Source organism: Micromonospora sp. DT46, from assembly GCF_049841735.1.
GTDB classification, from domain to species: Bacteria; Actinomycetota; Actinomycetes; order Mycobacteriales; family Micromonosporaceae; genus Micromonospora; species Micromonospora reichwaldensis.
The window spans coordinates 57,672-115,342 of the sequence record NZ_JBNCKW010000007.1; the positions used below are offsets into that span (position 1 = coordinate 57,672).

At 73.5% G+C, this 57,671-nt stretch carries 41 protein-coding genes and 1 pseudogene (2 of these 42 cut by a window edge); 16 read left to right on the forward strand and 26 right to left on the reverse strand.

All coding sequences use genetic code 11. The features are described 5' to 3' along the window. From ACLQ20_RS20315 to ACLQ20_RS20325, 3 genes are all read right to left on the reverse strand, one after another. Positions 1 to 4,890, reverse strand: partial view of an amino acid adenylation domain-containing protein gene (locus ACLQ20_RS20315; RefSeq protein WP_425857260.1) — the 5' portion only. The gene continues 2,235 nt to the left of window position 1, outside the view; the window shows 4,890 of its 7,125 coding nt (coding positions 1–4,890); the start codon lies at positions 4,888 to 4,890; its stop codon lies beyond the left edge, outside the window. Beyond that, positions 4,887 to 11,405, reverse strand: coding sequence for an amino acid adenylation domain-containing protein (locus ACLQ20_RS20320; protein ID WP_425857565.1), 6,519 nt, complete (start codon positions 11,403 to 11,405; stop codon positions 4,887 to 4,889). Before ACLQ20_RS20320 ends, ACLQ20_RS20315 begins: the two co-directional genes overlap by 4 nt. Positions 11,406 to 11,544: 139 nt before the next feature. Beyond that, on the reverse strand, positions 11,545 to 12,549 hold the full coding sequence (locus tag ACLQ20_RS20325) for a TauD/TfdA family dioxygenase (protein ID WP_425857261.1): 1,005 nt from the start codon (positions 12,547 to 12,549) through the stop codon (positions 11,545 to 11,547). 218 nt (positions 12,550 to 12,767) lie between these two features. Here ACLQ20_RS20325 and ACLQ20_RS20330 point away from each other — a divergent pair, with 218 nt between their 5' ends. The 9 genes from ACLQ20_RS20330 (at position 12,768) to ACLQ20_RS20370 (ending at position 28,565) form a co-directional block, all read left to right on the forward strand. Then, positions 12,768 to 12,986 carry an MbtH family protein gene (locus tag ACLQ20_RS20330; RefSeq protein ID WP_091630286.1) on the forward strand — a complete coding sequence of 73 codons (219 nt, stop codon included), beginning with the start codon at positions 12,768 to 12,770 and terminating at the stop codon, positions 12,984 to 12,986. A gap of 11 nt (positions 12,987 to 12,997) precedes the next feature. Next, positions 12,998 to 14,890 carry a non-ribosomal peptide synthetase gene (locus ACLQ20_RS20335; RefSeq protein WP_425857263.1) on the forward strand — a complete coding sequence of 631 codons (1,893 nt, stop codon included), beginning with the start codon at positions 12,998 to 13,000 and terminating at the stop codon, positions 14,888 to 14,890. Continuing rightward, a complete protein-coding gene (locus ACLQ20_RS20340) occupies positions 14,887 to 21,354 on the forward strand; it encodes an amino acid adenylation domain-containing protein (protein WP_425857265.1) in 6,468 nt (2,155 codons plus the stop codon). Before ACLQ20_RS20335 ends, ACLQ20_RS20340 begins: the two co-directional genes overlap by 4 nt. 46 nt (positions 21,355 to 21,400) lie before the next feature. Next, positions 21,401 to 22,678: an MFS transporter gene (locus ACLQ20_RS20345; protein ID WP_425857267.1), complete on the forward strand. Its 1,278-nt coding sequence runs from the start codon at positions 21,401 to 21,403 to the stop codon at positions 22,676 to 22,678. A 2-nt stretch (positions 22,679 to 22,680) separates the two neighbouring features. Next, the gene (gene panD / locus ACLQ20_RS20350) at positions 22,681 to 23,136 is read left to right on the forward strand and encodes an aspartate 1-decarboxylase (RefSeq protein ID WP_132240573.1); all 456 of its coding nucleotides are present in this window, start codon (positions 22,681 to 22,683) and stop codon (positions 23,134 to 23,136) included. Beyond that, on the forward strand, positions 23,123 to 24,139 hold the full coding sequence (sbnA, locus tag ACLQ20_RS20355) for a 2,3-diaminopropionate biosynthesis protein SbnA (protein WP_425857268.1): 1,017 nt from the start codon (positions 23,123 to 23,125) through the stop codon (positions 24,137 to 24,139). Before panD ends, sbnA begins: the two co-directional genes overlap by 14 nt. After that, complete coding sequence (sbnB, locus tag ACLQ20_RS20360; protein ID WP_425857269.1) at positions 24,133 to 25,134, forward strand: 2,3-diaminopropionate biosynthesis protein SbnB; 1,002 nt, start codon at positions 24,133 to 24,135, stop codon at positions 25,132 to 25,134. The genes sbnA and sbnB overlap by 7 nt, the downstream gene beginning before the upstream one ends. After that, on the forward strand, positions 25,124 to 28,291 hold the full coding sequence (locus tag ACLQ20_RS20365; RefSeq protein WP_425857270.1) for an amino acid adenylation domain-containing protein: 3,168 nt from the start codon (positions 25,124 to 25,126) through the stop codon (positions 28,289 to 28,291). Before sbnB ends, ACLQ20_RS20365 begins: the two co-directional genes overlap by 11 nt. 64 nt (positions 28,292 to 28,355) lie before the next feature. Beyond that, positions 28,356 to 28,565, forward strand: a complete 210-nt coding sequence (locus ACLQ20_RS20370; RefSeq protein WP_121401277.1) for a response regulator transcription factor — start codon at positions 28,356 to 28,358, stop codon at positions 28,563 to 28,565. A gap of 15 nt (positions 28,566 to 28,580) precedes the next feature. Here the strand turns inward: ACLQ20_RS20370 and ACLQ20_RS20375 are convergent, their stop codons facing one another. From ACLQ20_RS20375 to ACLQ20_RS20450, 16 genes and pseudogenes are all read right to left on the reverse strand, one after another. Further along, complete coding sequence (locus ACLQ20_RS20375) at positions 28,581 to 29,177, reverse strand: LuxR C-terminal-related transcriptional regulator (RefSeq protein ID WP_425857272.1); 597 nt, start codon at positions 29,175 to 29,177, stop codon at positions 28,581 to 28,583. A 213-nt stretch (positions 29,178 to 29,390) separates the two neighbouring features. Continuing rightward, positions 29,391 to 30,350 carry an electron transfer flavoprotein subunit alpha/FixB family protein gene (locus tag ACLQ20_RS20380; RefSeq protein WP_425857273.1) on the reverse strand — a complete coding sequence of 320 codons (960 nt, stop codon included), beginning with the start codon at positions 30,348 to 30,350 and terminating at the stop codon, positions 29,391 to 29,393. A gap of 12 nt (positions 30,351 to 30,362) precedes the next feature. Next, the gene (locus tag ACLQ20_RS20385; protein WP_425857275.1) at positions 30,363 to 31,142 is read right to left on the reverse strand and encodes an electron transfer flavoprotein subunit beta/FixA family protein; all 780 of its coding nucleotides are present in this window, start codon (positions 31,140 to 31,142) and stop codon (positions 30,363 to 30,365) included. 3 nt (positions 31,143 to 31,145) lie between these two features. Next, on the reverse strand, positions 31,146 to 32,012 hold the full coding sequence (locus tag ACLQ20_RS20390; RefSeq protein ID WP_327028849.1) for an enoyl-CoA hydratase: 867 nt from the start codon (positions 32,010 to 32,012) through the stop codon (positions 31,146 to 31,148). 80 nt (positions 32,013 to 32,092) lie between these two features. Continuing rightward, positions 32,093 to 33,109: an acyl-CoA dehydrogenase gene (locus tag ACLQ20_RS20395; protein WP_151454527.1), complete on the reverse strand. Its 1,017-nt coding sequence runs from the start codon at positions 33,107 to 33,109 to the stop codon at positions 32,093 to 32,095. A gap of 6 nt (positions 33,110 to 33,115) precedes the next feature. After that, positions 33,116 to 34,255, reverse strand: a complete 1,140-nt coding sequence (locus ACLQ20_RS20400) for an acyl-CoA dehydrogenase family protein (protein WP_358118395.1) — start codon at positions 34,253 to 34,255, stop codon at positions 33,116 to 33,118. A 1-nt stretch (position 34,256) separates the two neighbouring features. After that, on the reverse strand, positions 34,257 to 35,507 hold the full coding sequence (locus tag ACLQ20_RS20405) for an acyl-CoA dehydrogenase family protein (RefSeq protein ID WP_151454530.1): 1,251 nt from the start codon (positions 35,505 to 35,507) through the stop codon (positions 34,257 to 34,259). 29 nt (positions 35,508 to 35,536) lie between these two features. Beyond that, positions 35,537 to 36,481 carry an NADPH:quinone oxidoreductase family protein gene (locus tag ACLQ20_RS20410; protein ID WP_225852176.1) on the reverse strand — a complete coding sequence of 315 codons (945 nt, stop codon included), beginning with the start codon at positions 36,479 to 36,481 and terminating at the stop codon, positions 35,537 to 35,539. Positions 36,482 to 36,523: 42 nt separating this feature from the next. Further along, a complete protein-coding gene (locus tag ACLQ20_RS20415; RefSeq protein ID WP_327028853.1) occupies positions 36,524 to 37,312 on the reverse strand; it encodes an enoyl-CoA hydratase family protein in 789 nt (262 codons plus the stop codon). Continuing rightward, a complete protein-coding gene (locus ACLQ20_RS20420; RefSeq protein WP_425857276.1) occupies positions 37,309 to 37,830 on the reverse strand; it encodes a MaoC/PaaZ C-terminal domain-containing protein in 522 nt (173 codons plus the stop codon). Before ACLQ20_RS20420 ends, ACLQ20_RS20415 begins: the two co-directional genes overlap by 4 nt. Beyond that, the gene (locus ACLQ20_RS20425) at positions 37,827 to 38,300 is read right to left on the reverse strand and encodes an FAS1-like dehydratase domain-containing protein (protein ID WP_425857277.1); all 474 of its coding nucleotides are present in this window, start codon (positions 38,298 to 38,300) and stop codon (positions 37,827 to 37,829) included. The genes ACLQ20_RS20420 and ACLQ20_RS20425 overlap by 4 nt, the downstream gene beginning before the upstream one ends. Positions 38,301 to 38,360: 60 nt before the next feature. Then, positions 38,361 to 39,154 (reverse strand): annotated as a pseudogene (locus ACLQ20_RS20430) (SDR family oxidoreductase). After that, on the reverse strand, positions 39,151 to 40,026 hold the full coding sequence (locus ACLQ20_RS20435; RefSeq protein ID WP_425857278.1) for an SDR family NAD(P)-dependent oxidoreductase: 876 nt from the start codon (positions 40,024 to 40,026) through the stop codon (positions 39,151 to 39,153). Before ACLQ20_RS20435 ends, ACLQ20_RS20430 begins: the two are co-directional and overlap by 4 nt. Before the next feature lie 2 nt (positions 40,027 to 40,028). After that, positions 40,029 to 41,144, reverse strand: coding sequence for an NAD(P)H-dependent flavin oxidoreductase (locus tag ACLQ20_RS20440; protein WP_151454519.1), 1,116 nt, complete (start codon positions 41,142 to 41,144; stop codon positions 40,029 to 40,031). Beyond that, positions 41,141 to 41,968, reverse strand: coding sequence for a CoA-transferase subunit beta (locus ACLQ20_RS20445; protein WP_358118407.1), 828 nt, complete (start codon positions 41,966 to 41,968; stop codon positions 41,141 to 41,143). Before ACLQ20_RS20445 ends, ACLQ20_RS20440 begins: the two co-directional genes overlap by 4 nt. After that, a complete protein-coding gene (locus ACLQ20_RS20450; RefSeq protein WP_327028855.1) occupies positions 41,965 to 42,825 on the reverse strand; it encodes a CoA transferase subunit A in 861 nt (286 codons plus the stop codon). The genes ACLQ20_RS20445 and ACLQ20_RS20450 overlap by 4 nt, the downstream gene beginning before the upstream one ends. Positions 42,826 to 42,999: 174 nt before the next feature. On the opposite strand from ACLQ20_RS20450, the gene ACLQ20_RS20455 reads away from it, so the two are divergent. Continuing rightward, positions 43,000 to 43,761, forward strand: coding sequence for an enoyl-CoA hydratase/isomerase family protein (locus ACLQ20_RS20455; RefSeq protein WP_151454516.1), 762 nt, complete (start codon positions 43,000 to 43,002; stop codon positions 43,759 to 43,761). Between the two features lie 52 nt (positions 43,762 to 43,813). Here the strand turns inward: ACLQ20_RS20455 and ACLQ20_RS20460 are convergent, their stop codons facing one another. After that, complete coding sequence (locus ACLQ20_RS20460) at positions 43,814 to 44,629, reverse strand: sugar phosphate isomerase/epimerase family protein (protein WP_425857281.1); 816 nt, start codon at positions 44,627 to 44,629, stop codon at positions 43,814 to 43,816. A gap of 44 nt (positions 44,630 to 44,673) precedes the next feature. Then, positions 44,674 to 45,618 (reverse strand): SDR family NAD(P)-dependent oxidoreductase, encoded by a 945-nt coding sequence (locus ACLQ20_RS20465; protein ID WP_425857282.1) that lies wholly within the window; start codon positions 45,616 to 45,618, stop codon positions 44,674 to 44,676. Positions 45,619 to 45,813: 195 nt separating this feature from the next. Between ACLQ20_RS20465 and ACLQ20_RS20470 the strand changes: the two genes are divergently transcribed. The 4 genes from ACLQ20_RS20470 to ACLQ20_RS20485 all read left to right on the forward strand — a co-directional run bounded on the left by ACLQ20_RS20470 (position 45,814) and on the right by ACLQ20_RS20485 (position 49,265). Then, positions 45,814 to 46,401: a TetR/AcrR family transcriptional regulator gene (locus ACLQ20_RS20470; protein ID WP_151454513.1), complete on the forward strand. Its 588-nt coding sequence runs from the start codon at positions 45,814 to 45,816 to the stop codon at positions 46,399 to 46,401. Between the two features lie 11 nt (positions 46,402 to 46,412). Then, on the forward strand, positions 46,413 to 47,489 hold the full coding sequence (locus tag ACLQ20_RS20475; protein WP_425857285.1) for a phosphotransferase family protein: 1,077 nt from the start codon (positions 46,413 to 46,415) through the stop codon (positions 47,487 to 47,489). A gap of 445 nt (positions 47,490 to 47,934) precedes the next feature. After that, positions 47,935 to 48,501: an RNA polymerase sigma factor gene (locus ACLQ20_RS20480; RefSeq protein WP_311410307.1), complete on the forward strand. Its 567-nt coding sequence runs from the start codon at positions 47,935 to 47,937 to the stop codon at positions 48,499 to 48,501. Beyond that, on the forward strand, positions 48,498 to 49,265 hold the full coding sequence (locus ACLQ20_RS20485) for a hypothetical protein (RefSeq protein ID WP_425857287.1): 768 nt from the start codon (positions 48,498 to 48,500) through the stop codon (positions 49,263 to 49,265). Before ACLQ20_RS20480 ends, ACLQ20_RS20485 begins: the two co-directional genes overlap by 4 nt. A 679-nt stretch (positions 49,266 to 49,944) precedes the next feature. Here the strand turns inward: ACLQ20_RS20485 and ACLQ20_RS20490 are convergent. Together ACLQ20_RS20490 and ACLQ20_RS20495 are read right to left on the reverse strand one after the other, a co-directional pair. Beyond that, entirely contained in the window at positions 49,945 to 51,165 is a 1,221-nt protein-coding gene (locus ACLQ20_RS20490; protein WP_425857289.1) for an acetyl-CoA C-acetyltransferase, read from the reverse strand. A gap of 71 nt (positions 51,166 to 51,236) precedes the next feature. Then, entirely contained in the window at positions 51,237 to 52,844 is a 1,608-nt protein-coding gene (locus tag ACLQ20_RS20495; RefSeq protein WP_358118661.1) for a FadD3 family acyl-CoA ligase, read from the reverse strand. 182 nt (positions 52,845 to 53,026) lie between these two features. Here ACLQ20_RS20495 and ACLQ20_RS20500 point away from each other — a divergent pair, with 182 nt between their 5' ends. After that, positions 53,027 to 54,178 carry an acetyl-CoA C-acetyltransferase gene (locus ACLQ20_RS20500; RefSeq protein ID WP_358118422.1) on the forward strand — a complete coding sequence of 384 codons (1,152 nt, stop codon included), beginning with the start codon at positions 53,027 to 53,029 and terminating at the stop codon, positions 54,176 to 54,178. Further along, positions 54,178 to 54,984, forward strand: a complete 807-nt coding sequence (locus ACLQ20_RS20505; RefSeq protein WP_358118424.1) for an SDR family oxidoreductase — start codon at positions 54,178 to 54,180, stop codon at positions 54,982 to 54,984. The genes ACLQ20_RS20500 and ACLQ20_RS20505 overlap by 1 nt, the downstream gene beginning before the upstream one ends. A gap of 78 nt (positions 54,985 to 55,062) precedes the next feature. Here the strand turns inward: ACLQ20_RS20505 and ACLQ20_RS20510 are convergent, their stop codons facing one another. The 3 genes in view from ACLQ20_RS20510 to ACLQ20_RS20520 are tightly spaced (at most 37 nt apart) and all read right to left on the reverse strand, a layout consistent with a single transcriptional unit that may run on beyond the window. Continuing rightward, positions 55,063 to 56,208, reverse strand: a complete 1,146-nt coding sequence (locus ACLQ20_RS20510) for an acyl-CoA dehydrogenase family protein (protein ID WP_425857290.1) — start codon at positions 56,206 to 56,208, stop codon at positions 55,063 to 55,065. 10 nt (positions 56,209 to 56,218) lie between these two features. Next, positions 56,219 to 57,367 carry an acyl-CoA dehydrogenase family protein gene (locus tag ACLQ20_RS20515; protein ID WP_425857567.1) on the reverse strand — a complete coding sequence of 383 codons (1,149 nt, stop codon included), beginning with the start codon at positions 57,365 to 57,367 and terminating at the stop codon, positions 56,219 to 56,221. A 37-nt stretch (positions 57,368 to 57,404) separates the two neighbouring features. Next, positions 57,405 to 57,671, reverse strand: the end of a protein-coding gene (locus ACLQ20_RS20520; protein WP_425857292.1) for an SDR family oxidoreductase. 633 nt of this gene lie beyond the right edge of the window; only the last 267 of its 900 coding nucleotides appear in the window; the start codon falls outside the window, past its right edge; it ends in the stop codon at positions 57,405 to 57,407.

Here is a 57,671-nt window from a genome sequence, read left to right on the forward strand (position 1 = left end):
CAGGTCGCCGTCGGTCAGCACGACCACGGGCGCCGCGTCGCGGACCATGTCGCCGACCCGCTCGGCGGGATAGGCGGGATCGAGCGGCAGGTACGCCCCGCCGGCCTTGAGGACCGCCAGCATCGCGACGACGAGGTCGATCCCGCGGGGCAGGTGGATGCCGACGACCGTGTCGGCCCGGACGCCCAGCTCTCCCAGGCGCGCGGCGAGCCGGTCGGACCGGTCGTCGAGCTGCCCGTAGGTGAGCGTGGCGTCGCCGTGCCGTACCGCCACCGCGGCGGGCGCGGCGGCCGCGCGCCGGGCGACGAGGTCGTGGACGAACGGGGTCGCCGGGAACGGCTCGACGGGCTGGTGCGCCTCGACCGCCCAGGCCCGGTCGGCGGCGCTCAGGCCGACGTCCGTGTCGCCGTCGGGGTCGGCGGCCATCGCCTCCAGCACGTGCCGGTAGGTCCGGGCCAGCAGTTCGAGGTACGGCCGGTCGATGTCGGCGGGCCGGGCGCCCAGCCGCAGGACCCCCGGGAAGGTCCACACGTCCAGCCCGACGCTGCTCGGGCTGAAGTCGTCGACCATCCCGACCGACTCGGCGGAACCGTCGAGCACGTGGAAGTCCAGGTACGAGAAGCCGACCCGCAGCAGTGGCGAGCCGTTGCCCCACTGGCGTTGCATGGCCGGCAGCGGGTAGCGGCGGTGCGGCCAGAGGCGCGCCTCGCCGGCGAAGACGGCCTGCACCAGGGCCCGCCAGGTGCGGGCGGAGGTATCGGCGGCGAACGGCACGGTGTTGAGGTACATGCCAAAGACCTCGTCGCCGCGCAGCCGCTCGGGCCGGCCGTTGCACAGCAGGCCGGTGAAGAAGCGCTGCCGGCCGGTGACGACGCTCAGCACCTTGAGGTGCGCGGCGTGCAGCACGCTCTTCAGGGAGGTGCCGGCGGCGGCGGAGAGCCGGCGCAGTGCGGGCCGCAGGTCGGCCCACGGCACCTCGACGACGTTCGCCGGGGCGTCCGACCCGGTGCCCCACTCCGGCGGGAGTTCGAGCCGGTCCGACCCGGCCACGGTCGCCGCCCAGAAGCCACGGTCCGTCGCCGAGGCGAGGGACGCGCGTTCGCGGGCGACGAGGTCGGCGAAGCGCACCGCCGGCGGTGGCGGCAGGGCGGGCCGCTCGCCCCGGCGCAGCGTCCGGTACAGCGAGATCAGCATCGCCACCGTGGAGGTGTGGCTCCAGCCGTCGAGGATCGCGTGGCTCTCCGAGTGGGTCAGCCGCCATTCGCAGTCGCCGAGCTGGTGCACGTGGTAGCGCAGCAGCGGCGCCGTGGTGATGTCGAACGGTCGGACGCGCTCGGCCCGCAGGTGTGCGCGTACCGCCTCCTCCTGCTCGTCGGGCCGCAGCCCGCGCAGGTCGTCGTAGCCGATGGGCAGGTCGACCGACGCGTGGACGAGCTGCATCAGCTCGGAGTAGTGGGACAGGTCGAACGACGTACGCAGGATCTCGTGCCGGTCCGTGAGCAGCCGGCCGGCCTCCCGCAGCGTGTCGAGGGAGAAGGGCTGCTGGTCGGTGATCCCGTAGCAGGAGACGTTGCGGTAGACCGGCCGGTCGCCGCCGGAGAGCATCTCGAACAGCATGCCCGCCTGGTTCTGGGTGATCGGATAGGCGTCGACGAGCCCGTCCGGCAGCCGGCTGCGGTCCGCGTCGCCCACCAGCGCGAACCGGCCGACGGTCGACTCGGTCTCCTCGTCCGGCCCGGTCCGCACGGCCACGCCCGCCAGCTCGGCCACGCTCTGGTGCGTGAACAGGTCCTGGACCGACACGGTGAGGCCGGCCGCGCGCAGCAGCCCCACCATCCGGATCGCCCGCATCGAGTCGCCGCCGAGCAGGAAGAAGCTCTCCGTCACGCCGACCGTGTCGAGGCCGAGCGCCACGGCGAACGCGTCGGCGATCCGCTTCTCGGTCTCGTCGCGCGGGGCGACGTGGCCGCCGCCCGCCGCGCCCGACGCCGCCTCGGGTGCCGGCAGGGCGCGGCGGTCCACCTTGCCGTTGGCGGTCAGCGGCAGGGCGGGCAGGATCGTCCAGCGCGCCGGGACCATCGCGTCCGGCAGGCGGTCGACCAGGTACGCGCGCACCCGCTCGACGGTCTCCGGCCCGACGAGGTAGCCGACGAGCTGCTCGTCGTGGACGGCCACCGCCGCCGCGGTGACGCCGGGAGCCTCGTACAGCAGGGCCTCGACCTCGCCGAACTCGACGCGCTGGCCGCGGATCTTCACCTGGTGGTCGATCCGGCCCAGGTACTCGATGCCGCCGTCGGGACGGTAGCGGGCCAGGTCACCGGTGCGGTACAGGCGCCGCCCCGGCGCGGCGGCGAACGGGTCGGGAACGAACCGTTCGGCGGTCAGCGCGGCCCGGCCCAGGTAGCCCCGGGCGAGCTGCACGCCACCGATCAGCAGCTCGCCGGGCACCCCGACCGGCACGGGCTGCCCGGCGGCGTCGACGATGTGGGCGGTGGTGTTGGCGATCGGGCGGCCGATGGTGACCGGCTCGCCGGGCTCGCACCGCGTCGCGGTGACGTCGACCGCGGTCTCCGTGGGGCCGTACAGGTTGTGCAGCTCGCAGCCGATCCGCTCGTGCACCCGCTCGGCCAGGTCGGGCGGCAGCGCCTCGCCGCTGCAGATCAGCCGCCGCAGGGACGGCAGCGCCCCGACGGGCTCGGCCAGGAAGGCCCGCAACATCGACGGTACGAAGTGGACGGTGGTGATCCCCTCCGTGCGGATCACGTCGGCCAGGTACGCGGGATCGCGGTGCCCGCCGGGGCGGGCGAGGACCAGCGTCGCGCCGGTGATCAACGGCCAGAAGAGCTCCCACACCGACACGTCGAACCCGACCGGCGTCTTCTGCAGCACCCGGTCCGAGGCGTCGAGGCGGTAGGCGTCCTGCATCCACCGCAGGCGGTTGACGATCGCGCCGTGCTCGATCAGGGCGCCCTTGGGCCGGCCGGTCGACCCGGAGGTGTAGATGAGGTAGGCGGCGTGCCCGGGCGTGATCTCCGCCGACGGTTGCGGGTCGCCGTCGGCGGAGTTGTCCTCCTCGGCGGCGGCCAGGAAGTCCTCGTCGACCACGAGCTGGGCGCCCGAGTCGCGCACCATGAAGGCGCGCCGCCGCGCCGGCAGGTCCGGGTCCAGCGGCAGGTAGGCGGCGCCGGCCTTCAGGACCGCCACCAGCGCCCGCATCAGGTCCAGGCCGCGCGGCAGGCAGACGGCCACGACGGACTCCGGCCCGACCCCGGCGTCGCGCAGACGCCGCGCGAGGACGGCGGCCTCGGCGTGCAGCCGGCCGTACGACAGTTCCGCGCCGTCGAAGCGCAGCGCGACCGCGTCGGGCGTACGGGCCGCCTGCGTGTCCAGCAGCCCGGTCAGGGTGTGCCGGGGGTGGTCGACGGCGGTGTCGTTCCACGCCGCGAGTTGGGCGGTCTCGGCGTCGGTGAGCAGGGGCAGCCGGGTGACCGGGGCGTCCGGGTCGGCGACGACGGCGCTCAGCAACCGCTGGTAGTGCCCGGCCAGCCGCCGCACGGTCGCGTCGTCGAACAGCGCCGTCGGGAAGTCCACCCCGCCGGAGAGGGAGCCGTCCGCCTCCTCGGTCAGCCCGAGCGTCAGGTCGAACTTCGCCGTGGTCGGGCCGGCGTCAAGCTCCTCCCCCACCAGGCCACCCGCGTCGAAGCCGGCCGACCCGCCCTCCTGGAAGAGGAACATGGTCTGGAACAGCGGGTTGCGCGACAGGTCGCGTTCCGGGGACAGGGCGTCCACGATCCGCTCGAACGGCACGTCCTGGTGGGACTGCGCGTCCAGCACCGCCTCGCGGACCCGGGCCAGCACCTCGACGAAGGTCGGCTCGCCGGACAGGTCCGTCCGCAGCACCAGCGTGTTGAGGAAGAGCCCGACCAGGCCGTGCGTCTCCAGGCGGTCCCGGCCGGCGGCCGGGGTGCCCACCGCGACGTCGGTCTGCCCGGTGTGGCGGGCCAGCAGGAGCTGGAACGCGGCCAGCAGCACCATGAACGGGGTGGCGTTCGACGCCCGGCCCAGGTCACGCAGCCGGCCGGCGAGGGCGGCCGGCACCGTGAACGTGACCAGCCCGCCGTCCGGGTTCCACACCGCTGGCCGGGGCCGGTCGGTCGGCAGTTCCAACGGCGTCAGCCCGGCCAGCCGGTCCCGCCAGTGGTCGAGCTGCCGGTCCAGCCGGTCCCCGGCGGAGCGGGTCCGCTGCCAGACCGCGAAGTCCGCGTACTGGATGGGCAGCGGGGTCAGCGGGGAGGGCCGGCCGGCGACGAACGCGTCGTACAGGGCGGCCAGTTCGCGCAGGATGATCCCCTCGGACCAGCCGTCGGAGGAGATGTGGTGCATGGTGAGCGCCAGGGCGTGCTCGTCCCCGGCGAGGCGGACCAGCCGGGCCCGCAGCGCCGGGCCGGCGGCCAGGTCGACCGGGTCCGGCGTGCCGAGCAGCGCGGTGAGGCGCTGCCGGGCCGTCTCCCGGTCGGTGTGGCCGAGGTCGGTCGTCGTCAACTCGACCGGGGCGGGCGGGTCGACGACCTGTGCCGGCTCGCCGTCGACGACGACGTACCGGGTCCGCAGGATCTCGTGCCGGGCGACCAGTTCGGTCAACGCCCGGCGCAGCGCGTCGGCGCGCGGCGTCCCGCGCAGCCGCAGGCCGACGGACATCAGGTAACCGGTGCCGCCGGGATGCAACTGGTCGAGCACCCAGAGCCGGTGCTGCCCGAAGGAGAGCGGCAGCGGGCCGGTGCGGGGCGCCGGGGCGATGGTGTCGGCGCGGCGGGCCCGACCGGCACCACGCAGGCGCCGCTGGAGCAGTTCCTGTCGCGGGGACGCGCTCGGGGTGTGGCTGGCGGTCACAGGTTGCCCTCCTTCAGCAGTTCCGCCACCTCGGCGTCGGAAAGCCGTGAGATCTCGTTTTCGATGGCCGTGTGCACCGCGTCGGCGAGGTCGGCCACGGTGGTCTGCTCGAACAGCAGGCGCAGCGGCAGGTCGAGGTCGAAGCTCTGCCGCAGGTGCGCGAGCACCCGGGTGGCGAGCAGCGAGTGACCGCCGAGGTCGAAGAAGTCGTCGTGGACGCCGACCCGGTCGACCTCCAGCACGGTGGCCCAGATGTCGGCCACGGCCTCCTCCAACGGGGTACGGGGTGCCTCGTACGCCCGGCCGAGGTCGGCGCGCACGGGTGTCGGGGCGGGCAGTGCCCGGCGGTCGACCTTCTTGCTGGTGGTCAACGGCAGTGCGTCCAGCACCATCCACTGGGCCGGCACCATGTAGTCCGGCAGCCGGTCGCGCAGGTGGGCCCGGAGTTCGCCGACCGCCGGCGGGGTGCCGTCCCGGCAGACCAGGTAGGCGACCAGGCCCTTCTCCCCCGGCTGGGTCTCGCGGGCCACCACCGCGACCGCGCGGACCGCCGGGTGCTCGGCCAGGGCCGACTCGATCTCGCCGAGCTCCATCCGGAAACCCCGGATCTTGACCTGCTGGTCGATCCGGCCGAGGAACTCGATCGTCCCGTCCGGCCGGTACCGGACCAGGTCGCCGCTGCGGTAGAGCCGGCCGCCGGGGGCGTCGCCGAACGGGTCGGGCACGAACCGGTCGGCGGTCAGTGCGGGCCGGCCCAGGTAGCCCCGGGCCAGCCGTACCCCGCCGAGCAGCAGCTCGCCGGGCACCCCGACCGGGACGGGGTCCAGGTGTTCGTCGACCACGTAGGTCCGGGTGCCGGGGACCGGGCGGCCGATCGGCAGGGCCTCGTTCCGCTCGCCGGGCGGGTCGCCCGTGACCGGGTGCAGCAGGCAGGTGACGGTGGCCTCGGTCGGGCCGTAGTTGACCAGGAACCGGCCGGGCAGTCCGGTGGCCGCCCAGCGCCGGGCGTCGGCGACGGTGACCACGTCGCTGCCGACGTTCATCAGCTTCAGGTGCCGCAGCCGTTCGTCGCCGGCCGGCAGGGCGTCCATCACCTCCCGGTAGTAGGCGGGGGTGATCTCCATGTGGGTGATCCGGTGCCGGGCGAGCCGGTCCGGCAGCTCAGCCGGGCTCCAGAAGACCGGGTCGCTGACCACCAGGGTCGCCCCGGCCAGCAGGGTGGCCATCATGCCGTCCATCGCCACGTCGAAGGTGAGCGCGGAGAGCAGCACCACCCGGTCGCCGGGTGCGATGTCGTACGCGCGGGCGATGACCTCGCAGTGGTGGGCGTACGCGCCGTGCGGGATCATCACGCCCTTGGGCCGCCCGGTGGAGCCCGAGGTGTAGATGACGTAGGCGAGGTCGTCCGCTCCGGTCGACGGGTCCGGCGCGGTGCCGTCCCGACCGGCGATCACCGCCCGGTCGGCGTCCACGGCGACCACGGTCACCCCGTCGGCGGCGACCCGGTCGGCGAGGCTTTGCTCGGTGACCACCACCGCGGCCCTCGCGTCGGCGAGCATGAAGCGCAGCCGCTCGGTGGGGTGGTCCGGGTCGACCGGGAGGTACACCCCGCCCGCCTTGAGCACCGCGAGCAGCGTGACCACCACCTCCAGGCCGCGTTCCAGGCAGACCGCGACCGGGACCTCCGGGCGCACCCCGAGCCCGCGCAGGTGGTGGGCGAGCCGGTTGGCCCGGGTGTCCAGCTCGGCGAAGGTCAGCCGCCGGCCGTCGAACTCCACCGCCACGACGTCCGGGTGCTGCCGGACCCGCCGGCCGAACAGCTCCACCACGCCGGCGCCGGCGGCCTCGGCGGCGCGCAACGGCCCGGCGGGCGCGACCGGCTCGCCGGCCAACGGCCCGAGGAGGTACGCCCGCTCCGCGCCGGTGGGCAGGGTCAGGTCACGCAGGGCGGTTCCCGGCGCGGACGCCACCTGGGCGAGCAGGTGCAGGTAGTGCCCGGCCATCCGCTCGATGCCGGGGCGGTCCCAGAGCGCGGTGGCGTACTCGAACCAGCAGCGCAGCCGGCCGTCCGGGTGCTGCTCCACGGAGAGGGTGAGGTCGAACTTGGCCACCGGAACGGAGCTGTCGACGTGCTCGATGGTGGTCGGGCCGAGGGTCGCGGTCATCCGCTCCAGGTGTTGCAGTTCGAACATCACCTGGAACAGCGGATTGCGGGACAGGTCCCGGTCCGGCCGCAGCGCGTCGACCAGCCGCTCGAAGGCGACGTCCTGGTTGCGGAACGCGTCCGTCACGGTGCGGCGCACCTGGTCGAGCAGGACCGGGAAGGGCTGGTCGTCGACCAGCTCGGCGCGCATCACCAGGTTGTTGACGAAGAAGCCGAGCAGGTCCTCGGTCTCCTGCCGGGTCCGGCCGGCGACCGGGGTGCCGACGGCCACGTCGTGCTGCCGGGCGTACCGGCCGAGCAGGACCTGGAAGGCCGCCAGCAGCACCATGAACAGGGTGGCGCCCTCCCGGTTGCCCAGCTCGGCCAGCGCCCGCCCGACGTCGGTCGGCACGTCGACGACGACGTTGTCACCGGCCGGGTCGCGCAGCACCGGGCGGGGCCGGTCGGTGGGCAGCTCCAGCGGGGTCGACCCGGCCAGTTGCCGGGACCAGTAGGCGAGCTGCGCGTCCAGCTCGGGGCTGTCCTGGCGGGCCGTCTCCCAGGCCGCGAAGTCCGCGTACTGCACGGGCAGGTCGGGCAGTGCGGTGGCCCCGCCGCCCCGCGCGTATCTGCGGTAGAGGGTGTCGAGTTCGCGCAGGAGAATGTCCATCGACCAGACGTCGAACGCGATGTGGTGCATGGTCAGCGCGACCAGGTGCTCGTCGCCCGCGACCCGGATCACCTGGGCCCGGATCGGGCGTTCGGTGGCCAGGTTGAAGGGCCGGCCGGCCGCGACCCGCAGCAGCACCTCGGCACCGTCGACGACGTCCGGTGCGCCGCTGAGGTCGACCAGCTCCCACCCGACCGGTCCCGGCGGGTCGACCACCTGCACCGGCTCGCCGTCGACCGAGTGGTAGCGGGTACGCAGGATCTCGTGCCGGTTGACCACCGCGTCCAGCGCCCGCCGGAACACCGCCACGTCCAACGGGCCGGTCAGCCGCATCGAGATCGGGATCAGGTATTCGAGGCTGCCCGGTTCGAGCTGGTCCAGGAACCACAGCCGGCGCTGGCCGAGGGAGAGCGGCAGCTTCCCGTCCCGCGTCACCGGCCGGATCGCCGCGTCGGCCGGCTCGTCGGTGGACCCGGCGCCGGGGCGGGCCTCGTCGACCAGGGCGGCGAGTTGGGCGACGGTGGGGGCGGTGAAGAGCTGCCCGACGGTCAGCTCCACGTCGAGTGCCCGGCGCACCCGGAGCACGCCCCGGATGGCGAGCAGGGAGTGGCCGCCGAGGGTGAAGAAGTTGTCGTCCCGGCCGACCCGCTCGACGCCGAGCAGCTCGGCCCAGATCCCGGCGACGCTCCGCTCGGTGTCGGTGGCCGGCGGCAGGTACCTCCGGTCGGCGCCGGGGCGGGGGCCGTCGGGCGCCGGCAGGGCCGCGCGGTCCAGCTTGCCGTTCGCGGTCAGCGGGAGGGCGTCCAGGCTGATCACGGTGGAGGGGACCAGCGCGGCGGGCAGCCGGTCGGCGAGCGCGTCGCGCAGCCCGTCCGGATCGATCCGGGCACCGGCGGCGGGGACCACGTACGCGACCAGCTCCGCGTCGCCCGACGACGGCCGGTGCAGGGTCACCACCGCCGCGTCGACGGTGGGGTGCCGCCGCAGGGCCGCCTCGACCTCGCCCGGCTCGATGCGTACCCCGTGCAGCTTGACCTGGTGGTCGAGGCGGCCCAGGTACTCCAGGCTGCCGTCGTCGCGCCACCGGGCCAGGTCCCCGGTCCGGTACAGGCGCTCCCCCGGCGTGCGGCCGTACGGGTTGGGGGTGAACTTCTCCCCGGTCAGGGCGGGCCGGCCCAGGTAGCCTCGCGCCAGGCCGACCCCGCCGAGGCAGAGCTGACCGGCCACCCCGACCGGCACCGGCCGGTCGTCGGCGTCGAGGAGCAGGACGCCGCAGCCGGGCAGCGGCCGGCCGATCGGCACGGTCCCGGTCCCCTCGTCACCGCGGTAACGCCAGGCGGTCGCGTCGATGGCGCACTCGGTGGGGCCGTAGGTGTTCCAGACCTCCACGGGCAGCAGGGCTTGAAGCTGCTCGCAGAGCGCCGCCGGCAGCGGCTCCCCCGCGGAGCAGACCAGCCGCAGCGCGGCACAGCCGGACAGGTCGGTCTCGTGCAGCAGCACCCGCAGCACGGACGGCACCAGTTGCAGCACCGTGACGCCGTGGGCCCGCATCGCCCGCAGCATCGCGCCCGGGTCGCGGTGGGCGTCCGGGGCGGCCAGGACGACCGCGCCGCCGCTGACCAGTGGCGCCAGGAACTCCCACATGGAGGCGTCGAAGCCGAGGGCGGTCTTCTGGAGCACCCGGTCGGCGGCGGTGAGCCGGTACTGCTCGACCGACCACAGCACCCGGTTGCGGATGCCGGCGTGGGTGACCACGACGCCCTTGGGCCGGCCGGTCGATCCGGAGGTGTACATGACGTAGGCGGCGGCGTCGGGGTCGGTGGCCGGCAGCGACACCGTCGCGGTGCCGTCGCCGCGACCGGCCCCGGCCCCGGTGTCCGGGCCGGGGCCGGTCCCGGTGTCGCCCTCGGCGTCGGTCCCGGTGTTGTCAGCGGCGTCGACGAGCACCACCGGGGCGTCATTGGCCGACAGCAGGCCCCGCAGGGCCGACTCGGTGACCAGCGCCGACACCCCGGCGTCGGCCGCCATGAACTCCAGCCGGTCGACCGGCTGGTCGGGGGCGAGGGGCACGTAGACGCCGCCGGCGAGCAGCACCCCGAGCAGCGCGGTCACCAGGTCCGGCCCGCGGTGCACCGCGACCCCGACCGGGGCGCCCACGCGAACGCCGACGGCGTGCAGGTGCGCGGCGAGCTTCCGGGCGCGGCCGGCCAGCTCGGCGTAGCCGACCTCGGTGCCGTCGTCGGCGACCAGCGCGGTCGCGTCGGGGGTCGCCGCCGCCTGGGCGAGGAAGAGTTCCGGCAGCCCCGGGCCCGCGGGCCGGTCGGCGCCCCGGCCCCACTCGCCGAGCACCTCGCGGCGCTCCCGGGGGGCCAGCAGGTCCAGCTCGTCCAGGGGGGCCTGGCCGGCGGCGACGACGGCGGCCAGCAGGTGCAGGTAGTTGGCGACCATGCGGTGCACCCGGGGGCCGTCGAACAGCGCGGTGGGGAAGACCACCTCCCCGTGGTACGAGCCGTCCGGTCGCCCGACCAGTTGCAGGGAGAGGTCGAACGCGGCCGAGGTCCACGAGGTGGGCTGCTCGGTGACGGTCAGGCCGGGCAGGGCGAAGGCGGCCCGGTCGGCGTTGTGCAGCCCGAACCCCACCTGGAACAGCGGGTTGCGGGACAGGTCCCGTTCCGGGGACAGCTCGGCGACGATCCGGTCGAACGGCACCTGCTGGTTGTCGTAGGCGTCCAAAGTGGTGCTGCGGACCTGCTCGAGCAGGTCGAGGAAGCACGCCGGGGCGGCCAGGTCGGCCCGGAGCACGACGGTGTTGACGAAGAGGCCGATCAGGTCCTCCAGCTCGACCTCGTGCCGCCCGGCCACGGACACCCCGACCGCCACGTCGGTCTGACCGGCGTACCGGCCGAGCAGGAGCTGGAAGGCGGCGAGGAAGACCATGAAGGGGGTGGCGCCCCGGTCCGCGCCGAGCCGGGTCAGGGCGGTCGCCAGGTCCGCCGGCACGGTGAAGGTGAGGCCGTCGCCGGCGGCCCGCCAGTGCGCGGGCCGGGGCCGGTCGGTCGGCAGGTCGAGCGGGCCGAGCCCGGACAGCCGCTCCCGCCAGTAGCCGACCTGGGCGTCGACGTGCGGCCCCGACAGCCAGTTCTCGCGCTGCCAGGCGGCGAAGTCCGCGTACTGCACGGGCAGCGGCGGCAGCGGGCTGGGCCGGCCGGCGACGAACGCCCCGTAGAGGGTGTGCAGTTCCCTGGCGAGCACGCCCCAGGACCAGCCGTCGAAGGCGATGTGGTGCACCACCAACAGCAGGACGTGGTCGTCGCTCGCGCAGCGGATCAGCCGGGCCCGCAGCGGTGCGTCCTTCCGCAGGTCGAAGGGGGTGTCGAGGGTGGCCTCCAGCACCTCGTCGAGGCGGCCGTCCCGGTCGCCGGCCGGCGAGTCGCCCAGGTCGACGAGGTCGACGTCGACCGGGCCGGGCGGGTCGATCACCTGCACGGCACGTCCGTCCACCGTGTCGTACCGGGTCCGCAGGATCTCGTGTCGCGCGCTGATCCCGCTCAGCGCGGCCCGCAGCGCCGTGGCGTCGAGCGGGCCGCGCACCCGTACCGCCTGGTGCAGGAGATACTCGCTGGCACCGGAGCGCAGCTGGTCGACGAACCAGAGCTGCTCCTGCGCCGACGACACGGCGTGGCCGCCCTCGTGATCGGACAGCACCGCCCCGCCGGTGCCGACGTACCGGCTGTCGCCGTCTGCCATGGGTCTTTCGCCTCCGTGTCCGGGCCGGGCATCGCTGCGATGCCGTGGGGAGTTGGTTCGGTGTGCGCGAGGGTCCCGGGCACACCGCCGACGGTCACCCCGGGGCCGCGCCGGCCGCCGCGAGCGCCGCGCGGTACGGCTCGGCCATCGCCACGGCGATCCTGCGGTCGCCGGTGAACGGTTCCCGGGCGTGCGCGGCGAGCATGTTGTCCACCACCAGGACGTCGTCGCGCTGCCAGTCGAAGCGCCGCTGGGCCGCCTGGTAGCAGTCCCGCAGGTGGGCCACCACGTCGTCGGGGATCCGTCCGCCGTCGCCGTAGTAGGTGTTCGTGGGCAGCTCGGTCTCGTCGAACAGTTCCCGCAGCCCGGCGCAGACCTCCTCGGCCAGCGTGGTCACGTGGAAGAAGGTCACGTGGTTGAACCAGAGCAGCTCACCGGTGCCGGGGTGCCGGTGCACGGCGTCGCGTCGGGCGCGGGTACGCAGCCCCGAGCCGGTCCACTCCACCTCGATGCCGCTGCGGGCGCAGTAGCGCGACACCTCGTCCCGGTCGTCGGTGTTGAACGCCCGCTGCCAGGGCACGCCGAAGCCCTCGTGGAAGTTGCGCACCACCAGCCAGCCCCGGGCGACGAACTCGGCGCACACCGCCGGGTCGATGCGCTGGCGCACCAGGCGGGTGTCGGCCAGCGGGGTGGCGCCTAGGGTGGCCGGCGTCCGCAGGCAGTAGAAGTACAGCGCCATGGGCCAGTCGGCCTGGTAGGAGTTCTCGTTGTGCAGGAAGATCTCCTCGGCCGGCGGGAAGTCCGTCGAGGTGTAGACCCGCCCCTGGATGGTGCTGCGGGGCGACGAGCGCTCGGCGTAGTCCAGCGGCTCACCGGAGAGCGCCCGGACCACCCCCTCGAAGCCGGCCACCCCGCCGACGTCGAACCCGCGCAGCAGGACGGCCCCGTGCTCACGCAGCCGGGCCCGGATCGCGGCCCGGTCGGCGGTCAGCCGCCCGCCGATCGGCTCCCCCGGCGCACCGGCGGTCAGGACGAACGGAAGCGGTTTCTCGGCCGGCCCGCGCGGCAGCGGCGGCACCGTCATCCGGGGCGTACTCATCGCTTCTCCTGTCGGCCTCTGGGCTGCCGGTCACGCGGCACGGCTCAGCCTCTCCGCTGAGGCACGGGTCAGAAAGAGAATCCCCGGCAAGGCTCGTACGCGTTTTTCTGCCAGTTCTTCTCTACGTACGGCGATCGGCGTCCCGGCAGGGTGTGACCGGCAGTGGGATCAGTGTCGTGTCGTACGACACGGCTGCCCTTTCCCGAGGAGGAGCCGGCATGTCCGACGAGAACACCGATGAGCGCGCGTACCGGGTCGTGGTGAACGACGAGGAGCAGTACTCGATCTGGCTGGGCGATCGGGAGCTGCCGCTGGGGTGGCGCGCGGAGGGCACCGAGGGCACCCGCGAGGAGTGCCTGAAGCGGATCGACGAGGTGTGGACCGACATGCGCCCGCTCAGCCTGCGCCGGCGCATGGAGCAGGCGGCGGGCCGGTAGTCGTGACCGCCATGGCGAAGCTGACCGCGGCCGACGGGCACCGGGTCCCGACAGGGTGGAACGACACCGAGGTCGCGTACCCGACCGACCCGTGCCTGCACGAGCTGTTCGAGGAGCAGGTACGGCGTACCCCGGACGCGATCGCCGTGGTGTCCGACGAGCGGACCGTCCGCTACGCGGAGCTGGACCGCGAGGCCGACCGGCTCGCGCGCCGGCTGCGGGCGGCCGGGGTGCGCGCGGAGTCGGTGGTGGGGGTGTGTCTGCACCGGGGGGTCGACCTGGTGGTGGCGCTGCTGGGGGTACTCAAGGCGGGCGGCGCCTACCTCCCGGTGGAACCGGACCAGCCGGCCGACCGGATCCGCTACCTGCTGACCGACTCGAAGGCGACGACCGTCGTCACCGGCCCGGGCGTCGACCACGAGCCGCTGGCCGCCGCCACCGGCGCCCCGATCCGGGTCGACGACGACCACCGGGGGCTGCCGGGCGGCGCCCCGGAGCCGGTCGTGGGTCCGGCCAACGCCGCCTACGTCATCTACACCTCCGGCTCCACCGGCCGCCCGAAGGGCGTGGTCGTGGAGCACCGCGCGATCGTCAACCGGGTGCGCTGGATGCCGGACGCCCTCGGCGCCGACGGCGGCGTGGTGCTCCAGAAGACGCCGTACGGCTTCGACGTCTCGGTGTGTGAGCTCTTCTCCCCGCTGACCACCGGGGCGACGCTGGTGACGGCCCGTCCCGGCGGGCACCGCGATCCGGCGTACCTGGCCCGGGTGGTGGCCGAACGGCAGGTCACCTCGATCCGGTTCGTGCCGTCGATGCTGCGCGCGTTCCTGGACGTGCTGCCCGCCGGCCGGACCAGCCTGCCGTCGATCCGGCGGGTGCTGTGCAGCGGCGAGGCGCTCCCCGCCGACCTGGTGGCCGCGGCGCACGACCGGCTCGACTGCGAGGTGGTCAACCTCTACGGGCCGACCGAGGCGGCGGTCGAGGTGACCAGCACCCGCTGCCTGCCCGGCGAGGCGGTGACCATCGGCCGGCCGGTGGCCAACACCCGCACGTACATCGTGGACGACGAGCTGCGGCCGGTGCCGGTCGGTGAGCCCGGGGAGCTGGTGCTCGCCGGGATCCAGCTCGCCCGGGGCTATCTCGGCCGGCCGGGACTGACCGCCGCCTGCTTCGTCCCCGACCCGTTCGCCGACCGGCCCGGACAGCGCATGTACCGCACCGGCGACCGGGCCCGGTACCTGCCGGACGGCAGCATCGAGTACCTGGGCCGGCGGGACCACCAGGTGAAGATCAGGGGCTTCCGGATCGAGCTGGGCGAGATCGAGGCGGTGCTCGGCCAGCATCCCGCCGTCCGCGCCGCCGTGGTGGACGTGCACCACGGCGCGGTCGGCGGCCCGCAGCTCGTCGCGTACCTGCTGCCGGCCGGAGCCGGGCCGGCCGACCACCGGGCGGTTCGCGCGTACCTGGCCGAGCGGGTGCCGGAGCACATGGTCCCGCAGAGCTGGGTGACGCTCGACGAGCTGCCCCTGACCGGCAGCGGGAAGGTCGACCGTCGGCGGCTGCCGGAGCCCGCCCCGCCCGGCCCGGTCACCGACGGACCGGCGGTGGCGCCGCGTACCCCCACGGAACGGGCGGTCGCCGAGGTGTGGGCCGAGGTGCTGGGCGTCGACCGCTGCGGGATTCACGACGACTTCTTCGACCTCGGCGGTCACTCCCTGCTGGCCACCCAGGTCGTCGCGCTGCTGCACGAACGGTTCCCGGTCGACCTGCCGGTCAGCGCGGTCTTCGAGGCACCGACCGTGGCGGAGCTGGCGACGGTGCTCCAGCGGGCCGTCGAGGAACGGGTGGCGGGGATGTCCGAGTCCGAATTGGAGACGATGTTGGCGCAGGTGGGCAAGGAATGACGACTCCCGAGGACCCGTCCCCGACCTCGACCGACGCCCGTCGTCGGGCGCTGGTGGAGGCGCTGCTGGCCGGGCGGGCCCCGGACCGGTCGCCGGCCACCCCGAGTTCACCGCGGCGGCCGACCGGCCCGCTGCCGCTGTCCTACCCGCAGCAGGGGGTGTGGCTGCTCGACCAGATCCGGCCCGGCGGCGCGGAGTACGTCGTGCCGTTCAGCTGGCGGTTGACCGGCCCGCTGGACCCGGTGGCCCTCCGCGACGCCTGGTGGGAGGTCGTCCGGCGGCACGAGGTGCTGCGGACCCGCTACCGGGTCGTGGACGGCCGGCCGAGCCAGGTGGTCGGCCCGCCCGAGCCGGTCGAGCTGCCGGTGGTCGACCTGACCGGCTGCGCCCCGGCGCAGCGGCGGGAGCGGCTGGATTCGCTGATCCGGGACGAGGCGAACACCCCGTTCGACCTGGGTCGGGACGCGCCGCTGCGGGTCCGGCTGGTCCGGCTCGCCGAGGACGAGCACGTCATGGTGCTGGTCGCCCACCACATCGCGTTCGACGGCTGGTCGGTCGGCGTGCTGGCCCGGGAACTCGGCGCGCTCTACCCCGCGCTGGTCGCCGGCGAGCCGTCCCCGCTCGCCCCGCCGCCGATCCAGTACGCGGACTTCGCGGTGCGGCAGCGGGACCGGGCGGCCGGCCTGACCGGGCAGCTCGACCACTGGCGCGACCGGCTGGCCGGCCTCGTGCCGCTGGAGCTGCCGACCGACCGGCCGCGCCCGGCCGTGCAGGACCCCCGGGGCGCGACGCTGCCGTTCACCGTGCCGGCCGGCCTCGGTCGCGCCCTCGCCTCGATCGGGCGGCGGCACCGGGCGACCCCGTTCATGGTGCTGCTGGCGGCGTTCCAGGTGCTGCTGGCCCGCTACACCGGGCAGACCGACGTCGCGGTGGGCACCCCGGTCGCCGGGCGTACCCGCCCCGAGGTCCAGGACCTGATCGGGTACTTCGTCAACACGCTGGTGCTGCGGACCGACCTGTCCGGCGAGCCGACCTTCGTCGAGGTGCTGGCCCGGGTCCGGGAGACGGTGCTGGACGCGCAGTCGCACCAGGACGTGCCGTTCGAGCGGATCGTGGACGCGCTGTCCCCGGAGCGGGACCTGTCGCGCAACCCGCTGTTCCAGACCATGTTCGTGATGCAGAACGCCACGGCGGCCGACTTCGCCGGGGCGGGGCTGCGCGCGCGGCAGGTGCCGACGCTCTGGCACACCGCCAAGTTCGACCTGACCGTGCAGGTGACCGAGGAGGCGGACGGCTCCTTCTCCGCCGTCGTCGAGTACGCCACGGCATTGTTCGACGACGCGACCGCGCGGCGGCTGGCCGGGCACTACCAGCGGTTGCTGAGCGCCGTCGTCGCCGACCCGGGCACCCCGGTCACCCGGCTGCCCCTGCTCACCGACCCCGAGACCGCCCAGCTCGCGGCCTGGAACGACACCGCCGTCGAGCACCCCTGCCACACGCTGCTGCACCGGCTGATCGAGGCGCAGGCCGACGCCACCCCGGACGCGGTCGCCGTGCTCGACGACGACGAGGAGCTGACGTACGCCCAGCTCGACGCCCGCGCCAACCAGCTCGCCCACCGGCTGATCGCCCTCGGCGCCGGACCCGAACGGATCGTCGCCGTCAGCGCGCGACGCCGCGTCGCGCTCGCCGTGGCCCTCGTCGCCGTGCTCAAGACCGGCGCCGCCTACCTCCCGCTCGACCCCGGCCACCCCGTCGAGCGGCTGCGCTGGATGCTCGCCGACGCCGGCGACCCCGTCACCCTGGTCGACGCCCCGGACCAGCACGACTGGTCCCCCGGCCCACGGGTCCACCTCGACGACCCGACGCTCGCCGACGAACCCGCCGGACGACCCGGCGTCACCACCGACGACCGCAGCCCCGCCTACCTGATCTACACCTCGGGCTCCACCGGCCGCCCCAAGGGCGTCCTCGTCGACCACCGCGCCATCGTCAACCGGCTCCGCTGGATGCAGGACACCTACCGGCTCGACCACACCGACCGGATCCTGCAGAAGACCCCGCACACCTTCGACGTCAGCGTGTGGGAGTTCTTCTGGCCCCTGACCACCGGCGCCGCCCTCGTCATGGCCCGCCCCGACGGGCACCGCGACCCCGCCTACCTCGCCGAGACCATCGTCCGGCGGCGCATCACCACCGTCCACTTCGTGCCCTCGATGCTGCGCGCCTTCACCGGCCACCTCGCCGCCACCCGCACCGCCCTGCCCCACCTGCGCCGCGTCGTCTGCTCCGGCGAGGCGCTGCCCGACGACCTCGCCGCCGCCGTGCACGCCCACCTCGACGTGGAGCTGCACAACCTCTACGGACCCACCGAGGCCGCCGTCGACGTGACGGCCGCCCGCGTCCACCCCGGGCAGACCGTCACCATCGGCAGCCCCATCGCCAACACGGGCGCCCACATCCACGACCCCTGGGGCAACCCGGTCCCCGTCGGCGTACCCGGAGAGCTCCTGCTCACCGGCGTGCAGCTGGCCCGCGGCTACCACCGCCGGCCGGCGCTCACCGCCGCACGCTTCATCCCCGCCGACGACGGGGGACGCGCCTACCGCACCGGCGACCAGGCCCGCTGGCGCCCGGACGGCACGATCGAGTACCTCGGCCGCCTCGACCACCAGGTCAAGGTCCGCGGCAACCGCATCGAACTCGGCGAGATCGAGGCCACCCTCGCCGACCATGCCGGCGTCCGCACCGCCGTCGTGCACCCGCACGGCCCCGGCGACGACCGGCAGCTCGTCGCCTACCTCGTCGCCGCCGACGGCCACCCCGTCGACGCCGACACCCTGCGCGCCCACCTGCGCGCGCGGCTGCCGGAGTACATGGTCCCCACCCACTGGGTCACGCTCACCGAACTCCCCCTGACCAGCAGCGGGAAGATCGACCGCAACGCGCTCCCCCCGCCCGGCACGCACGCCGCGCGCAGCGGCGGGCACACCCCACCGGCCACCCCCACCCAGCACCTGATCGTGGCCGCCTACGCCCGGGCCCTCGCCGGGAACGGCGGACCGATCGGCATCCACGACCGCTTCTTCGACATCGGCGGCGACAGCATCCGCGCCATCCGGGTCGTCGGGAACCTCCGCGACCAGGGACTCGACCTCACCGTCACGGACCTCTTCCGGTACCGGACGGTCGCCGAGCTCGCCGCTGCCGTCGACGCCCGGGAGGGCGGGCTGCCGGCCGAGGCCACCCGCCTGGTGGACCGGTTCGCGCTCATCGGCGAGGAGGACCGGGCCCGACTGCCCGAGGGCGTCGTCGACGCGTACCCGCTGTCGATGGCGCAGGCCGGCATGGCGTACGAGATGCTCGCCGACCCGACCGGCGAGCTGTACCTGAACAGCCTCTGCTACCCGGTCGAGGGCGACGCGCTCTCGCTGCCCGCCCTACGCGCCGCCGCCCAACTGCTCGCCGCCCGGCACGAGATCCTGCGGGCCTCGATCGACCTGACCTCCTACCGCGAACCGCTCCAGCTCATCCACCCGAACGCGGAGATCCGGGTCGGCCACACCGACCTGCGGGACCTGCCGGCCGCCGAGGTGGAGAGCACGGTGGCCCGGCTGGTCGCCGAGGAGCGCCGGGACCGCTTCGACCTGGGCACGCCGTCGCTGCTGCGGCTGCACGCCTACCAGCTGGCCGACGACCGGTGGCGGCTGCTGGTCAGCTACAGCCACGCCATCCTGGACGGCTGGAGCCAGAACTCGCTGGTCCCGGAGCTGCTGGCGTACCACCGGCGGATCCGCGACGGGCAGGATCCCCGGCCCGCCCCGGTGCCGGCCGTCCGGTTCGCCGACGCGGTGGCGCTGGAGCGCCGCGCGGTGGCCGCCGGGGTGGACCGCGAGTTCTGGGCGTCGCGGGTACGGACCCACGAGCGGCTCAGCGTCCCGGCGGCGTGGGCGGGTGCGGGTGCCCGGTACCGGGCGGTGCGGCTGCCGTTCGCCGACCTGATGCCAGGGCTGCGGGAGCTGGCCCGGACGGCTGACGTACCGCTGAAGAGCCTGCTGTTCACCGCGCACCTGGCCGTGCTGGGCGTCGTGACCGGGCAGCGGCGCTTCCACAGCGGGCTGGTCTGCAACGGGCGGCCCGAGCTGACCGACGGCGACCAGGTGCGGGGCATGTTCCTCAACACCGTGCCGTTCACGGTGGAGCTGACCGCGTCGACCTGGGCCGAGCAGGCCCGCCGGGTCTTCGCCGGGGAGGTCGCGCTCTGGCCGCACCGGCACTACCCGCTGCCGGCGATGCAACGCGAGTGGGGCGAGCAGAAGCCGCTGGTGGACGTCTTCTTCAACTACACCGACATGCACGTGCTCGACCTCGACGGCATCGACCGGTCGGCGATCACCGACACCACCCCGAACGAGTTCGGCCTCTCGGTGTCCAGCGAACCCGGTCAGCTGATCATCGAGGCCGGCACCGACCGGATCTCCGACGGCCACCTGGACCTGCTCACCCGGACCTACCGCCGGGTGCTGGAGGCGATGGTCGCCGACCCGGCGGGCGATCCGCGCCGGTGCGGGCTGCCGGAGCCCGACCGGCGCGCCCTGCTCGGCCTCGGCGCCGGCGGACCACGACCGGTCCCGGACGGGACGCTGCCCGAGTGGGTCGCCCGGCAGGTGGCGGCCACCCCGGACGCGGACGCGGTGGTCTTCGGCGCCGACGTGCTCAGCTACGCCGAGCTGGACCGCCGGACCAACCGCCTCGCCCACCACCTGCGGGAGCTGGGCGTCGGGCCGGGGACGCTGGTCGGGGTGCACCTGAACCGCAGCGCGGACCTGGTGGTGGCGTTCCTCGCGGTGCTGGCCGCCGGTGGCGCGTACCTGCCGCTGGACCCGGACTACCCGGCGCAGCGGACCGCCTTCATGCTGGCCGACGCCGGCGCGCAGGTGATGGTGACCGAGACCGCGCTGGCCGGGCGGCTGGACACCGCCGGAATCCGGACGGTGCTGCTGGACGCGGAGCGGGCGGCCATCGCCGCCCGTCCCGAGCGCCGGCTGCCCGACCGGCCGGCCGCCGACGACCTGGCGTACGTCATCTACACCTCCGGTTCGACCGGCACCCCGAAGGGGGTGATGATCAGCCACCGGGGGCTGGGCAACTTCCTCGCCGCGATGCGGCACCGGCCGGGGCTGCCGGCGGGGGCCACCGTGGTCGGCCTGACCACCGTGTCGTTCGACCCCTCGGTGCTGGAGCTGTACCTGCCGCTGCTGGTCGGCGGCCGGGTGGTGATCGCCGACGCGGAGCAGACCCGGGACCCGCAGCGGATGGCCGAGCTGATCGACAGCGCCGAGCCGGCGGTGCTCCAGGCCACCCCGGTGACGTACCGGATGCTGCTGGACTCCGGCTGGTCCGCACCGCCGGGTGCGACCGTGCTCTGCGGCGGCGAGAAGCTGCCGACCGGGCTGGCGGTCCGGCTCGCCTCGACCGGGGCCACCGTGTGGGACATCTACGGGCCGACCGAGACCACGGTCTGGTCGACCACGACCCGGCTGGCCCCCGACGGCCGACCCGTCGACTTCGGCATGGCCCCGAACGCCGGGCTCCACATCCTGGACGAGCGGCTGGAGCCGGTACCGGTCGGCGTCCCCGGTGAGATCCACATCGGCGGGGACGGGGTGGCCTGGGGCTACCGGGGCCGGCCCGCCCTCACGGCGGAGAAGTTCGTTCCCGACCCGCACTCCACGGCGCCGGGCGCGCGCATGTACCGCACCGGCGACCTGGCCCGCTGGCACGCCGACGGGCACCTGGAGATCCTCGGCCGCGTCGACCATCAGGTGAAGATCCGGGGACACCGGATCGAACCGGCCGAGGTCGAGGCGGCGCTGCTGGCCCACGAGCACGTCCGGGCCGCCGTGGTGCACCCGCAGCGGTACGGCGGGGAGCAGGAGCTGGTCGCGTACCTGGTCGGCGGGGGGCGGCACCCGGCACCGACCGGCGAGCAGCTGCGCGAGTTCCTGCTCCGTACGCTGCCGGACTACCTGTGCCCGGCCGCCTACGTGGCGCTGGACGCCTTCCCGCTCACCCCGACCGGCAAGGTCGACCGCAACGCCCTGCCGGTGCCGCGACCCGGTGCCGGCGGGCGGAGGGAACCCGTGCGGGTGGCGCCGCGTACCGCCGACGAGCGGACGGTCGCGCAGGTGTGGGGCGAGGTGCTCGGCACCGGCGAGGTCGGCGTGCACGAGAACTTCTTCCAGGTCGGCGGGCATTCGCTGCTGGCCACCCGGGTCGCGGTCCGGCTGCGGGACCTGCTCCGCGTCGACGTGCCGGTCCGGGCCCTGTTCGACCACCCGACCGTCGCCCGGCTGGTCGGGGCGCTGCCCGGCTATCCGAAGCTGGGCGACCGGCCGGCGGTCCCCAGGCTGACCGCCCGGAGCCGGCTGGCCGACGTCGCCGCCCGCCGGGGTGCCCGGTGACCGCGCGCGGGGGCACCGCTGGTCGCCGCCGGATCGGTGGCGACCGGTGAGCCGGGTCGACGCTCCGGTCGTCGGGGAGCGGATCCCGCCGCTGCACCGCAACCGGGACTTCCTGCTGCTGTGGAGCGGGTCGGCGGTCTCCATGCTCGGCTCGACCGCGTCGCTGGTGGCGTACCCGCTGCTGGTGCTGGCGCTGACCGGCTCGCCGGGGGCCGCCGGGCTGGCCGGTTTCGTGGCGCTGCTGCCGACGCTGCTGTTCCAGCTGCCGGCCGGGGCGCTGGTGGACCGGTGGGACCGCAGGCGGGTGATGATCTGGTGCGACGTGCTGCGGGCCCTGGGGGTGGGCAGCATCGTGGCGGCGATCGCCGTCGACGAGCTGCACCTGTGGCACGTGCTGGCCGTCGGTTTCGTCGAGGGGACGCTGTCGGTCGGGTACGAGCTGGCGGCCGGCGCGGCGATCCCGAACGTGGTGCACCCGAGCCAGGTGACCACGGCGCTGTCGCGCAACGAGGCCCGGGAGCGGGCCGCGGTGATGGCCGGCACCCCGCTCGGCGGGGCGCTGTTCGGGCTGGGGCGGATCTTGCCGTTCGTACTGGACACCGTCTCCTACCTGGTCTCCCTGCTGACGCTGCTGTTCATCCGCCGCGACTTCCAGGCCGCACCGGCCGACGCGACCGACCCCGACACCCGTCCCGGGAAGCTGGCCGCCGAACTCACGCACGGGCTGCGGTGGTTGTGGGGGCAGCCGTTCCTGCGCACGGCCACCCTGCTGGTCGCCGGCAGCAACCTGCTGTTCCGCGTCCTGTTCCTGATCATCATCGTGGCGTTCGAGGCCGCCGGTGCGGCCCCGGCCGCCATCGGCCTGCTGCTCGGTGTGGCCGGCACCAGCGGGGTGCTCGGCTCACTGGTGGCGACGTGGTGCGCCGGGCGGTTCCCGATGCGCGCGATCGTCGTCGCCGCGAACTGGGTGTGGGCGCTGATGACCTGCGTCATCGCCCTCACCGACGACCGCTACCTGATCGGCGCCGCGTACGCCCTGATGTGGTTCGTGGGGCCGATCTGGAACGTGGCGGTCGCCGGGTACCAGATGGCCATCACCCCCGACCGCATCCAGGGCCGGGTGCTCAGCGCGGTCAGCCTGCTGGCCAACGGCGCGGTCGCGCTCGGTTCCCTGGTCGGCGGCTTCCTGCTGGAGTCGCTCGGGCCGGCACCCGCCGCGTGGTCGATGGCCGTCTGGATGGTCCTGCTCGCCGCCCTGGCGACGCTCAGCCGCTCGATACGTCGAGCGGGCTTTCTGCCGATCGAGCCCTCAAGGAGGAGCTGAAGGTGTTGCGCACCATACTCAAGTCGAAGATCCACCGCGCGGTGGTCACCCAGGCCGACCTGCACTACGTCGGCTCGCTGACCATCGACGAGGATCTGATGGACGCCGCCGACCTGCTCGCCGGCGAGCAGGTGCACGTGGTGGACATCAACAACGGCGCCCGCCTGGAGACGTACGTCATCGCCGGCAGGCGCGGCAGCGGGGTCATCGGGATCAACGGGGCCGCCGCCCGGCTGATCCACCCCGGCGACCTGGTCATCATCATCAGCTACGCGGCGATGGCCGACCCGGACGCCAAGGGGTACTCGCCCCGGGTGGTGATGGTGGACGAGGCCAACCGGATGCTCGGCACCACCGACGACCCGGCCGAGGCGATCCCCGGCACCGCGACCGTTCCCGGTAACACCCTGCGGGCCGCTACGGATCCCCGTAGCGGGAGTGAACATGCGGGCCGATGAGACCGACGTCGGCGGGGTGCTGACCACGATCGGCGGCTCCCCACTGGTCCGGCTCGACAAGCTCATGCCGGACGCCGCGTTCACCCTGTGGGCGAAGCTGGAGGCGCACAACCCGGGCGGCAGCATCAAGGACCGCTCGGCGTTGGGCATGCTCATCGACCGGCTGCGGACCGGGCAGCTGCAACCCGGCCGGTCGGTGGTGGTCGAGTCCAGTTCGGGCAATCTCGGCATCGGGCTGGCCCAGGTGTGCCGCTACTTCGGCATCCGGTTCATCTGCGTGGTGGACCCCCGCACGAACGCGCAGAACATCGCGGTCATGCGCGCGTTCGACGCCGAGGTGGAGGTGGTGACCCGCACCGACCCGGCCACGGGCGAGTACCTGCCGCAGCGGATCCGCCGGGTCCAGGAGCTGGTCGCGACCATCCCGAACGCCTGGTGGCCGGACCAGTACGGCAACCCGTTGAACCCCCGCGCCCACGAGACCACCATGCGGGAGATCGTCGAGGGGGTGCCCGCCCCGCTGGACTTCCTGCTCTGCGCGACCAGTTCCTGCGGCACGCTGCGCGGCTGTGCCGACTACGCGCGCCGGCACGAACTGGCGCTGACCATCGTCGCGGTGGACGCCGCGGGCAGCGCGATCTTCGGTGACCACCCCCCGCGCAAGCGGCTCATCCCCGGCCACGGCGCGGGGGTCCGACCGAAGCTCTACCGGGACGGGCTGGCCGACAAGGTGATGCACGTCGACGACCTGGACTGCGTGGTCGGGTGCCGCCGGCTGGCCCGCCGGGAGGCCATCCTCGCCGGTGGTTCGTCCGGCGCGGTGGTGGCCGCCCTGGAGCAGTTTCGCGACCTGATCCCGGCCGGCGCGACCTGCGCGCTGATCTTTCCCGACCGGGGTGAGCGCTACCTGAACACGATCTACGACGACGACTGGGTGACCGGGCACTTCGGCGACGTCACCCACCTGTGGAGGGACCGGACCATGGACGTGCCGTCATGCTGATCGTGTCCGCCGGCGAGGTCCGGCAGATCCTGGCCGACCGGGAGGACGCCGTCCTGGACGCGGTCCGCCGCGCCTACGTCCTGCACGCGCGGGGGCGTACGGTGCTGCCGCACTCGGTGTTCCTGCGGTTCCCGGAGGACGCCCGCAACCGGATCATCGGGCTGCCCGCGTACCTGGGCGATGATTCCCCGGTCGCCGGCATGAAGTGGATCTCGTCGTTCCCCGGCAACGTCGACCGGGGGCTGGCCCGCGCCTCCGCCGCGATCGTCGTGAACTCGATGACCGACGGCCACCCGGTCGCGCTGATCGAGGGCTCCACGATCTCCGCCCGGCGGACGGCCGCCAGCGCCGCCCTGGCCGCCGGCGCCCTCGCCCCGCCCGCCGGCGGCGTCTCCCTGATCGGCTGCGGCGTGATCAACTTCGAGGTGCTGCGGTTCCTCCGCGCGGCGCTGCCCGGCCTGACGGAGGTGACCGTCTTCGACCTGGACGCCGGGCGGGCCGCCGCGTTCGCCCGGCGCTGCGCGCGGTGGGACCTGAAGGTGCGCGTCGCGGGCGGCGTCGAGGAGGCGCTCGGCGCCCACCCGCTGGTCTGCCTGGCCACGACGGCGGGCGTTCCGCACCTGGGGCTGGCGCACTGCCGGCCCGGGACACTCGTGCTGCACCTGTCGCTGCGGGACATCTTCCCGGCGGACGTCCGCCGCGCGGTCAACGTCGTCGACGACGCCGACCACGTCTGCCGGGCGGCCACCTCGCTGCACCTGGCGGAGCAGGAGACCGGCAACCGCGACTTCATCGCCGCCGGCATCGGCGAGATCCTGGACGGGGCGGGCTGGCGGCACGACCCGGAACGGGTCACCGTCTACTCGCCGTTCGGCCTGGGCGTGCTCGACCTCGCCGTGGCCGAGGTGGTGCGGCGGGCCGCGGAACGCGACGGCGTCGGCACCCGCCTGCCCGACTTCCTGACCATCGCGCCGGAGGACCCGGATGCCGACTGAGCCGGGCGTCGCACCGTGGAACGACACGGCCAGGAGCTACCCGGGGCAGCCGGCCCTGCACGAGCTGGTGCACGGGCAGGCGGCGCACACCCCGGCCGCCGTCGCGGTGGTCACCGAACGGGAGCAGCTCAGCTACGCCGAACTGGTGCGGCGGGCCGACCAGCTCGCCGACCTGCTGGTCTCGCGGGGCGTCGGCCCCGAGTCCCGGGTCGGGGTGTGCCTGCACCGGGGCGGCGACCTGGTGGTGGCCCTGCTCGGCGTCCTCACCGCCGGAGCCGCCTACGTGCCACTGGACCCGGAGCACCCGGCCCGGCGGATCTCCCTGCTGGTGGCCGACGCCGGGCTGGACACCGTGGTGACCGACCCGGGCCTGCCGGCCCTCGCCGAGGCGGGCCGGAGGGTCGCCACCGTGTCGGTGGGCCGGGAGACCCCCGGTCGGCCGGCCCGGGCGCCGCGGGTCACCGTCGACGCGGATCATCCGGCGTACGTCATCTACACCTCCGGGTCCACCGGCCGACCCAAGGGCGTGGTGATCCCGCACCGCGCCATCGTCAACCGGGTCCGTTGGGGGCTGGACGCGCATCCGCTGGGCCCCGACGACCGGGTGCTCCAGAAGACCCCGTACGGCTTCGACGTCTCGGTGCCGGAGATCTTCGGCACCCTGGCCGCCGGCGCGCGGCTGGTGATGGCCCGCCCCGGCGGACACCGCGACCCGGCCTACCTGATCGACACGATCCGCCGGTACGGGATCACCGCGGTCCACTTCGTACCGTCGATGCTGCGGGCGTTCCTCGCCGAGGTCCGCGACACCGGCGCCCGCCTGCCCACCCTGCGCCGGATCGTGTGCAGCGGCGAGGAGCTCACCGGTGACCTGGTCACCGAGGCCGACGAGCTGATCGGCTGCGAGCTGCTCAACCTCTACGGCCCGACCGAGGCGGCGGTGGAGGTGACCGGTTCGCGCTGCCGGGCGGGTGAGCCGGTCAGCATCGGCCACGCGGTGGCGAACACCCGCACCCACATCCTCGACGAGCGCGGCGAAGCGGCGGAGGTCGGCGAACTCTGCCTGGCCGGGGTCCAGCTCGCCCGGGGCTACCTGGGCCGACCCGGGCTGACGGCCGACAAGTTCGTCCCCGACCCGTTCGGCCCGCCCGGCTCCCGGCTGTACCGCACCGGGGACCTGGCCCGGCGGCTGCCCGACGGGGCGGTGGACTACCTGGGCCGGATCGACCACCAGGTCAAGATCCGGGGCCACCGGGTCGAGCTGGGTGAGATCGACGCGGCGCTGCGTACCGTGCCGGGCGTGCGGGCCGCCGCCACCGCCGTGCACGCCGGCCAGCTCGTCGGGTACGTGGTGGCCGGCGCCGTCCCCGGCGTCCGGGTGCTCCGGGCCCACCTCGCCGAGCGGCTGCCCGGGCACATGGTCCCGTCGGCGTTCGTGGCCGTGCCGGCGTTGCCGGTCGGGCCGAGCGGCAAACTGGACCGGGCGGCCCTGCCTGCGCCCGACGGGCACCGGCTCGCCGACGGCGAGCGGGTCGACCCGCGCACCGACGACGAGCGCCGGCTCGCCGGCATCTGGGCCGAGGTGCTCGGCGCCGGGCCGGTCGGGGTGCACGACACCTTCGTGGAGCTGGGCGGCGACTCGCTGGCGGCCACCCGGGTCTGCTCCCGCCTGCGCCACCTGTGGGGCCGGTCGCTCTCCCCCGCCGACGTGCTCACCGCCACCGTGGCCGACCTCGTCGGGGCCGGCCGGGCGGCGGCCGGCACCGGTGCCGCAGCCGGGGAAAGCCAGCCGCCGGGCGCACCGGACGTCGACGCCGACCGGTCGCCCACCGGGGCCCTCAGCGCCGCCCAGCACCGGATCTGGTTCGCCGACCAGCTCGATCCGGGATCGACCACCTACACGATCACCGAGTCCTACCGGCTGCGCGGACCGGTCGACGTCGACGCGCTGCGCGCCGCCCTGGCGGACACGGTGCGCCGGCATCCGGCCCTGCGGACCACCTTCCGGTCCCGGCGCGGCGTGCCGTACGCGGAGATCGGGCCGGACGCCCGGGTGCCGGTCGAGGTGCGCACCGTCGCCGACCTCACCGAGGCGCGGGCGGCCGTCGATCGGCTCGCCGCCGTGCCGTTCGCGCTCGCCGAGGGGCCGCTGCTGCGGGTCACCCTGCTGCGGCTGGCCCCCGAGGAGCACGTCCTGGCCGCCACCGTCCACCACGTCGTCGCCGACGACTGGTCGATGGACGTGCTGTGGCGCGACCTCTGCCAGGCGTACGCGCGCCGCCGCCGGGGCGACACGGCGGCCGTCGACCCGCTGCCGCCGGCCCCACTGCCGGCGACCGACCCGGCCGACCTCGACTACTGGCGCCGGCACCTCGCCGGCGCGCCGCCCACCCTGGACCTCCCGACCGACCTGCCCCGACCGGCGCGGCTGCGGCAGAGCGGGGCCACCGTCCGGTTCGGCCTGTCGGCGGAGACCACCGCCGCGCTGCGGACGCTGGCCCGGGCCACCGGCTCGACCCCGTTCATGGTGCTGCTCACCGCGTTCACCGCGCTGATCGGACAGCTCGCCGGCCGCGACGACCTGGTGGTCGGCACGTTCGCCGCGAACCGCGACACGGAGGCGGCCGAGAACGGGATCGGGATGTTCGCCAACACCCTCGCCCTGCGGGTGCCCTGCCCGCCCGAGGCGGCCTTCACCGACCTGCTGCTGCGGGTACGTGACGTGGCGCTGGCCGGGTACCGGCACCAGGGGTTCCCCTTCGACCGGCTGGTGACGGCGCTGCGTCCGAAGCGCGACCTGGGCCACAACCCGTTGGTCCAGGTCGCCTTCCAGACCCTCGGCGACCTGACCGGTCGGCTCCGGCTGCCCGGGGTGACCGCCGAGCCGTTCCGGCACGGTCAGGGCGGTTCCCCCTTCGACCTGCTGCTCACCGTGCGGGGGGAAGGGACGCGGCTGACCGGGTGCCTGCAGTACCACGACGACCTGTTCACCGCCGACCGGGCCGCCTCGTTCGCCGCCGGCTTCAGCGGGATCCTCGCCGCGGCGGTGCGCCGTCCGGAGGAGGCGGTCGGGCGGTTGGCCCGGCAGTGGGTCGTGGGCGCCGGTGCGGAAAATGCGGGGGCGGCGGCCGGCAATCTGGGTGCGGCGGCCCGATGAGCGAGCGACGAGCCGTTCCTAGCCTGGGTCGGTAGGTCACCACCACACGGCCCAGGAGACGATCATGAGGAACGCGTCGAAGCCCGTACTCACCGCCCAGCAGCTCCGGGTGCTCGAACTCGTCGCCGAGGGGTACGACAACGCGGGGATCGCGCGGGAACTGCGCTGCTCACCACACAGCGTGAAGAACATGATCTACGACCTCATGGCCCGGTTGCAGGTCTCCAACCGGGTCCACGCGACCGCGTACGCCATCCGGCACGGGCTGATCTGACCCGGCGCGTCCGGCTCAGATGAGCCCCTCGCGCAGGGCGCACGCCACGGCGTGCGCCCTGTTGCGCACCTGCCACCGGTGGGTGATCGTGTGCACGATGCCCGTCACGGTGCGGACCGAGTAGGCCAGCGAGCGGGCGATCTCCTCGGTCTCGTGCCCGTCGGCGAGCATGAGCAGCACCGCCCGCTCCCGCTTGGTGAGCTGCCGGGCCGCCGGCCGTTCCGGGGCCCGCTCGTCGGCCCGGGTCAGCAGGTCCCCCAGCAGGTCCGACGGCACGGTGAAGCTGCCTCCGGCCGTCGCCCGGATCGCCGGACGCAGCCGGTCCGGGTGGACCTCGCAACGGCGCAGCAGCCCGCCGGCACCCGCCGCCACGGCCTCGACCACGTCCGACTCCCGCAACGTGTCGGCCACCAGCAGCACCCGCCGGCCGGCGCGGGACAGCGAGCGCAACAGGACCAGCACCGCGTCGCCGACCTCGTCGGTCACCACCAGCACCACGTCCGGCCGGTCGACCACCACGGTCAGCTCCGGGCACACCCGCACCATCTCGTCGACACCGACCCGTACCGCCGGGTCGGCGGCGATGACCTGCACCCGTACCTGCTCGTCCATGCGCACCACTCCAGGAAACTCGTCGCTGACGGACGGCAACGAGAATGTCACCGCGCCTGCGGCGACCGGTACGGGGAACGGCCCCCATATTCTCGGCATCCCCGGACAGCTTCCGCACCCGGCCGCGCGCTACGTCGCGATCAGGCTCTTTCCCCATGCCCTATGACGAGCAGGTGGGAGGGATCCGCCGTAGGCATCATCGACACTGCCGTGTCACGTGCGCTTGCGGATCTCGTCCGCGGCCTGCGGGACGATCTTGAACAGGTCGCCCACCACACCGAAGTCGGCCAGCTCGAAGATCGGCGCCTCGCCGTCCTTGTTGACCGCGACGATCGTCTTCGACGTCTGCATACCGGCCCGGTGCTGAATCGCACCCGAGATACCGAGCGCCACGTAGAGCTGCGGGGACACCGTCTTGCCGGTCTGACCCACCTGGAACTGGTGCGGGTAGTAGCCGGAGTCCACAGCCGCGCGCGACGCCCCCACGGCGCCGCCGAGCAGGTCGGCCAGCTCCTCGACCAGCTTGAAGTTGTCGGCGTTACCCACACCACGACCACCGGAGACCACGATCCCGGCCTCGGTCAGCTCCGGACGGGAGCCCTTCTGCTCGGCGACCCGGTCGACGACCTTGGCCAGCTTGTCGGTGTCCGTCACCGCGACGGTGAGCTGCTCGACGGCCGGGGTGGCCGCCGCCGGGACCGGATTCACCGAGTTCGGCCGGACCGTCACCAGCGGCAGGCCGCGGGTGACCTTGGACTTGACGATCGTGGAACCGGCGAAGGCCACCTGCGTGGCCGTGCCGTCAGCGGCCAAACCGACCACGTCGGTCAGGATGCCGTTGTCCAACTTCACCGCCAGCCGGGCGGCGATCTCCTTGCCCTCCTGCGACGACGCCAACAGCACCGCCGCCGGCTGCACGCGGGTGACCAGCTCGGCCACCACGGTCGCCTTCGGGGCCACCAGGTAGCCGTCGATCTCCTCGCTCTCGGCCGCGTAGATCTTCTCCGCGCCGTACTCACCCAACTTGGCGCTCAACGCCTCCGCGGCACCGGGGCCACCGAGCACGACCGCGCTCGCCGTGCCCAACTCGCGGACGAGGGTGAGCATCTCCAGGGTGACCTTCTTGACGCCGAACTCCCGAGTGGCTTCGACGACGACCAGAACCTCAGACATGACCCCAACCCCTCACACGAACTTCTCGGTGGCGAGGAACTCGACCAGCTTCACGCCGCCGTCGCCCTCGTCGGTGACCTTCGCCCCACCGGAACGCGGCGGACGCTTGGTGTGCTCCAGCACGGCGCTGGTCGCGCCCTCGAAGCCCACCTCGGCCGCAGCGACGCCGAGGTCACCCAGGGAGAGCGTCTGCACCGGCTTCTTCTTGGCGGCCATGATGCCCTTGAACGACGGGTAGCGCGGCTCGTTGATGGTGTCCCAGACGGAGACCACGGCGGGCGCGGTGGCGGTGACCACCTCGTAGCCCTCCTCGGTCTGCCGCTCCACCGTCAACGTCGCACCGTCCACGGTGAGCTTGCGGGCACCCGTCAGCGCCGCGATGCCCAACCGCTCGGCGAGCATGTGCGGCAGGACCTGCACCCGGCCGTCGGTCGACTCGCTGCCACACAACACCAGATCGGCGTTCAACTGACCGAGCGCGGCAGCGAGGACCTTCGACGTCGCCACGGCGCAGGACCCGTGCAGGGCGTCGTCCACCACGTGCACCGCCTTGTCCGGACCCATGGACAGCGCCTTACGGATCGACTCGGTCGCCCGGTCCGGACCCATCGTCAGGACGGTCACCTCGCCCCCGTGCGCCTCCTTGATCTTCAACGCCTCCTCGATGGCGTACTCGTCCATCTCGTTGATCACGTTGTTCGCCGAACCGCGGTCGACGGTGTTGTCGTCAGCACGCAGGCTGCGGTCCGCGCCCGAATCGGGCACCTGCTTGACGAGTACGACGATGTTCATCGCTCACCCTTCCCTTCTCGCGGCGTCACGCATGCTCCGGGCGTCCTGGCCGCCGAGGGAGTCGGTGCCCACCTCGGCGTTGTGCGCGTGGGCCGCGTGGTGCAGCCCGAACACCGCATCCATCCCGTCCCGCAGGCCCATGAGGTCCTCGGCCTGGTTGACCGCCTTCTTGGTCAGCGCGAGACCCAGCCGCGGCATCTGTGCGATCCGCGCGGCGAGCCCCATGACCTCCGCCTCGAGGTCGTCCCTGGCGACGACCCGGTTGACCATGCCGAGCTCGGCCGCGCGCGCCGCCGGCATCCGGTCGCCGGTGAAGAGGAACTCCTTGGCGAACCGCGGACCCAGCACCCACGGGTGGGCGAAGTACTCGACCCCGGGGATCCCCATGCGCACGACCGGATCGGCGAAGAACGCGTCGTCCGACGCGACGATCAGGTCGCACGCCCAGGCGAGCATGAGGCCACCGGCGACACACGCTCCCTGCACCATGGCGATCGTCGGCTTGGGCAGCTCACGCCAGCGGCGGCACATCCCGAGGTACACCTCGGACTCGCGGGCGAGCCGGCTGTCCACCCCGGCCTTTCCGACGTGGTCCCACCACAGGCCCGCCCGCCGGTCGAACGACGAGTCGACGTCCCGACCCGGCGTGCCGATGTCGTGGCCGGCCGAGAAGTGCTTCCCCGCACCCGCCAGGACGATGACCTTCACCTCGTCGTCGGCGGCCGCGCGGTAGAACGCGTCGTCGAGGGCATAGGTCATCGCGGAGTTCTGCGCGTTGCGGTACTCCGGTCGGTTCATCGTCACGACGGCCACCGGCCCCCGCGTCTCGTACCGGACGACCTCCACCGCCGCGTCGCTGGTCTCGCTCATCTGGATCTCCTTCTCGCCCCGGGGTCGGGTGTACGTCGTGAGGGTCGTGGGCCGCCGGTGAGTGCCTACGGGGCCAGCGGTCAGGACGCGGGGCGCGCGCCGGTCAGGCCGACACCGAGGTCCTCCAGCAGCGCCGCCCGATGCCAGGAGGCGCTGCCCCACGACGCCTCCAGAGCCCACGACCGCTTGAGGAACAGCTGCAGGTCGTACTCGGTCGTGTAACCGATCGCGCCGTGGCACTGCAGGGCGGCCCGGCCCACGACGTGCGCCGCCTCGGACGCCAACGCCTTGGCCGTCGCCAGTGAGCGCAGCCGGCCCGGGACGCCCGCGGCCAGCTCGAACCCGGCCGTCGCCACCACCGGCGCGGCGAACTCCAGTTGCAGCAGCGCCGTGGCGAGGTGGTGCTTGACCGCCTGGAAGCTGCCGATCGGCACCCCGAACTGCTCCCTGGCGCGCACGTGCTCGACTGTGAGTTCGAGCATCCGTCGGGACAGCCCGACAAGCTCGGCCGAGGCCGCCAGCACTCCCCGCTCCCAGGCCAGCCGCACCACCCGCGGGTCGTCCACGGTCGCCACGAGCCGCGCGCCCGCGTACCCGGTCAGGTCCAGCGCGAAGTCCACCGACGGCGAGGCCAAGGCCGTCGCCTCGGACACGTCGAGAACCTCGATGCGCCCGGTCCCGCCGAAGCCGCCGCTCAGCACCAGGTCGACACCGGAACCGAACGCGACCCGCCCGGTCGCCGCAGGGTCGGCACCGACCGTGAGCGACCCCTCGACGAGGCTCGCCAGCAGGTCCGGGGCGCCCGAGGCGAGCACCGCCGGAGCGACCGCGAGGGTCGCCGCGAGCGGCAGCGGGGCGGCGGAGTATCCGATCTGCGCGAAGACCGACACGAGGTGGTTCTCGTCCAGACCCAGCCCGCCGTCGTCCTCGGCCACGAGCAGCCCCGCCACGCCGAGGCCGGCCAGGCTCTCGGCCAGCGAGGCCACCTGCGCCGACCCGGCTCCGGCGCGCACCGTCGCCGGCGGGCACCGTTCGGTGAGCACCTGACGGACGACCGCCTCAAGGTCACGCTGCTCGTCACTCGGAGCGAACCGCACGCCTGGTCACCTCCTCGGCAGACCGAGCAGGCGCTCGGCGATGATGTTGCGCTGGATCTCGTTGGTGCCCGCGTAGATCGGACCCGACAGCGAGAACTGGTAGCCGCGGGTCCAGGGGCCGTCGACGAGCGCGTCCGGACCGAGCAGTTCCAGCGCCGTCTCGTGCAACGCGATGTCCAGCTCGGACCAGAAGACCTTGTTGAGGCTCGACCGCGCACCGGCCGGGCGACCCTCGACGATGTCGGTGACCTGCGCGAGCGTGAACTGCTGGTAGGCGTGCGCCTGCATCCACGAGCGCGCCACCCGGTCGCGGAGCAGATCGGTCGCCGCCTCGGCCCGCTCGCCCGCGAGCGCCACGAGCGCGTCGGCCGCCTTGCGGAAACGCCCCGGTGAGCGCAGCGTCAGGCCCCGCTCCGACCCGGTCGTCGACATCGCGACCGACCAGCCCTGGTCGACGCCGCCGAGAACCGCCGAGTCCGGTACGAACGCGTCCTCGAAGAACACGTCGGCGAAGCCCTCGTCACCGTCGAGCCGGTCGAACCCGCGCACCGTCACGCCCGGGGTGTCCAGCGGCACGAGGAAGTACGTCAGTCCCCGATGCCGCTGGGCCTGCGGGTCGGTGCGGAACAAACCGAACAGGTGGGTGCAGAACGCGCCCCGGGTCGACCACGTCTTCTGCCCGCTCAGGCGCCACCCGCCGGCCCGCTCGTCCCGCACCGCCCGGGACCGGATCCCCGCCAGGTCGCTGCCCGCGTTCGGCTCCGACCAGCCCTGGGCCCACAGGTCCCGCGCCGCCGCCATCCGCGGCAGCAACTCGTCCTGCTGCTCCTTCGTGCCGAACTCGAAGATCGTCGGGGCCAGCAGGAAGATGCCGTTCTGCGTCACCCGCTGCGGCGCACCGGCCCGGTAGTACTCCTCCTCGAAGATGAGCCACTGCCAGATCGAGGCATCGCGGCCGCCGTACTCCCTGGGCCACGACACGACCGACCACCGGTCGGTGTGCAGCGTCCGCTCCCACCCCAGGTGCGCGGCGAAGCCCTCCGCGGTGTCCCCGGAGGGCAGCGGCTGCCGCGGCACGTTCGCCGCGAGCCAGTCGCGGGCCTCCGCCCGGAACTGCTCGTCCTGCGCCGACCAGGTCAGGTCCATCTCAGCCCCTCCTCGTCTCGGCGGCGCCCGTCGGCGCCGCGTCCCGGTAGCGGCGCAGTTGCGTACGCGCCACCGTGCGCAGGTGCACCTCGTCCGGGCCGTCGGCGATGCCGAGGATCCGGGCGCTGGCCCACATCCGGGCCATCGGGAAGTCGTCGGTGACCCCACCACCGCCGTGCGCCTGGATCGAACGGTCCAGCACGTTGCGGGCGACCCGCGGCGCGACGACCTTGATCGCGGCGATCTCGGTCGCCGCGCCCTCGGGCCCGACCCGGTCGATGAGCCAGGCCGTCTTGAGCACGAGCAGGCGGGCCTGCTCGATCTCCAGGCGGGACTCGGCGATCCAGGTGCGCACCACGCCCTGCTCGGAGAGCGGGCCGCCGAACGCCTCGCGGGCCATCGTCCGGCGCACCAAGAGTTCGAGGCCGCGCTCGGCCATGCCGATGCAGCGCATCGCGTGGTGGATGCGGCCCGGGCCGAGACGGGCCTGGGCGATCGCGAAACCGTCGCCCTCGGCGCCGAGCAGGTTCGTCACCGGCACGCGTACGTCGTCGAACCGGATCTCGCAGTGGCCGTGCTGGTCGTGGTAGCCGAAGATCGGCAGCGAGCGCACGATCGTCACCCCGGGGGTGTCGACCGGCACGAGGACCATGGACTGCTGCCGGTAGACGGCCGCCTCCGGGTCCGTCTTGCCCATCAGCACGAGGATGTCGCAGCGCGGGTCCGCCGCGCCGGTCGTCCACCACTTGCGGCCGTTGACGACGTACGCGTCGCCGTCGCGCACGATCGAGGTGGCGATGTTGCGCGCGTCGGAGGAGGCGACGTCCGGCTCGGTCATCGCGAAGCCGGAACGCATGGTGCCCTCGAGCAACGGGGTGAGCCACTGTCGCTTCTGCTCGCGCGTGCCGAACAGGTGCAGCAGCTCCATGTTGCCCGTGTCCGGCGCGGCACAGTTGAGCGCCTCGGGAGCGAGGTAGGGCGAGCGTCCGGTCTCCTCGGCCAGGTAGGCGTACTCGAGGTTGGTGAGGCCCGACAGGTCAGGCAGGAAGAGGTTCCACAGACCCAGCTCGCGCGCCGTGACCTTCAGCTCTTCGACGACCGGCGGCAGGACGTGGGACACTCCCCCGTTCTCGCGGGCCGCGGCGCCGAGCTCGGCGGCGTACACCTTCTCGGCGGGGTAGACGTGCTCGGCCATGAACGTGCGCAACGTCGCGAGCAGTTCCCGCGAGCGCGGGCCGGGGCCGAGGTCCATCTGGGTCAGCTCGGTCGGGTCAGCCACCTTCATTCCTTGCCTGCTTTCATCCGGAGGGCGATCTTGCCGCGGGCGCCACGGTTCAGCACGGTGCCGAGCGCGCGGGCGGCCTCCTCCAGCGGGAAGACCTCGCTGACGTGTGGCCTCAGCCGGCCGGCGGCGATCCACCCGAGCAGCGTCGTCATGTTCGCGGCGTTGGCCTCCGGGTTGCGCTTGGCCCAGGCGCCCCAGAGGACCCCCAGCACCGCGCCCTCGGTGAGCAGCAGCCGGTTGAGCTTGACCTGCGGGATCTCGCCCGTCGCGTAGCCGACGGTGAGGAACCGCCCGGCCCACGCGAGGGTACGCAGCGCCGCGGTGGCGGCGTCGCCGCCGACGGGGTCGTAGACGACGTCGGCACCGGCGCCGCCGGTCAGCTCGCGCACCGTCGCCGTCAGGTCGTCGTAGCCGATGGCGTGGTCGGCCCCGTGCGCCAGGCACAGCTCGCGCTTGTCCTCGGTCGAGGCGGCCGCGATCACGGTCGCGCCGAGGGCCCTGCCGATCTGCACGGCGGTGAGGCCGACGCCACCGGAGGCGCCGAGCACGAGCAGCGTCTCGCCGGCGGCGAGACCGGCCCGGTCGACGAGCCCGTGGTACGACGTGCCGTAGACGACGGGAATCGTGCTGGCCTCGACGAGGTCGATGCCCTCGGGCAACGGGTGGACCAGGCGGGCGTCGACGAGCACCTGGGTGGCGTAGCCGCCGATGCCGCAGAAGCCGATGACGCGGGTGCCGACGGGCGGGCCGGTCACCCCGTCGCCGTGCGCCGCGACCGTGCCGGCGACCTCGCAGCCGGGCACGAACGGCAGCTCCGGCCTGGTCTGGTAGGTGCCGGCGACGATGAGGCCGTCGGGAAAGTTCACCCCGGCGCCGACGACGTCGACGAGCACCTGCCCGGGGCCGGGCTGCGGCTGCGGCCCGTCCGTGAGCGTGAGCACCTCGGGACCCCCGAGCTCACGGACCACCATCGCACGCACGGCTCAGCCCTCGCTGCCCGGGCGCGCCGCCTTGTCGGTGCCGGCGAACTCGTCGCGGATCCGGTCGGCGACCCCGGTGAGGTTGAGCTCGAAGGTGAAGCCCTGCTCGAAGCGGTAGCTGCGGTTGACGTCCCACAGGTCGATGCCGTTGAGGGATGCCTTCGCGGCCCGGATGACGATGGGGTCCTTCGCGGCGATCTGCGTCGCGACGGCGAACGCCGCCTCGCGCAGCCGCTCGCGGGGTACGACGCTGTGGACCGAGCCGTACGCGTGCAGCTCCTGGGCGGTGGCCGTGGCCGAGGTGTAGACCATGGCGCGCATCCGGTGCTGGGGCACCATCCGGGACAGGTGGGTCGCGGCACCGAGGGCGCCGCGGTCGACCTCGGGCAGGCCGAAGGTGGCGTCGTCGGAGGCGACGATGACGTCGGAGTTGCCGACCAGGCCGATGCCGCCCCCGAGGCAGAAGCCGTTGACGGCGGTGACGACCGGGACGGGGCACTCGTAGACGGCCTTGAACGCGGCGTAGCAGCCGCGGTTGGCGCCGAGCAGCGCGGTGAAGCCGTCGGTGTGCTGCATCTCCTTGATGTCGACGCCGGCGTTGAAGCCGCGGCCCTCGGCGCGCAGCACGACTACCCGCACCGACTCGTCGGCGCCGGCGGCGTCGAGGGCGGAGGCGAGGGCGAACCAGCCGGCCACGGGCAGCGCGTTGACCGGCGGGTTGTCCACGACGACCTCGGCGATCCCGTCGGGGTGCACGGTAGTCGTCACGGACGCGTGGGTCGTGGGGCTCATCCCTGCTCCTCGGTGGTCTCGGGCCGCTCGCCGGTCCCGGGTGTCGCGGCGTCGGGGGCCGCCTCGGGCAGCACGAACGTCGCCCAGGCGGTGACGGCCGTGTCGCCGGTCTGACGCCGGCAGGTCAGCTCGACGTCGACGCGGCCCTCACGTCCGTCCGCACCCTCGATCACGTAGGTGCGCAGCGGAACGCCCTCGAGCGTGAGGGTGTCGCCCGGCCACACCTGGGCCAGGAACCGGATGCGGAAGTCACGCACGTTCCGGCCGCCGAGCCAGTCGGTGGCGTACGTGCCGAGCAGGCTGGCCTGCCACATGCCCACCGAGAAGGGGCTCGGGAACCCGGCGGCCCTGGCGAAGACCTCGTCGTGGTGGATCGGGTTCATGTCACCCGAGGCGCCCTGGTAGCGGACGAAGTCGGTGCGGGTCACCGGGCCGTGGACGCGCTCCGGCGGGGCCGCCGGTACGGGCAGGCCGACCTCGGTCGTGCCGGGCCGGGTGGTGACGGTCGTGTCGCTCATGCGGAGGCTCCGTCCTGCGTCGCGGCCCCGGTGTCCGGCGGCCGGGCCGTCTCGACCCCGGTGAGCTTGGCCTGGGCGACGAGACGCCCGGTCTCGTCGCGGAAGTCGGTGTACATCACCGCGAAGGTCATCTCACCGCCGCGGCGCCCCACCTTGGTGTAGATCTCGCCGATGCGCGACTGGCAGGTGAGCCTGGTCCCGGCGCGCGGCGGCTCGCCGAAGAAGGTGTACTGCTGCTCGGCGTGCAGGCCGCGCTGCTGGTCGAGCTCGACCGCCGGCCACGGGTTGGCGTCATCGCCCTGCCAGAAGAAGGTCGTCGTGAGGAACGTCGGCTGTACGACCGGGTCCTCCTCCCGCAGGTAGGCCGCGTCGGCCGCTCCGGTGGCCAGCGCGAACTCGCGGATCTTGCCGCGCTCGACGTCGAGCCGGAAGGGGGCGCCGGTGACGCCCTGCGCGTCGGGGTTGGCCACGACGAGCTCCTTTCGTTCATCGGTACGCGCCGGCGCGGGTCGCCGGCGCGCACCGGACGGTCACGGGTGCTGGCTCGAGACGGACACGACCTCGCCGGTCATGTACGACGAGTAGTCGCTGGCGAGGAAGACGATGACGTTGGCGATCTCCCACGGCGTCGCGGCCCGGCCGAAGGCCTCCTGGGCCGAGAGCTGGGCGAGCAGCTCGTCACTTGTCACCTTGGCCAGGTGGGCGTGCACCGCGATGCTCGGCGACACCGCGTTGACCCGGACGCCGTGCTCGGCGACGTCGAGGGCCGCGCACCGGGTCAGCGCCATGACGCCGGCCTTGGCCGCGGCGTAGTGCGCCTGCCCCTTCTGTGCGCGCCAGCCGATGACGGAGGCGTTGTTGACGATGACCCCCTTACCGGCCGGGATCATGTGCCGCAGCACCGACCGGGTCGCCTTGAACGTCGAGGTCAGGGTCACCGACAGGACGGAGTCCCACTGGTCGTCGGTCATGTCCTGCACGGCCGCGGTGCCGCCGAGGCCGGCGTTGTTGACGAGCACGTCGATGCCGCCGAGTTCGGCGGCGACGGTGTCCATGAGGTGGTCGAGCTGGGCCTGGTCGGTGACGTCGCAGGGCACCCCGAGGGGCCGGGTCCCGGTGAGCCGCTCGATCTCGTCGACCGACTCGGCGAGGCGGCGCTCGTGCCGGTCGCTGATGGCGACCCGTGCGCCTTCCTCGGCGGCGCGGCGCGCCGTCGCGAAGCCGATGCCGGTGCCGGCCGCGGCGGTGACGAGCACCGAGCGCCCGGAGAGCAGCCCGTGGGCGGGGCCTGCCCAGTCGGCGGCGTTGGTGTGACCGGTGTCAGGCACGGGCGGCCATCTCCTTCGCGATCTCCCCGACGCTCCAGCGGGCGCCCTTGTCGATGGTCCAGTCGTAGCTCCACGGCGCGAAGCGACGGATCTCGCCACCCTTGGCGTAGTACACCTCGCCGGTCACCGGCGCGTCGGCGGTGAGCAGCCAGGCGACGAGCGGGGAGACGTTGCCCGGGTGGTAGACGTCGAACGCGGCGGGGTCGGCCGGGGCGGCGACCAGTTCGCCGATGCCGGGCAGGTCCTGGGTCATCCGGGTACGCGCGACCGGGACGATCGCGTTGACGCGTACGCCGTAGCGGCCGATCTCCTGGGCGAGGATGGCGGTGAGGGCCGCGATGGCGGCCTTGCCCGCGCCGTAGTTCGTCTGCCCGACGGCGCCGATGAGGCCCGAGGTCGAGGAGACGTTGACGATCGAGGCGACCGGTTGGTTGCCGGCCTTGGACTCGGTGCGCCAGTGGTCGGCGAACACCCGGCACGGCGCGAACGTCGCGCGCAGCTGGCCGCGGATCACCGCGTCCCAGTCGTCCTCGCTCATGTTCACGAACATCCGGTCCCGCAGGATGCCGGCGTTGTTGACGAGGCCGTCGACGCGCCCGTAGGTGTCGCGGGCGAGCGCGAGCAGCTCGCGGGCGCCCTCGGTGGTGGCGACGTCCGCGGTGCTGGCCACGGCCTGCCCGCCGGCGGTCGTGATCTCGGCGGCGACGGCCTCGACGACCGAGGGGTCGCCGCCGGTGCCGTCGGCGGCGGCGCCGGTGTCGGCGACGACGACCGAGGCGCCTTCGGCGGCGGCGAGCAGCGCGTGCTCTCGGCCGAGGCCGCGGCCGGCGCCGGTGACGACGACGACCCGTCCCTGCAGTGCTCCCATGACTAGTCCTCCTCGGGCAGGGCCGGGGCCGACGCGACCGGCGCGGGCACGCCGAGTCGGTCGAGGGTCCGGGTGGCCTCGTCGATGATGCGGTCGATGAGCTCGGCGACGCTCGGGACGTCGTCGATGAGTCCGACGACCTGGCCGGTGGCCATGACGCCGACGTCGGTCCTGCCCTCGATCAGGGCCGACCGGTAGAGCATCGGGGCGTTGGCCGCCATGACGACCTGGCTCCACGTCAGGTCGTGTGCCTTGCGCATGGCCAGGCCCTCGCGGACCATGTCGCCCCACGGCGTGCGGGACAGCTTCTGGAAGGCGACGGCGTTGCGCACGGCCCGCAGCAGTCGGCCGGGCGCGGAGGTGCGCTCCAGTTCCTCGATCGTGCCGGCGCGCAGCACGCGCTGCGGCACGCCGTCGACCTGGAGGGTCAGGACGGTGTCGTTGACCGTCTTGGCCAGGTAGACGTCCTTGACCGACGACTCGACGGGCGAGTCGCTGGTGAGCAGGAAGCGGGTGCCCATGGCGATGCCCTCGGCACCGTAGGCGAGCGCGGCGACGAGGCCGCGGCCGTCGAAGAAGCCGCCGGCGCCGATGACCGGGATGTCGACGGCGTCGACGACCTGGGGCAGCAGCAGGCTGGTGGGCACCCCGCCGGTGTGGCCGCCGCCCTCGCCGCCCTGCACGATGACGGCGTCGGCGCCCCACGCGGCGACCTTCTCGGCGTGGCGTCGCGCGCCGATCGACGGGACGACGACGAGGCCGGCGTCCTTGCACCTGGCGATGAGTTCCTGCTTGGGGGCCAGCGCGAAGGAGGCGACCTTGACGCCGGCCGAGATGAGCAGGTCGATGCGCTTGACGACGTCGGGCTGGTCGGCGCGGATGTTGACGCCGAACGGCGCGTCGGTGCCGGCCTGGATCTGCTCGACGGCCACGACGAGCTCGTCGTAGGAGAGCAGGCCGGCCGCGAGGATGCCCAGCCCGCCGGCGTTGGCCGTCGCGGTGGTCAGGCGCACGTCGGAGACGTAGCCCATGCCGGTCTGGACGATCGGGTACCGCACCCCGAACAGGTCGGTCGCCCGGGTGCGCAGCGTCGGGTGCGGCTCCTGGGCCCGGCTCATGCGGGGATCTCGCGGTCGCGCAGCGAGCGGGGGTCGATGACCTCGCGGATGAGGCGCAGCTCCTCGGCGGTCGGCTCGCGGGTGGCCGGGACCTCGCCCTCGACGTGCAGGTCGCAGCCGGTGGCCGCGCGGACCTCCTCGAGCGTGACGCCGGGGTGCAGGCTGAGCAGGCGCAGCGCGCCGTCGGGACCGCCGAAGTCGAGGACCGCGAGGTTGGTGACGACCCGGCGCAGATCGTGGTACGCGCTCGCGGCCGGGCCGGCGGCGCGGGCGCTGTCGGTGCCGACGCCGGAGATCATGTCGACGGTACGGACGAAGCTGCGCGTGGAGTGGTTGGGCACCCAGTAGCTGGTCGGGTGGTAGACGCTGTTGCCGGGGGCGCCGCGCACGCCGAGCAGTTGGACCTTCGGCTGGGCGTAGTCGCCGATGGCCGAGATGTTGGTGTTGCCGTGCCCGTCGATCTGGACCGGGATCATCATGACGTGCCGCTTGCCGTGCCAGACGAGGTCGAAGATCGTGCGGAACGGGCTCCAGCCCTCGACGACGACGCCCTCGGTGGCGTGCGGGTCCGCGCCGATCGGCCAGGTGCCGGAGACGAAGTGGGCCTCGCCGTCGGTGAGCAGCAGGTCGGGGGCGACGGTGAGCCGGGCGAGGCGGACGCCGATGGCCGGGATCGTGCCGAAGGCGCTGGCGATGGACTCGCCGTCGCCGGCGAACGCGTCCGCCACGGCGACCGCGCAGTACTCGGCGCGGGTCACCGGCGCGTCGGCAGTGCTGGCGCTGCCCGTGGGCTGGTCCGCGGACTCGGTGACGGCGCTGCTCATGCGACCTCCTCGGCTCGGGCGGCGACGGCCGCCTGATAGTCATCTTCCGTACCGGACAGGTACCGCTTCTCGAACTTGGCCCAGGCCTGCGGGTCGCCGGCGGCCTTGACGTACTCGCGCTGGAAGGCCTCGTCGCGCTCGTAGTCGGGGGCGCAGGAGGTGAAGTGCGCGCCGTTCGGGGTCTCGACGACGCCGGCGACGAGCTGACGGTTGATCTTGATGGTCGCCGAGTGCCCGGCGGCGCTGAGCTCGGCCGTGGGCACGATCCGCTCGCAGGACATGAAGGCCTGGTCGGCGGCGAGGCAGTAGAGGTCGTCGAAGTACGGGTCGGGCCCGAGGAACTGGCCGTTGCCCTGGGCGTCGGCGCGGTTCATGTGCACGAGGGCCGCGTCGAGGCGCAGCGGCGGCATGGCCACGAGCTGCTCGGTACCGTACGGGTCCTGGACGAGCTTGAGGTCGGGATTGTGCTTCAGGACGTCCGACCCGAGCCCGGCGCGGGTCGGCAGGAAGGGCAGGCGGATGCCGGCGGCGTACAGCCCCCACTGGAGCATGCCCTCGTCGTACTCGGCGACCTCGACGGCGCCCCTCTGCCGCGCGGCACGGAAGTGCGGGTCGAGGGCGATGCTGTCGAGCGAGACGAAACCGAAGACGACCTTCCTGACCTTGCCCGCGGCACAGAGCAGGCCGACGTCCGGCCCGCCGTAGCTGACGACGGTCAGGTCCCTGAGGTCGGAGCGCAGGATCTCGCGTACGAGGGCCATGGGCTTGCGCCGTGAGCCCCATCCCCCGATGCCGATGGTCATTCCGGATCGGAGCCGCGACACGACGTCGCGCGTTGTCAGAGTCTTGTCGGCCATGTGTCCCTCATCGTTTCGTCTCGGGGCACTGCTCCAGCGCGGTGGCGAGCGGTGCGGAAAGGCGAGTCGCGTGCCGGGCATCCGTGGCCGGGCCACCATGTAGCAAGCGCTTGGTTGGTAGACTAACAGCCATCGGGAGTGGGTCAAGACCCTGATGCGAAGGAGGGCGGGACGATGGGCACGGTGGTGTGCGAGCGCGTCGGCGCGGTGGGCGTCGTCAGGATCAACCGCCCTCAGGTGCGTAACGCCCTCGACCCCGACACCCTCCTGGCGATGACCGACGCCCTGCTCGGGTACGACGCGGACCCGGGCGTGCGCGCGGTCGTGCTGACCGGCACCGGCGAGTTGTCCTTCAGCGCCGGGATGGACCTGCGCGCCGCGGCCGAGGGACGCCTGGTCGACGTGGCCCGCAGCCCTCTCACGCTACTGCGCGGCGGCTACCGCAAGCCGGTCATCGCCGCGGTCAACGGGCCCGCCGTCGGCGGCGGCTTCGAGCTCGCCCTCGCCTGCGACCTCGTGGTCGCGGCCGAGCACGCCTACTTCGCACTGCCCGAGGTGGGGCGCGGCATCGCCGCCTCCGAGGGCGGCACCGACCTGCCCCGTCGCCTGCCGATCGCCGTCGCCCTCGAGCTCGGGCTGACGGCCGAGCCACTTCCGGCGGCCCGGGCCCACGAGCTGGGCCTGGTCAACGCCGTGGTACCCGCCGACGAGGTCCTCCCGCGCGCGCTCGCGCTCGGCGCCCGGATCGCGACCCACTCTCCGGCGGCGGTGCTGGCGACCAAGCGGCTCATGCACCTGAGCCTCGACCCCCGCGAACGCGACCTCGCCGCGGCCAACCGGCTCGCGACCCTCGAACTGCTGGCCGGGCCCGATGCCGCCGAGGGCGCGGCCGCGTTCGTCGCCAGGCGCGCGCCGCGGTGGGCGGACGTGCCCTGAAGCTCAGGGGCGCGCTGTTGTGATCTGCTCGCGGCGGACGTGCCCTGAGCGCTCAGGGACGCACCGCCGCGATCTGCTCGCGCAGCCAGGTGATCGAGCGGGTCACCGCCGACTCGGCCCCCTCAGCCTCGATGGCCGGGCCGAGCAGCTCGACGTCGACGATGCCGGTGTAGCCGGCCCGCAGCACGCTCCCCAGCAGGCCGGCCATCGGCAGGTCGGCGTCCCCGGGCACCCACCGGTTCGGGAAGGTCGAGGTGCCGACCCGGAAGTCGGACACCTGCAGGATCTCGATCCGCGCGACCCGCTCGCGGACCAGGTCGGTCAGTCCCCGCTCCTGCCAGCAGCAGTAGAGGTCGAGGCAGATGCCGATGCCGCAGAGGTCGGCCAGGGCGAGGGCGTCCCGCGCGGTGTGCGTGAAGCTCAGGTCGCACCTGACCGGCAGGGTGTTCTCCACAGCGAGGCGCACCCCGTGCTCACGGGCGGTGGCCACGACCGGGGCGATCCGCTCGGCGAACCGGTCGGCCGCCGCCTCCCACGTCAGGTGCGCCGAGGGGCCCGACGTGAGATAGACGAGGTCGGCTCCGAGCGTACGGGCGTTGACGACGCCGGTCCGCAGCGCCGCGACCTGCTGCGCCCAGCCCGACTCGTCGTCCGGATGGGCGGTGAAGCCGTGCACGAGGTAGCCGAGCCGTACGTCGTGCTCGGCGAGCAGGTCGCCGAGGGCCGGCACGCCGAAGGCGGCGACCTTGCCGCACTGCAGGCCGACGAGGTCGGTGCCGGTACGCCGGTACATCGCGATCTCCTCGGGCAGGGCCCAGGACATCGCGGCCATGCCGCTGACGCAGAGCGGGTTGATCGTGGTGGACATCGGGCCCCTGTCGGGTTCGGGGTCGTCCGGGTGTCGGACGTCGGTCAGTCGAGGTATTCGACGCGCACCCGGCGCACCCCGAGGGGCGCCAGGTGCGGCCGCAGCCGCGCCGTGACGGCCTCGGCGATCCGCTCCGGGGTCCACGCGGCGTGCCGCAGCACGGGGTCGGCGAGCGCCGGGTGGGTCGTCAGCATGAGCTCGGGACCGTTGGCGCGCAGCACCTGGCCGGTGAGCTCGGCGCTGAGGTCCGAGAGCAGGTAGATCAGCAGCGGCACGTTGGCCTCGGGGGCGATCCCCGCGTTCTGCCCGCTCGGGGCACCCCGGAACTGCGCGAGCACCTCGGCCATCCGGGTCTGCGCGTTCGGGGAGATGGCGTTGACGCGGATCCCGGCCTCGGCGAGCTCGGCTGCCCACGCGTAGGTGAGCGTGGCGATCGCGGCCTTCGTCGCCCCGTACACGGCCGTCTCGGCGCGGCCCATCTGCTCGCCCGAGGTGACGTTGACCAGGACCCCGTGGCCCTGGGTGCGCATCGCCGCGATCGCGGCGTCGCCCCAGGCGATGGTGCCGAGCACGTTGACCTCGAGCAGCCGGCGCACGGCGGCCTCGGCCTCCGTGCCGGCGTGGGCCATGGCGAAGACGCCGGCGTTGTTGACGAGGCCGTCGAGCTGGCCGTGCTCGGCGAGGCAGTCACGCACGACGTCGTGCGCGGTCGCCCAGTCCGCGACGTCGGCGACCCGGATCGAGCCACGGCCACCAGCCGCGGCGAGCTGCCCGCCGAGCCGCTCGAGTCCCCGCTCGTCGACGTCGACGGCGACCACGTGGGCCCCGGCCGCGGCGATGCCGCGCGCGTACGCCGCCCCCAACCCGTTGGCGGCGCCGGTGACGATGACGACGCGGCCGGCGAGCAGGCCGGCCCCCTCGTCGAGGCTGGCGGCGGGTGGACGACCGAGCCCGTTGCCGGGCGGCACGGTGGGGATCGGATCGGGCATGCGGGCAGCCCCTCTCGGCGATCGAAGCCGGAGCGCGAACCTCCGCGCAATCTAACGAGCGCTTGGTTGGTTGAACGCTAGGCGACACGATCTCCCCGGTCAAGGAAGATCCTTGCCTCCACGCGCACAGGGGGTGTCGAGTGGTATAAACAAGCGCTTGACCGACAACGTTCGAGGAAACCGGGAGCATCCCAGATGTCGACGACCCAGGACCGCCGCTCGGTCATCCTCGACAACGCCGCGCACCTGTTCGCCGCCAAGGGGATCGGCGCCACGACCGTCCGCGAGATCGCCGACTCGGTCGGCATCCTCTCGGGCAGCCTCTACCACCACTTCAAGTCCAAGGACGAGATGGTCGACGCGATCATCTCGGACTACCTGACCGACCTGACCGACCGCTACGCCAAGGTGCTGGCGTCCGAGGAAAGGCCGGCGACCCAGCTACGCGAGCTCGTGACGAGCTCGCTGGCCAACATCGAGGCACACCCGCACGCGACCGAGATCTACCAGAACTCGAGCACCTACCTGCCCACGATCGAGGGCTACGAGCACATCCGCGAGTCGGCCGCCTCGATCCAGCGGGCCTGGATCCAGGTGCTCGAGGCCGGCATCGCCAGCGGCGACTTCCGCAACGACATCCCGGTACGCGTACTGCACGGCATGCTGCGTGACTCGCTGTGGCTCTCGGTCCGCTGGTTCAAGCCGACCCCGTCGTACTCCATGGCGACCTTCGCCGACGACCTCGTCTCGGTGTACCTCGACGGGATTCTCGCCCGCGACTGAGGAGGCGCTCCATGACGGCAGCGGGTCATGCCCGGACCGGTCCGGTCCCGAGCGGCACCACCCGACACCCCGGGCTCCCGGCGGGGGTCGACGCCTGGCTCGGCCGCGCCGTGCCCGAGCTGCGGGGGAACCTGCGACACGAGCTCATCGCCGGGGGACGCTCCAACCTCACCTACCGGACCACCGACGCGGCCGGCCACGTCGTCGTGCTGCGACGTCCACCGCTCGGGGACCACCCGGCCACCGCGCACGACGTGCTGCGCGAAGCGCGGATCCTCCGTGGGCTGCATGGCCAGCTCCCGGCGCCGCGAGTGCTCGCCGTCGAGGAGACGGGCGAGGTGGCCGGCGCCCCTCTCGTCGTGCTCGAGCACCTCGACGGCACGATCCTGCGCAGTCCCGCCGACGTCGAGCGGCACACCACCGAGGCCGACCGCGCGCTCATCGGCCCCGCGATCGTCGACGCCCTCGTGGCCCTGCACGGGCTCGGGCCGGAGGTCATCGGGCTCGGGGGTCTGGCCCACCGCCGCGACTACATCACCCGCCAGCTCGGGCGCTGGCACGACAACTGGCACCGGACCAGGATCCGCGACCTGCCCGATCTGCAGACCGCGCACGAGCATCTCGTGGCCGCGGCTCCCGAGCAGTCCCGCTCGGGGATCGTGCACGGGGACTTCCGCCTCGACAACTGCATGCTCGACTCCCGGTGGCGGGTGCAGGGCGTGCTCGACTGGGAGCTGACCACGGTCGGAGACCCCCTGGCCGACGTCGGCCAGCTGCTCGTCTACTGGGCGCAGGCCGACGACGAGGCCCGTGCGCTGCACGACCCGGCCACGGTCCTGCCCGGCTTCTCGACCCGGGACGAACTGCTCGCCCGGTACTGCCTCGCCACCGGCACCGACCTGGCCCGGATCGACTACTTCGTCGCCTACAACTGGTGGAAGACCGCGTGCATCGTCGAGGGCGTGCACACCAGGGTCGCACAGGGCGCGATGAGCGGTGGCGACCGCACCGCGGCCTCGTTCGCCGAGCAGTCGGCCGCCGTCGCGGGCCGGGCCGCGACCCTCGCGGCGGCGCTGCGCCGGCACTGACCCCGGCCCGGCCGCGGACCCAAGCACCCCGACACCTCCGACCCGGCACAGGAACCCCGGTCGCGTTCGCACCGGGGCCCCTACCGAGGGTCGACGACCGCGCACCTGCCGGCCGCCAGTGAGCGTCGACGAGGATGCGGGTCGTTGGTGGTGCCGAGGTTGTGCGGTGCCGGGTGTCGGCGTGCGGGGGCTGTTCCCCTCGTAGCCGCGGCCAACAGTGATCGGCGTGACGAAGCGCCCGCTCATGCCGCCGACCGTGCGCGTTCGGCGCCGCCCTGTCGTGCCGAGAAGGGTGCGTTGACAGTTCATCGCTTGGTAACGCGAACAGCGCTGGGGTCGCCGAGGCGCGAAGGCCGCATGACCACCGTCCCGGGGTGAACTGCACCTGCTCACTCTCTGGCAGCTGTCGCCGTAAGTTCCGAAGTGTGGCCGGACACTACGTGGTGTGAGAGAAGAGCACGCAGCCGAGCGGCACGAACAACGGTTCGTGGAGCTGTGGACTGAACACGGACCTCGGGTGATGGCGTACGCGTTGCGACACCTTGACTCCGATTCCGCACAGGATGTGGTGTCGGAGACGTTCCTGGTGGCCTGGCGGAAGCTCGCCAGTGTTCCGGACGACCCCTTGCCCTGGCTGCTCGTGGTCGCCCGCAACACCATCTCCAACCTGCGTCGATCGGGACATCGGCAGGCACGAGTGGCCGTCGAGTTGGAACGGTTCCGGCAGGTCGCGGAGCCGGCGGCTGCCGCCGATGTTCTCGCCACGGAGCGCGCTACCGTGCTGACCCAACTGGCGACGCTGACCCCGAAGGAGCGGGAGGCGCTGCTGCTGATCGCTTGGGACGGCTTGACCCCGGAGCAGGCGGCGCGGGTGGCGGGCTGCTCACTACCGGCCTTCCATGTACGGGTGTTCAGGGCGCGGCGGCGACTACGCGCCAGCGGCGAGCCGGACGCGCCGCCTCACGTCGACGCTGCCCAACGTCCACTGCCATCTGCAGGAGGCACCGCATGACCAAGGATCGCGACATGATGATCGTTGTCGAGAAGCTCAGGCCGGTTACCGCAGTCGATGACCGCTGGCCTGCCTCGACTCGGGAAGCAGCGCTGGCACACCTGTTGGTCAACATCGCCGGCGACCTCCCGGAGGCCCCTCCACGGTCGCACAGACGGCGGGTCGTGTTTACCGCCGCATTGGCTGCCGGGCTTGTCGCTTCGGGTGCGAGCATCGCCGTCGCCGGAGGGCTGCTGCCCGAGTCATTCACTAAGCCGTTGTCGTTCTGGGCGACCGAAACCGGGGGCGCGGTGGACGTCCAGACAGCACGACGAGTGGCCCAGGCACCGGGCCCGGACGGCACCGTACTGTCCGTCTGGTCCGCCAAGGGCCAGGACGGCACCACCTGCATAGCCCCCCTGTTCGAGCCGCCCGGTGACCTCGACCGGCCGGCCCCGACAAGCTTCAAACTTGCCGGGGGACAGTGCACGGGCGCGGCGGACCGGGGCACGGAGCCGCTCAGCACCATGGGCGGATCCGAGGACGGCGGCGGAATACACACGATGTGGGCTGCCGCCGGGGATGCGGTACGGGCGGAACTGCGACTGCCCGACGGGTCCGTGCGGTTAGCCGTACGCGCCGAAGACGTGTTCTTTTTCTGGTACCTCGCCAACGAGAGCGTCGACCCGCCGGTCTTGGTCGGGTACGACGCCGCCGGAAAGGTGGTGGCGGAACGGTCGCCACCCAACCTGAGAAAGCGGGTGCACCCCGGGACCGGCGGTTGATCTTCAACGGCGTACACCGACCCCGACTTCCCGGTAACGCCATCGCGTCCGGATCGGCCCCGCAGTATTCATGGCCGTCGCGGCAATGAACGTGTGCCGCCAGCGCGTCACCCAACACCGTCAACGCCTATGGTCTCGGCGACCGAAGCCCTGTCATGCCGCGAGCCGGGCGCCAGCGGGTGCCAGCTCACGTCCACGGATCTACTCATCGTGAGTAGCGGACGTGGGTCGTCGGGTCGGCCGCCCTCGTAGCGTCCCGAATGCTTCGCGCCCCACCTCTGCACGTCTGGTACCCGACCTGCACCGGAACCCGTACGCCGACACCGGGTCAGGCGCGCTGTCGAGCTGCCCCCACGGACGGGCAGGGGTTTGGCGCCGGTTGATCGCATGCGTGGGGCAGCTCGACACCGTCGTTCCGGCCCCACGGACGCTGGTCACGTCACCCGCAGCGGACCGACGACCTGGGCATCCTGCCGCCTGACCCGGCAGCCGCATTCTGCTCGGCGGGCAACTGCCGGCGAGGCGGTCCTTCCCGTATCTGGGGCAAGGCCGGCAGCAGGCGGTCAGAGAGTGGGCTCGCGCCGGTCCGGGTTGACATCGACCGGACCGCAAATGGCCTGCCGGTCAAACGATCGACCGGGCACTGGTCAGGGCCCCTGTGGCCGATGGGCGCGGCGCCCTAGGAGAGCCGTTCGACGACCATCGCCATGCCCTGGCCGCCGGCCGTGCACATCGTCTCGAGACCGAACTGGCCGTCGCGGGCCCGCAACCCGTTGATGAGGGTCGTCGTCATCCGCGCTCCGGTCTGGCCGAACGGGTGGCCCAGGGCGATCGCGCCGCCGTGGACGTTGACCCGCTCGGGAGCGACCTTGAGGTCCCAGATGGAGGGGACGACCTGCGCGGCGAACGCCTCGTTGAGCTCGACGAGATCGATGTCGGCCATCGAGAGCCCGGCCAGCGCGAGGGCCCGCTTCGAGGCCTCGACCGGGCCGAGACCCATGATCTCCGGCGAGATCGCCGAGACGCCCGTGGACAGGATCCGGGCCAGCGGCGTGATGCCGAGCTCGGCGGCCCTGCGGGCGGACATGACGACGAGGGCGGCCGCGCCGTCGTTGAGCGCGCAGCAGTTGCCCGCGGTCACCGTACCGTCGGGCCGGAAGACCGGCTTGAGGCCGGAGAGCGACTCGACGGTCACCCCGGCGCGGGGCCCGTCGTCGGTGGCCACGACGGTGCCGTCGGCGAGGGTCACGGGCGTGATGTCGGTGGCGAAGAAGCCCGACTCGATCGCGGCCCGGGCCCGCTGCTGGCTCGAGGCGGCCCACTCGTCCTGCTCAGCGCGGCTCACCCCGCGGTGGCTCGCGACGTTCTCGGCGGTCTCGCCCATCGCGATGTAGACGTCGGGCAGCTCGCCCGCGTCGCGCGGGTCGGTCCACGGGCCGGCGCCACCCTGGGCGCGGGCGGCGGTGCGCTCCCCCGCCGCGGCGAAGATCGGGTTCTTCGTGTCCGGCATGCCGTCGGACTTGCCGGCGGCGAAGTGCGAGACCACCTCGACCCCGGCGGAGACGAGCACGTCCGCCTCACCGGCGCGGATGGCGTGCAGCGCCATCCGGGTCGTCTGCAGGCTCGAGGCGCAGTAGCGCTGCACCGTCGTCCCGGGGACCCGGTCGAGCCCGAGCTCGACGGCGACGACGCGCCCGAGGCCCCAGCCCTGCTCGCCGGCCGGCTGCGCGCAGCCGAGCATGAGGTCGTCGATCCGGGTCGGGTCGAGCGACGGCACCTGGGCCAGGGCCGCCTGGACCATCTGGGTCGCCAGGTCGTCGGCCCGCATCGAGGCCAACGACCCCTTGAAGGCCCGGCCGATCGGCGAGCGCGCCGCGGCGACGATGACTACGTCCTGCATGGTGTCCTCCGATTTCGGGCTGGTGCCCGTGACGGCGGTGCCGTCGGTGTCAGGTCTGGTCGGGTTCGCGCTCACCCGGTGAGCTTGAACTTCTGGATCTTTCCGCTCGGGGTCCGTGGCAGGGCCGGAACGACGCTGAAGCTGCGGGGGCGCTTGAAGTTGGCCAGCCGGTCCCGGCACCACGCCTCGAGCTCGTCGACGAGCACCGACTCGTCGCCACCCCAGTCGGGAACGGTCTGCACGAAGGCGCTGCCGACCTCGCCCATCCGCGCGTCGGGCACCCCGACGACGGCGGCGTCGGAGACCGCGGGGTGCTCGCACAGCACGCGCTCGACCTCGGCGGGGTAGACGTTGAAGCCCCCGACCATGTAGACGTCCTTGATCCGGTCGGTGATGCGCAGGTAGCCGTCCTCGTCGACCCAGCCGACGTCGCCGGTGTGCAGCCAGCCGTCCTCGTCGATGGCCTGTGCGGTGGCGACCGGGTCCTCGAAGTAGCCCAGCATGACGTTGTAGCCACGCACGAGGACCTCGCCGGACTCACCGGCCGGCAGCGCCTGCCCGTCGATACCGGCGATCCGCAGCTCGGTGCCCGGGATCGCCCGTCCGCAACTGGTCGAGATCCGCTCGATGTCGGCGTCGGGCGGACACACGGTCGCGGTGCCGCACGTCTCGGTCAGGCCGTAGGCGGTGATGACGTCGCGGAAGCCGAGTTCCTCGCGCATCCGGCGCAGCAGCGGCACCGGCACGATCGTGGCCCCGGTGACGGCCAGGCGCACGGAGCTGACGTCGTAGGCGCCGAAGTCGGGGTGCGCGAGCAGGGAGGTGTAGACGGTGGGCGCGCCGGGGAAGACGGTGACGCGTTCCCGCTCGACGAGACGCAGCACGGTCGCGACGTCGAACACGGCGACCGGGATGATCGTGGCGCGCATGAGCAGGCAGGCCAGGATGCCGGCCCGGTAGCCGAAGCTGTGGAAGAACGGGTTGACCATGAGGTAGCGGTCGCCGCGCCGCAGCCCGACGAGCCGGGCCCACTGCAGGTCGACGCGCAGGTTCGAGGCGTGCGAGACCATCGCACCCTTGGGGTAGCCGGTGGTGCCCGAGGTGAACAGGATGTCGGCCATGCCCTCGGGGTCGAGGGCGGCGATCCGTCCGTCGACGATGGCGGGGTCGACCTGGTCGGCCAGCGCGGTGAAGCCGGCCAGGGACCACACGCCGGCAGCGGCCTGCTCGCGGTCCGCGGCGGCGGACAGGTCGACGACGGTACGCACCGAGGGCAGCAGCGGCACGGGGCACCCGATGGCCGGTGGTGGCCCGTCGCCGCGCAGCGCGGCCAGGTAGTCGGCACCCAGGAAGGTATCGTCGAGGATGACCATCGTGGCCCGGACCTTGGCGATGGCGTACCGCGCCTCCTCCCCGCGGAAGCGGGTGTTGACGGGGCAGAGCACGCCCCCGGCGGCCAGCACGCCGAGGGCGCTGACGACCCAGTCCGCGCTGTTCGGGGCCCAGACGACGACGCGGTCCCCCGGCTCGAGACCGTGCGCGACCGCGGCCCGGGCGAACCGGGTGACGGCCGCGTCGAGCTCGGCGAAGGTCATCCGTACGTCACCGTCGACCAGGGCCTCGATTTCGGCGGCGTCCTGCGCGGCCTGCCGCAGCAGGGCGGGGATCGTGGTCAGCACGTCACTCACGCACATCTCCTCACGCGGAGCCGGTCACTTGTCTGGCGCGGACCACAGACTACCAACCAAGCGCTTGCTAGACTAGCTGCGGCAACGCCGGCCACGCCGTCAGCGAGCCACGCAGACTCAACCGATCCGACGTCCGGCACCGACCGGCGAGGAATCCGCAGGAAGGGACCCCGGTGGCAGAGGCATACATCGTGGACGCCGTCCGCACCCCCGTCACGCGACGCGGCGGCGCGCTCGCGGGCATCCACTCCGCTGACCTGGGCGCCGCCGCGCTCACCAGCCTCATGAGCTCCTCGGGGATCGACCCCGACGCCGTCGAGGACGTCGTGTTCGGCTGCGTCGACACCATCGGTTCGCAGGCCGGCGACATCGCCCGCACCGCCTGGCTCGCCGGCGGCCTCCCGCAGCACGTACCCGGGGTCACCGTCGACCGGCAGTGCGGCTCGAGCCAGCAGGCGGTGCACTTCGCGGCCCAGGCCGTCATGGCCGGGGTCAACGACGTCGTCGTGGCCGGAGGCGTGCAGAACATGAGCGCCATCCCCATCTCGGCCGCGATGCTCACCGGCCAGCAGTACGGCTTCGACGACCCCTTCTCCGGGTCCAAAGGCTGGCGCGAACGCTACGGCGACGAGGAGATCTCGCAGTTCCGCTCAGCCGAGATGATCGCCGAGAAGTGGGACATCAGCCGGGAGGACATGGAACGCTTCGCCCTGCGCAGCCACCAGCGGGCCCTGCGGGCCATCGCCGAGGGCCGCTTCACCCGCGAGATCCGCGCCGTCGGCGACGTCGACACCGACACCTGTCCGCGCGCCGACACGAGCCTGGAGAAGATGGCCGGTCTCAATCCGCTCACCCCGGGCGGCCGGGTCACCGCCGCCGCGGCGAGCCAGATCTGCGACGGCGCGGCTGCCCTGCTCGTCATGAGCGAGCGGGCCGTGGCCGAGCACGGGGTGACCCCGCGCGCCCGGATCCACCACCTGTCGGTACGCGCCGACGACCCGGTGTGGATGCTCACCGCCCCGATCCCGGCCACCGCCCACGCGCTCGGGCGGACCGGGCTGTCGATCGAGGACATCGACCTGTTCGAGGTCAACGAGGCGTTCGCCTCGGTCGTGCTCGCCTGGATCAAGGAGACGGGGGCCGACCCGGAGCGGGTCAACGTCAACGGCGGCGCGATCGCCCTGGGCCACCCCCTCGGCGCCACCGGCGCCCGGCTCATGACCACCCTGCTGCACGAGCTCGAACGCACCGGTGGCCGCTACGGCCTGCAGACGATGTGTGAGGGTGGCGGCCAGGCCAACGTGACGATCATCGAGAGGCTCTGATGACCCAGTCCCCCGCCACGCCCGACGGCGTCGACCTGACCGGCCAGGTCGCCATCGTCACCGGCGGCACCCGTGGCATCGGCGCCGAGATCACCCGTACCTTCCTCAGGGCCGGGGCACGGGTGCTCGTGTGCGGCCGCAGCGAGCCCGAGCAACTGCCCGAGGTCGACGGACGCACGCCCGTCTTCGTCCGGTCGGACGTGCGCGACCCGGAGCAGGCCAAGGCCCTCGTCGCCGCGGCGGTGGACCGGTTCGGCCGGCTCGACATCCTGGTCAACAACGCCGGTGGCGCGCCGAACGCCGACACCGCGACGGTCTCCCCCCGCTTCGTCTCGGCGATCGTCACGCTCAACCTGCTCGCTCCGTTCTACGTCGCCCAGCAGGCCAACGAGGTCATGCAACGGCAGGGCAGCGGGACGATCATCAACATCGGCTCGGTCGCCGGGGCCAACCCGGCCCCGGACACCGCCGCGTACGCCGCGGCCAAGGCGGGCCTGACGATGCTGACCCGGTGCCTCGGGCTCGACTTCGCGCCGGCGGTGCGGGTCAACCAGGTGACGGTGGGCCTCGTGCGGACGGACCTGTCGCACCTCTACTACGGCGACGAGGCGGGACAGGACCGCGTGGCCCGGACGATCCCCATGCGGCGGATGGCCACCCCGGCCGACGTCGCCGCGGCCTGCCTGTTGCTCGCCTCGCCGCTGGCCGGCTACGTCACCGGCACGGAGATCGTCGTCGCCGGGGGCGGCGAGATCCCGTCGCGGCACCTGGCCGCCCAGCCGCCCGGCACCGGTCCGCTCGGCTGAGCCAAGCCGGGCACGTACGACAGCGGGGTCCGCACCGACCGGTGCGGACCCCGCTGTCATGCGCTGTCGCCTGCCGGCTCAGAGACCGGCGAGCGCTGCCACCTCGGCGCGGACCGTCGCCGGGGAGCCGGCCAGCAGCTGGGCCGACTTGCCGCGCTTGAAGAACAGGTGCGCGTCGTGCTCGAAGGTGAACCCGATGCCGCCGTGCAGCTGGATCGCCTCGGCGGCGACGGCCATCAGCGTGTCGGTGCACACGAGCTTGGCCAGTGCCGCGTCGTGCGAGCGGGTGGCGGCCCCGGTGCGCAGCGTCGTGACGAGGTGGTCGGCCGTGGCCCGCGCTCCGGCGACCGCGACGGCGAGGTCTGCGCAGCGGTGCTTGAGGGCCTGGAACGACCCGATCGGGCGGCCGAACTGCTCGCGGACCTTGAGGTACTCGACGGTGCGGTCGAGGCAGGCGCGGGCGGCGGCGGCCGACTCCAGCGCGAGCATGGCGCGCACGTGGTCGAGCAGCACCCGGGGGCCCTCGCCGCCGGGGGCGTCGACCCGGGTGGCGGCGGCCTCGCGGAGGTGCACCGTGCTCAGCCGCCGGGTCTGGTCGAGCGTCATGTGCGTCCGCACGTCCACCCCGGCGTCGGTCGGGTCCACGGCGTAGACGCCGAGCCCACCGCCGGCGTCCCGGGCGGTGACCAGGACGACGCGGGCGGCCTCGACTCCGGCGACGAGGGTCTTGGTCCCGGTCAGCGCCCACTCGTCCCCGGTGCCGGTGGCCCGGGTGGCGGTCCGCTCGAGGTCCCAGCCCGCGCCGTCCTCGGCGAGGGCACTGGCCAGGGTCAGCTGCTCGTCCACGACGCGCGCCAGCAGGGGCTCGGCGCTCGGGCCGAGGGCGCGGGCGGCGAGGACCGCGGTGAGGCTCGTCGCGAGCGCGCCGGGCACGAGCCGGGCCCCGAGCTCCTCGATGACGGCGGTCGCGGCGGACACGTCGAGGCCGAGCCCGCCGAGGTGTTCCGGCACGACGAGGCCGAGCAGGCCCAGCTCAGCCGTGAGCAGCTCGTGCAGCCGCGGGTCGTGGCCCTGCGCCCCGACCATGAGCTCGTGGGTGCGGCGCAGGTCGGCCTGCTCGTCGAGCACCTCGACGACGGAGGCGCGGATCTGGGCCACCTCCTCGGCCGCCTCGGGACGCCACGTCCCGGCCACCGCCTGGGGGTCGGCGCTCGCTTCGGTCATCGTCCTCACCTCATCGGGGCAGACCGAGCAGGCGCTCGGCGATGATGTTGCGCTGGATCTCGTTGGAGCCGCCGTAGATCGTGTTGGCGCGGCTGAAGAGGAAGTGGGTCTGGGCGTCGTCCAGCTCGTACCCGGGCCCGGTGAGCAGCGCCCCGGCCCCCTCGACGTCGACCGCGAGCTCGCCGAGCGAGCGGTTCCACGTGGCCCACTGCAGCTTGGAGATCGACGCCTCCAGGCCGGACAGCCCCGCACCGGCGGACGCGAGCAGCCGCACCGCCGAGTGCCGCATCACCTCGAGCCCGATGTACGCCTCGACGAGGCGGTCACGCAGCGCCGGCTCCTGCCAGGCGCCGTTCTCGTGGGCCCGGGCGATGACGGCGTCGAGGCGCCGACGGAAACCGATCTGCTGGCCGAGGGTGGACACGCCGCGCTCGAAGCCCAGGGTGCCCATGGCGACCTTCCAGCCCTCGCCCTCGGCGCCGACGCGGTGCTCGACGGCGGCGACGGCCCCGTCGAAGAAGACCTCGTTGAACTCGCTCGTGCCGGTCAGCTGGGTGATCGGGCGCACCGTGATGCCGGGCTGGTGCATCGGCACGAGCAGGTAGGACAGGCCTGCGTGCCGGGTCGAGCCGGGGTCGGTGCGGCACAGCACGAAGCACCAGTCGGCCAGGTGCGCGAGCGAGGTCCACACCTTCTGCCCGGTGATGACGTAGCTGTCGCCCCGGCGCTCGGCGCGGGTACGCACCCCGGCGAGGTCCGAGCCGGCGTCGGGCTCGGAGTAGCCCTGGCACCAGATGTCCTCGCCGCTGGTGATGCCGGGCAGGAACCGCGCCTTCTGCTCCGGCGTGCCGAAGGCGAGCAGGGTCGGGCCGAGCAGTTGCTCGGACATGTGCCCGAGCCGGCCGGGGGCGGCCGCGCGGGCGTACTCCTCGTGGTAGATGACCTGCTGGGCCAGGGTGGCGGGGCGACCGCCGTACTCGCTGGGCCAGCCGAGGCCGATCCAGCCGGCCCGGCCCAGGTGGCGCTCCCACTGGCGGCGCAGCTCGTGCGCCTCGTGCTCGCGTCCCTCGCCGCCGGTGCCGACGGCCCCGGCGAACGGCCCGCTGAGGGCCTCGTGGAGCCAGCCGCGGATCTCGGCCCGGAACTGCTCGTCGCTCACCGGCGCGCCGGTGGCCTGCGCCGCGTCCGTACCCATGTCAGGCGCCGTAGACGGGGGTCGGCGGCTCGGCGCGGGCGATGAGGTCGGCGATCGCGTCGGTGAGTTCCTCCGGCTTCCACCGCTCGCCCCTGGTGGCGGTTGGCCCGTGGCGCCAGCCGTCGGCGAGCGAGACCTCGCCGCCGGCGACCTCGAAGACGGCTCCGGTGACGGCCTGCGCGGCGTCGGACCCGAGCCAGACCACGAGGGGGGAGACGTTGGCCGGGTCCATCGCGTCGAAGCCCGTCTCGGGGGCGGCCATCGCCTC

Excerpts from the sequence above, each read along its gene's own strand:
- ACLQ20_RS20470 (WP_151454513.1), top strand. The coding sequence starts at position 45,814 with ATGTCGACGACCCAGGACCGCCGCTCGGTCATCCTCGACAACGCCGCG.
- ACLQ20_RS20385 (WP_425857275.1), bottom strand. The coding sequence starts at position 31,142 with ATGAACATCGTCGTACTCGTCAAGCAGGTGCCCGATTCGGGCGCGGAC.
- ACLQ20_RS20390 (WP_327028849.1), bottom strand. The coding sequence starts at position 32,012 with ATGAGCGAGACCAGCGACGCGGCGGTGGAGGTCGTCCGGTACGAGACG.
- ACLQ20_RS20450 (WP_327028855.1), bottom strand. The coding sequence starts at position 42,825 with ATGGCCGACAAGACTCTGACAACGCGCGACGTCGTGTCGCGGCTCCGA.
- ACLQ20_RS20415 (WP_327028853.1), bottom strand. The coding sequence starts at position 37,312 with ATGAGCCCCACGACCCACGCGTCCGTGACGACTACCGTGCACCCCGAC.
- ACLQ20_RS20335 (WP_425857263.1), top strand. The coding sequence starts at position 12,998 with ATGGCGAAGCTGACCGCGGCCGACGGGCACCGGGTCCCGACAGGGTGG.
- ACLQ20_RS20460 (WP_425857281.1), bottom strand. The coding sequence starts at position 44,629 with ATGTCCACCACGATCAACCCGCTCTGCGTCAGCGGCATGGCCGCGATG.
- ACLQ20_RS20375 (WP_425857272.1), bottom strand. The coding sequence starts at position 29,177 with ATGGACGAGCAGGTACGGGTGCAGGTCATCGCCGCCGACCCGGCGGTA.
- ACLQ20_RS20475 (WP_425857285.1), top strand. The coding sequence starts at position 46,413 with ATGACGGCAGCGGGTCATGCCCGGACCGGTCCGGTCCCGAGCGGCACC.
- sbnA (WP_425857268.1), top strand. The coding sequence starts at position 23,123 with ATGCGGGCCGATGAGACCGACGTCGGCGGGGTGCTGACCACGATCGGC.
- sbnB (WP_425857269.1), top strand. The coding sequence starts at position 24,133 with ATGCTGATCGTGTCCGCCGGCGAGGTCCGGCAGATCCTGGCCGACCGG.
- ACLQ20_RS20405 (WP_151454530.1), bottom strand. The coding sequence starts at position 35,507 with ATGGACCTCGGCCCCGGCCCGCGCTCGCGGGAACTGCTCGCGACGTTG.
- ACLQ20_RS20365 (WP_425857270.1), top strand. The coding sequence starts at position 25,124 with ATGCCGACTGAGCCGGGCGTCGCACCGTGGAACGACACGGCCAGGAGC.
- ACLQ20_RS20325 (WP_425857261.1), bottom strand. The coding sequence starts at position 12,549 with ATGAGTACGCCCCGGATGACGGTGCCGCCGCTGCCGCGCGGGCCGGCC.
- ACLQ20_RS20485 (WP_425857287.1), top strand. The coding sequence starts at position 48,498 with ATGACCAAGGATCGCGACATGATGATCGTTGTCGAGAAGCTCAGGCCG.
- ACLQ20_RS20340 (WP_425857265.1), top strand. The coding sequence starts at position 14,887 with ATGACGACTCCCGAGGACCCGTCCCCGACCTCGACCGACGCCCGTCGT.
- ACLQ20_RS20435 (WP_425857278.1), bottom strand. The coding sequence starts at position 40,026 with ATGGGAGCACTGCAGGGACGGGTCGTCGTCGTCACCGGCGCCGGCCGC.
- ACLQ20_RS20455 (WP_151454516.1), top strand. The coding sequence starts at position 43,000 with ATGGGCACGGTGGTGTGCGAGCGCGTCGGCGCGGTGGGCGTCGTCAGG.
- ACLQ20_RS20510 (WP_425857290.1), bottom strand. The coding sequence starts at position 56,208 with ATGACCGAAGCGAGCGCCGACCCCCAGGCGGTGGCCGGGACGTGGCGT.
- ACLQ20_RS20420 (WP_425857276.1), bottom strand. The coding sequence starts at position 37,830 with ATGAGCGACACGACCGTCACCACCCGGCCCGGCACGACCGAGGTCGGC.
- ACLQ20_RS20330 (WP_091630286.1), top strand. The coding sequence starts at position 12,768 with ATGTCCGACGAGAACACCGATGAGCGCGCGTACCGGGTCGTGGTGAAC.
- ACLQ20_RS20380 (WP_425857273.1), bottom strand. The coding sequence starts at position 30,350 with ATGTCTGAGGTTCTGGTCGTCGTCGAAGCCACTCGGGAGTTCGGCGTC.
- ACLQ20_RS20490 (WP_425857289.1), bottom strand. The coding sequence starts at position 51,165 with ATGCAGGACGTAGTCATCGTCGCCGCGGCGCGCTCGCCGATCGGCCGG.
- ACLQ20_RS20465 (WP_425857282.1), bottom strand. The coding sequence starts at position 45,618 with ATGCCCGATCCGATCCCCACCGTGCCGCCCGGCAACGGGCTCGGTCGT.
- ACLQ20_RS20445 (WP_358118407.1), bottom strand. The coding sequence starts at position 41,968 with ATGAGCAGCGCCGTCACCGAGTCCGCGGACCAGCCCACGGGCAGCGCC.
- ACLQ20_RS20400 (WP_358118395.1), bottom strand. The coding sequence starts at position 34,255 with ATGGACCTGACCTGGTCGGCGCAGGACGAGCAGTTCCGGGCGGAGGCC.
- ACLQ20_RS20505 (WP_358118424.1), top strand. The coding sequence starts at position 54,178 with ATGACCCAGTCCCCCGCCACGCCCGACGGCGTCGACCTGACCGGCCAG.
- ACLQ20_RS20370 (WP_121401277.1), top strand. The coding sequence starts at position 28,356 with ATGAGGAACGCGTCGAAGCCCGTACTCACCGCCCAGCAGCTCCGGGTG.
- ACLQ20_RS20440 (WP_151454519.1), bottom strand. The coding sequence starts at position 41,144 with ATGAGCCGGGCCCAGGAGCCGCACCCGACGCTGCGCACCCGGGCGACC.